Genomic DNA, 57671 nt, shown 5'->3' on the forward strand with positions numbered 1-57671 from the left:
AGTTGGCTGGAGAAATCGATATCACGTGCCTGAAAGCCAGGTGTATCCGCATTCGCAATGTTGGACGACAGAATCTCCTGTCGTTGAGCGCGCAAGTTCAGCGCCTCTTGTTGAAAACGCAGAGCACCGTCCAGTTTGTCGAGCATAGTCCCCCCGCAAGGTTAGAATTTGGAGTCGACAGCATAAACGCCGCATAGGGAAGCCTATCGTCAGAATAAGGGCAAAATGCGTCGCTATTTGTCCCCTTAACCTGATGACGGTACGGGTACACTAGGATGCGAAAATGGGCTGTGTGTTAAAAGGCAGAGTCTGGTTTACCCGATGACAGCGGTGGAGATGGATGTGATGGCAATAAAAAGAATTGACGCCAAAACCTTAGCTTTGGGGTTGCTGCTGATGAGCCAGCCATTTGCCCATCAGGCGGTGGCGGCAGATTTATCCGCGCAGGTAAATCAACTCTTCCAGCAGCAATATCCGGATAAAGAGAGTCGGGTTAATGTCATTATCAAAACGCCGCAGAGCCAATGGCCGCAGTGCGAAATGCCTGAAATCACACTGCCGACCAACGCCCGCCCTTGGGGGAATATCAGCCTATCGGTACGTTGCGATGGCGTGCGCCGCTTTATCCAGACGCAAGTTCAGGTGAGTGGGCGCTATGTAGTCGCCACTCGTCAACTGGCTGCCGGCGCAAAAATTACCGCGCAAGATGTTGAGATGAAACAAGGCCGGTTGGATACCCTGCCGCCCGGTGCCTTACTGGAACCCCATTTTGCGCAAGGGGCTGTCAGTTTGCGGCAAATCAATGCGGGGCAACCATTAACCCGCAATATGTTGCGCCGCCTGTGGATCATAAAATCGGGGCAAGATGTGCAGGTGCTGGCGCAGGGTGAAGGGTTTAATGTTAACAGTTATGGTAAAGCGATGAACAATGCGGCCATTCAAGATAACCTCCGCGTGCGCATGGCATCGGGTCAGATAGTCAGTGGTGTCGTGGGCGAAGATGGCACCATTCGCATTATGTTATAACCCTTCGCCCTTAAAGTTGCAGGGTTGTTGGCGGCGCGTATTCACCCGAATCACTTACTCATGTAAGCTCATCGGGATTAACACGCTTGCTGCCTACCTGCAACGTTAAGTTCTTTGGGTGTCGTGATTAAAGTTTTTTTAACCTTTGCCGATAACACTAATATGCAGTTATTTGCGGGTAAAATAGTGACAATCCCGCCATCAAATTGCGGGTCGATAAACCTCAATCCCGCACTAGAGGGAGCAACACAACATGAGTATTGAACGCACTCAACCGCTATCACCAGCAACAAAAGTGCAGCCACGGGAAATCAGTGACATTGCGCAACAATCGCGTAAGCCTTCTGCCCAGACAAAAACGCAGGTGAGCGGTACAGAGGTTAAATTGAGTGATGCGCAGGCAAAACTGATGCAACCGGGCAGTCAGGATATCAATGTTGAACGCGTAGAAACGTTAAAACAGGCTATTCGTTCAGGCCAACTGACCATGGATACCGGTAAAATTGCCGATGCTTTGCTGAAAAATGTCGCGGATGACCTTAAGAACAGTTAGTTGTGACTCTATTGCTCATCGCTACTAAGTTGATGGCTAATCGCGACTAAATTGCTAGTGGTAACAACCCGTATTTATCGTAAAAGGAAAGTGGTGGTGGAGAGATTACAGATCAATCTGGACCAGCAATTAGAACTGCTAGAATCATTGACGACTGTTGTGGCACAAGAGCAGCAATTACTCTGCTCCGGTCGGATTCAGGGTATCGTGCTGCAAGGGGTGACTGAACAAAAAAGTTCAATACTGGCGACGCTGGCTTATCTGGAACAAACTCGACTTACCGCTGAAACCGCAGCCAAGATCCACGCGCCCTATAGCAATAATCAGCCCCTCGCTGAGCGGTGGCAACGGATGTTGCAGCTGGCCGAGCATCTTCAGTACAGCAACCTGCACAACGGGCTACTGCTGCAACAGCATATTGAGCATAACACTCAGGCGCTGGCGATTCTGAACACTCGCCACGGTCAGTCACTCTATGGCCCTGATGGTCACGCCAAAGGTGCCAGCTTACTGGGCCGCAAGATTGGCGTTTAATATTTCCCCTGTCTCAGAATAAATTTATTTGCCACAGAGATTAACTGCTGCACTGCGGGGTTTATCTCTGTGCGATCCCTACCTCACCCCCCATATTGCCATCTTAATGTCATTAGCTTCCTACCTACTCAAAAAAGGGTTTTTTCTCTTTTTTTGCAGCGCGCTACTCTGCTGTGGCTAAGCATTGTTTGCTTGGTTTCGATGAGGAGAGGAGAGATGAAAAAGCAGAGAATAGCGATGTTGTGGAGTTTGCTGTTTTTCGGTGTACTGGCGCTGTCGACGACTCAGGCAGCACAATCGTTTGAAATCAAAGGGAATGGTTATTTCCCCTACGATTACTGCTTCACTTGTGTTCACCCAATATGGGGTTACCGATAATTGACCAATACCTGATTGTTGATCACTTGCAGCGGCGGGTTGACCCGACCTTTGCCGGCAATAAAGTAGACAAAAGTGAGTTGAGTCGCGGCGGCTTCACCGGCCAGCCCCCGACTCTGGCCGCTGCCGCCCTCAAGGGGCATACAGCGTGTGGGAGTGCATAACTTCACCTGCAAACCATCTGGCGCTGCTGACATTAATTGGTAGCGCCAGCCTACGGACACAATCCGTGCATTATCCTGAGCCAGCGCCGTCGGCGATTGTAGCGGCCTGGCAGAGGTTGCCACACCGCGCAAACCTTGCGTTACGCCAATGTCATCTGCCACCCAACTCCCTGAGGCAACAGCACTCAACGGCAACAAACAGAGCGAAAGTAAACCGGCAAACATCACTCGAGAGAGACGAATCGGCATCAGGCCGCCCCTATGGTTGAGGTCATCCGGATCTGGCGATTATCACCAATTTCCAGATTAGATAGCACCACCATCTGCGGCAGGCTGCGGCGCAGGAAGCGGGCCAGTAGTGCGCGCAGGGCGTGATTCACCAGCAGCACTGGCGGTGCACCCAGCATCTCTTGCCGTTGCAGCGCTTGTTTGGACTGCTCTAGCAGACGATCAGCCAGACCCGGCTCTAAACCACCGCCACCCTGTAGTGCCTGTAACAACAAGCGCTCCAGTGCCGCATCCAGCCCAATAACCTGAATTTCACCGGTGCCAGGGAACCACTGTTGCGCAATGGAGCGCCCCAATGCGACGCGCACCACGGCGGTGAGTTCGTAAGGGTCAGTTTGATTTGGCGCGTGTTCCGCCAGTGTCTCAATAATGGTGCGCATATCGCGGATCGATACCCGCTCCATCAACAGATTTTGCAGCACTTTGTGTAGCGTGGTTAAGGTCACGATGCCGGGAATAAAGTCTTCTGTCAGCTTCGGCATCTCTTGTGTCACCCGATCCAGAAGCTGCTGGGTCTCCTGACGGCCAAACAGTTCACTGGCAAATTGGCTAATCAGGTGGTTCAGATGCGTCGCCACCACGGTACTGGCCTCAACCACGGTAAAACCTTGAATCTGCGCCTGCTCACGCAGTGCACTTTCGATCCAGACCGCCGCCAGACCAAAAGCAGGGTCATGCGTCGCCTCGCCGGGTAAGGTACCGACCGCGTTACCTGGGTTAATTGCCAGCCAGCGCCCCGGATGGGCTTCGCCACTGCCAATCTCGACCCCTTTCATTAATATCCGGTAGCTGGCGGGCGGCAGTTCCAGATTATCCCGGATATGCACCACAGGCGGCAGATAGCCCATCTCTTGGGCAAACTTTTTACGGATGCTGCGGATGCGGCCCAACAACTCGCCATTTTGCTGGAAATCCACCATCGGGATCAGGCGATAGCCCACCTCCATCCCCAGAGGGTCTTCTAACTGAACATCTGACCAGGTCGCTTCAGCCGCCTGTTGTTGATCCTGAATCATCGGTGCTTCTGCTACCGCAGGTTTTTGTGTCTGTTTGCCGCGTAAGCGCCAGGCTAATGCCAGCAAGGCGACGGTGAATAGCAGGAACACAAAGTTAGGCATCCCCGGCACCATGCCCAGCAAGCCCAGTACACTGGCACTTAATACCATCACCCGTGGATTATTGAACAGCTGGGTAACCATCTGCTGGCCGACATCCTGATCGGTACTTACACGCGTCACGATGACACCTGCCGCCGTGGAGATGACCAGGGCGGGGATTTGCGCCACCAGACCATCACCGATGGTCAGCAAGGTATAGGTTTCTGCCGCGTGGCCTACCGCCATATCGTGCTGAAGTACCCCGACCAGTAAGCCGCCGACCACGTTAATGACCATGATCATTAACCCGGCAACCGCATCACCGCGCACGAATTTACTGGCCCCATCCATGGAACCGTAGAAATCAGCCTCTTGCGTCACATCTGAGCGGCGTTTTTTCGCCTCATCTTCGCCAATCAATCCCGCATTTAAATCTGCATCGATCGCCATCTGCTTACCGGGCATCCCATCCAGAACAAAGCGCGCGCCAACCTCAGCAATACGCCCCGCCCCTTTGGTGATAACCATAAAGTTGATGATAACCAAGATGATAAAGACCACGATACCGATGGCGAAGTTACCGCCCACCAGGAAGTGACCAAAGGCTTCAACCACACGGCCCGCCGCCGCTGCCCCTGTGTGACCATCCATCAGAATGATACGGGTGGAGGCGACGTTTAGCGACAAACGCAGCAAGGTTGAGAACAGCAAAATAGTGGGGAATGCCGCAAAATCCAGGGTGCGCTGGGTAAACATCGCCACCAACAGCACCATGATGGAGAGTGCAATATTGAAGGTAAACAGCAAATCAAGGATGAAGGGTGGCAGTGGCAATACCATCATCGACAAGATCATCAGAATCAGGATTGGCCCGGCAAGGATTTGCCACTGCGTATCTTTAAAGTTGCCCGGTAAACGAAGCAGGGCGGCCAAATTTGCCATTAGTCAGTCTCACTCTCTGTTGCAAAATCCAGTGCTTCCGGCACTGGCAGATGTTCAGGTTTTTTCGGAATTAACCCACCTTCCCGCTTCCAACGTTTCAGTTGATAGACCCAGGCGAGCACTTCCGCCACCGCGGCATAAAGGGTGGCTGGAATGTGTTGCCCCACCTCACTGTGCCGGAACAGTGCCCTCGCCAGCGGCGGCGCTTCTAATAAGGGAATGCGATGTTCCGCGCCCAACTCACGAATACGCAGCGCAACCGCCCCCGCGCCCTTCGCTAACACTTTGGGCGCACTCATTTTTGCTTCGTTGTACTGCAAAGCGACGGCATAGTGGGTCGGGTTGGTGACGATGACATCGGCTTTAGGGATATCCGCCATCATGCGGCGGCGGGCCATCGCGCGTTGCTGCTGACGAATGCGCCCTTTCACATGAGGATCGCCCTCTTGATCTTTAAATTCGTCCCGTATCTCCTGTTTGGTCATACGCAACTTTTTGATATGGCTAGTTATCTGGAAAAACACGTCAAAACCGACCATGGGTGTTAAACCTAATACCACCACCAGTCCGCAGATAATAATCAAGTGCAGCGCGTCGCCTAATGCCGCCACTGGCGGCGCTGCGATCAAGCGCATAATATCTGGCCAGTTATGCCACAGGAAGATGCCGGTTACCCAGCCGACCAGTGTCGCCTTCAAAATCGCTTTGAGTAACTCAGCCAGCGCCTGAGCAGAGAACATCCGCTTTAAGCCGGAGATAAGGCTCATGCGCTGCAGATCAAATTTGATCGATTCACCGCTAAACAGCACCCCGCCCAGCAGCATCGGAACCGCCAGTGCCACTATCACCAATCCGGCAAAAATCGGCACCAGAGCTATCAATGTTTGGCGCAACAACATGCCAAGTTGGCGCAGCATCTGCTTATCATTGGTAACCACACCGTGATCAAAGTGCATCCCTTGCGCCACCATGGCGGCAAGTTGTCGCGCCATCGACTCCCCCGAAAACCACAAGATAGCCAAACCGGCCCCGAGCATCAGCATCGAGGTCAGTTCGCGTGAGCGCGGAATCTGGCCTTTCTCGCGAGCCTTCTCCAGCTTATGGGCTGTGGGTTCCTCGCTTTTTTCCAGATCGCTATCTTCAGACACAGCCAATATTCCTATTCAGCGTGAGCGTTCCGTATTAGGGAGATGGATAAGAGATAAAAATTGCTGCTTAGCATGACAAATATTCAGCTAGCCGATGGATGGAACAACGCGGTAATTAGTGGGCTATTTATTGGATGAGGGTTATTGCGAAGAGGAGAGATTGCAGATGAGAGTCTCTCATCTGCAGGTATATTATGGTCATCCGATAGCTTAGAAGCCCAGGCTATCCAGCAGATCGTCAACCTGATCTTGATTGGCAATCACCCCAGCACCGGTTTTATCCATCTGCGGCCCATTGAGTAAACTGTCCGTCGGTTTTTGCGGTTTGGACGGCATATCTGGGATGTTTTCCATCAATACCATCAATAGTTGCTTCTCAATCTCTTGCACCACATCCATCATGCGCTTGATAACCTGACCGGTCAGGTCCTGGAAATCCTGCGCCATCATGATCTCCAACAATTGCGCATTGGTAAATGAGGTGTGCTGTGGAACCACATCCAGGTAATCACGGGTATCCGTGACCAGCGAGCGCGCATCGGAAAGCTCGATTGGATTGGCAAACCACTCATCCCAGCGAATTTTCAGTGCTTTCGCCGATGACTCCAGCTCATTTTGTCGCGGCTGCGCGGCTTCAACGCAATTTAATGCTCGCTCTGCGGCCTGTGCGGTCATATGAACCACATAGTCCAGACGGTCACGGGCATCCGGAATAGCTTCCGCTGCCTGAGCAATTGCCTGATCCAGACCTAACTCACGTAGGCTATCGCGTAACATCCGCGTAAGGCTACCAATACGGCTAATAATATCACTGGCTGATGCCGCATCTGATGCAGGCATTTGATGGTTACTCATTCCGCCTCCTTACATACCCAACTTTTCAAAGATCTTATTGAGTTTCTCTTCCAAGGTAGCGGCAGTGAAAGGTTTCACTACATAACCACTGGCACCGGCTTGCGCTGCTGCGATGATATTCTCTTTTTTAGCTTCGGCAGTGACCATCAAAACCGGTAGAGAGCTCAGAGCACCGTCAGCACGGATAGTTTTCAACAGGTCTAAGCCATCCATATTTGGCATATTCCAGTCAGAAACGACAAAATCAAAACCACCTGTTCGTAATTTATTCAATGCGTCGACACCATCTTCGGCTTCATCCACATTGTTAAAACCTAGCTCTTTTAGCAGGTTTCGGACAATACGACGCATGGTCGAAAAATCGTCTACCACCAAAAATCTGAGATTCTTATCCGCCATACCAACTCCTAAAGTTTGTTGCTCACCGCTGAGCGATTAACTATCAACGCCCGATTTCCACCGGAAAAATGAATACCTAAAGTCGCTTTATATACGTAGCGCCTGGCCACTACTAATCTGTGCCAACATCCGCTGGCTTATCTGATTCAGATCCAACACTTCATTCACGCCGCCCATACCAATGGCTTCACGCGGCATCCCGAAGACCACACAGCTGGCTTCGTTTTGTGCAATGGTATAGGCCCCTGCCCGATGCATCTCCAGTAAACCGGCGGCACCGTCATTACCCATACCGGTCAGAATCACCCCCACGGCATTTCGCCCCGCATACTGCGCCACGGAGCGAAATAGCACATCAACCGAGGGCCGATGGCGATTCACCGCCGGGCCATCATGGATGCGCACCTGATAGTTTGCCCCACTGCGCGCCAGCTCCATGTGCCGATCACCGGGTGCAATGTAGGCGTGTCCGGGCAATACGCGCTCACCGTCCTCTGCCTCCTTCACCGTGATCTGGCACAATTTATTGAGCCGCTCAGCAAATGAACGGGTAAAACCCGGTGGCATATGCTGAGTAATCAATAGCGCCGGACTGGTCGGCGGCAAAGGCTGTAACACAGTACGGATAGCTTCTGTCCCCCCCGTTGATGCCCCAATGGCGATTAACTTTTCACTACTGAGCAACGGGGTGTGGGTTAGCATTACCGGAGCATGTTCTGGGCCGCGTTGTGGCAGGCGGGCTTTAGCGGCGGTGCGGATCTTCTCCGCAATCAACTCACTGTAAGCCAGCATCCCCTCTCGGATACCCAACTGGGGTTTGGTCACGAAATCGATCGCCCCTAACTCCAGCGCCCGCATGGTTATTTCGGAGTTCTTACCGGTTAGGGATGAAACCATCACCACCGGCATGGGTCGCAGCCGCATCAGTTTCTCAAGAAAATCCAGACCATCCATGCGCGGCATTTCAACGTCGAGCGTCAAAACCTGCGGATTGAATTTTTTGATCAAATCGCGGGCGACCAACGGATCCGGTGCCGCTGCAACCATCTCCATATCTGGGTGACTGTTGATAATCTCTGTCATTAGCTGGCGCATCAATGCAGAATCATCAACGCACAATACTCTGATTTTACTCATCACCTCTCCTTGGTCAGTCCATAAACGGTCTGTCCGCGCAAATAGAATTCCCGACTAATTTGACTGAAATTCTCCGAGTGACCCGCAAACATCAGGCCACCGGGTTTTAGCAAAGGGACAAAGCGACGCAGAATGCGCTCCTGCGTCTCTTTATCAAAATAGATCATCACGTTACGACAAAAAATAGCATCAAATTGCCCCGGTAACGCCCACTCTGGTGCCAATAGATTGAGTTGCTGGAACTGAATCATATTGGCCAGTTCTGGCCGCACCCGCACCATACCCTGATGGGGGCCGGTGCCACGCAAGAAATAGCGTTGCATCTGTTGCGCCGACAGTGAGCGCAGCTCATCCTGCCGATAGACGCCGCTGGTCGCTTTCTCCAGCACTTGCGTATCGATATCACTGGCCAGGACCTGACACGATCCCGCCCGATTTCCCAGCGCATCACTTAATGTCATGGCGATGGAGTAAGGCTCCTCACCGGTCGATGCTGCGGTACTCCATACCGAATAACTCCCCTGACGCTGGCGAGCGTGTTCAGCCAGAATCGGAAAATGGTGCGCCTCACGGAAAAATGCCGTCAGATTGGTGGTCAACGCATTCACAAATGCCTGCCACTCGGCACTATTCGGGTCGCTCTCCAACACCGCAAGGTATTGACCAAAATCGTTAATATTCAGCAATCTTAACCGCCTGACCAGGCGGTTATAGACCATTTCCCGTTTGTGATCGGCCAGTACAATCCCGGCTCGTTGGTAAATAAGTTGGCAAATGCGCCGGAAGTGGACATCCGACAGCGGGAGCCGTTGAATCATCTGAGTCAGAATCGACCCAGACTCCAGGGGTGATGGCTGAGCTGCTTGATTCAAAGACGATTGTTTCATCGATGATGATTTCATCCAGCCTCCCCCCACAACAAAGTCTTGGTTACGTCATTTGACAATCTGGGATTTCCTTTGCGACCGTGGCTTTTACAACAGATTGCTTACTACTGCTTTGCCCCTCCCCGCTGTCGCTATCCTGCTCCAAACGAAAAACAGACACTGCATTGGAGAGCATACTTGCCTGCTCTTCCAGTGCATTAGCCGCAGCCGCAGCCTCTTCCACTAATGCGGCGTTTTGCTGAGTGACCTGATCCATCTGTGTTACCGCGAGTGAAACCTGCTCAATACCCCGGCTTTGCTCATCCGAGGCGGAAGCGATTTCACCCATAATGTCGGTAACCCGAGTCACTGAGCGAACGATCTCTTCCATGGTAGTACCCGCATTTTCAACCAGTGTGGACCCCTGGCTAACACGACTGACCGATTCATCGATCAACACTTTAATCTCTTTTGCCGCTTGCGCACTGCGCTGGGCCAAATTACGTACTTCACCTGCCACTACCGCAAAACCACGCCCCTGTTCACCGGCACGTGCGGCTTCAACGGCCGCATTCAGCGCCAGAATATTCGTTTGGAAGGCAATACCATCAATCACGCTGGTAATGGCACCAATCTTCTTCGAACTGGTGGCGATATCATGCATGGTGGTGACCACACCGCGGGTCAACTCGCCCCCTTTCGCGGCGGTTCCCGATGCATCTTGCGCCAACTGTGTTGCCTGACGCGCATTATCCGCATTCTGTTTCACGGTGGCGGTCAGTTGCTCCATACTGGCCGCTGTTTGCTCCAGTGATGCTGCCTGCTGTTCTGTTCTCGCAGACAAATCATTGTTGCCGGCCGAGATCTCCTGAATCCCTGTCAGCATCGATTCAGTCCCATCACGGACGTGGCTGACAGTGGTGATTAACGAGCGCTGCATGGTGCGTAAGCTGGCAAACAGTTGACTAATTTCATTGCGGCCAGAGACATCAATATGAGCGGACAAATCCCCCTCAGCAATGCGATCGAAGTGGGCGCTCATAATCTTCAGCGGGTTCACGAACATTGTGCGTAACCAAACCAGCGAAGAGAGCGCCATCAGAATCACCATCAAAATCGCGCCACCAAATATCCAGATGGAGAGATGGTAAGCTTGTTGATTCTCTGTACCCGCCTCGGCAATCACCTCATTGGCATATTGCAAATACTGCAAAAAATCTGCCTCGAACAGATCTTGTGTTTTCTGGGTGGGCTGATCCATAAAACCTTGTAGATTGCCGGCCTCCAGAAAATCGATGAGTTGCCGTAACGAGAGCCGTAAATTCTGATAACTGTTTTTGGTGGCATTCAGTAACTCGCCGCCAGTTTCACTCTCATCAAGGCGCGGCACTGCCAGAAACTGATTAAAATAGAGATCCGCTTTCTGTAATGAGCTGCGTGCATTGCCCATTAATGCGTTAACTTGCTCCTGAGGGACTTTGAGAGCCGAGCGCGTCCCCGCTCGGTTTAAGGTATTACGCGCCTGAAGCAAGGATACCCAACTGAGGCTTAATGCATCCCGTTGCTGACTGCTAAGATCCACACGATTTAAGTTTTGGTTGTCTGAGCGAAAAGCCGTAAATGACAGACCACTTGAAATTAACTGTATGGAGCAGATCAATATCAGTAACAGGAAAAAGCTGGTAGAAATCCGGATTCGGCCAAACATCGTAACCTCTTCTCAGCCGGCTCATAGGCCGGCTTTATCTATTTTTTGTGTAGGGGGGGATATCTAGAAAGTTTCCCAATTATCTTGCAGGTCACTTCCCAGTGTTTTTTTAGCAGTACCGCTCAGATCCTGTGTCGGCTGCTTGGTTTTTCTCACACTCTTGGTGCTACTACCGTTATCCATACGTAAAACGAAGACGGACATGGATTGGGTCAACATGCTGGCTTGCTCTTCCAGTGCGGCGGCGGCAGAAGCAGACTCTTCCACCAACGAGGCGTTTTGCTGGGTCACACGGTCCATCTCGGTAACGGCCTGACCAACCTGGTCGATACCGCGGCTTTGTTCATCAGAGGCGGAAGCGATTTCACCCATGATGTCCGTGACGCGCGTGACGGCATTAACGATATCGCCCATGGTTTCACCCGCGCTTTCAACCAGCACCGAACCCATGTCGACCCGGTTGACGGAGTCTTCAATCAAGCCCTTAATCTCTTTTGCTGCTTGTGCACTGCGCTGCGCCAGATTGCGCACTTCACCGGCGACCACGGCAAAACCACGACCCTGCTCACCGGCACGGGCCGCTTCCACGGCGGCGTTCAATGCCAGGATATTGGTCTGGAAGGCAATGCCGTCGATGACGCTGGTAATATCGGCGATTTTCTGCGAACTGCCGGCAATTTCGTGCATGGTTTGCACCACGTTTGCCACCACTTTCCCGCCTTTTTGCGCAGTTTCTGATGCGCTCAATGCCAGTTGGCTAGCCTGACGGGCATTTTCAGCATTCTGTTTCACGGTGGCAGTTAACTGCTCCATGCTGGCGGCCGTCTCTTCCAGTGACGCGGCTTGCTGTTCGGTACGCGCGGACAGGTCGTTGTTACCGGCGGCGATTTCAGATGCCCCGCTGTAGATGGCATCAGCACCTAAACGCACGTCATTAACCGTGGTCGCCAATTCAGACTGCATATGCTTCAGGCTGGCAGCCAAGGTGCCCATCTCATTGCGGCTATGTACTTCGATGGTTTGGGTCAAATCACCATTGGCGATATGCTTGATATGCTCAATCAGGTGTTTCAGCGGATTAATCAAGATGTGTTGCATACCCAACCACACCAAGATAATCACGGCTAATACTGCAATCAGTACAGCCACAATCACACCCATAGCAAAGCTGAATGAGTGGTTGCTGTCTTCCACGGCGGAAGCATATAGACGGTCGTTCTGTGTCAGGTAAGTGTTGTAATCCTTCTCAAAAGCATTCTGGAAACTGGAGGTTGGCTGATCAAAGAATTCGTTGATTTTACCCGCTTCCATCAATTGGATAAGCTCAGTCAGTGCGCCAAAGTATTGGTCATAGGTCTGTTTTAATTTTTTAGCTGACTCTGCATCTTGCTGACTATCCAGCGGAATCTGTTCGTAGTTTTTAAAACGATCTGCCGCCACACCCAATGTACCTTTGGCTGAAGCCAGAAGATCATTGACTGTAGGGCCGCTGCCGGTGTGATTGACATCCATCATGTAGCGGATGCCTGCGCGGTTCAGTGTATTACGTGTTTGCAGCAGATTTACCCAGCTCTCATTCAACACCGATTGTTGCTGACGGATAACTTGTAAAACAGCGAAGTTTTCTTTGTCATTTTTCAGGGAGTTGAAGAAAAGCCCGCTGGAGACCAGCTGTAAGGCACCAAATAGCACTAACACCAGCAGCAGGCTGGTGACCACTTTCATACGCTTAAACATGTTGTCCCTTCATAAGTACGTCAAAACATAGGTATGTCAAAATACGGGTACGCCAAATCACAAGACGCCTAATTAACACTGTTATCGGCATCAAAGGGGGGAACTTTACCGGGGAGGGGGATTATTTTAATGAGGTGTTAATGGTTATGGGGGTGGTTGAGTTGGGATTAGTGCTCACTTTGCCTGCGTGGTGGATTGGATCTGGTTTGGGTTGATAGTCATTTGGTGATTGGGATTGGGATGGGGATGGGGATTGGGATGGGGATTGGGATGGGGATGGGGATTGGGATTGGGATTGGGATTGGGATTGGGATTGGGATTGGGATTGGGATTGGGATTGGATCTGGTTTCGGTTGATATTCGTTCAGTGATGACCTGATCTCCGTCGCCTCAACCGAGTCGGGCCGCAGGGCGGCGGCCCAACACCCGCGCCTGGCGCGAAATATTGTGGCTGCGCCATTCCCTCCGGCAGCTTGCCGGCTTATCGAACCGGGGCTGACTCGCTCCCAGCTCGACAGCCCCTTTCGCCGCGTCCATGCGGCTCATTCGGCCTGCAATCTTTGTCGGCAATATTCCTGATTGCGCTCAACATCAAAAGAGAAAGTCAAAATCAAAACCATGGTCTTGACCTTGACGTTGACGTTAAAAGCACATTTGAGCTGCCGAGTGAAGAGTGGATGCCGAGCGATACGTGCGCTAGCGCAGGGGTTCCAAGGGGGTTACGCGCTTGTAACCCCTTTGGCGGTTGGTTCATTGGAGGCAAGGTGAGCGGTGAAGCTTTAACAACCGAACTTATCACCCAACTGAATATCAACCAGATCCAGATCTTGCCCCGAAACTCTTACCCCTTCGCCACCGCATCAATCAACGACATCTCTTCGCTACTCAACAACTTCTCGATATCAACCAAAATCAGCATTCTTTCGCCCAGAGAACCTAACCCCGTTAGGTACTCGGTTGCCAAAGTGACGGCAAATTCAGGTGCCGGACGGATTTGTTCATTGGTCAATGACAGCACATCAGACACACCATCAACCACAATACCGACAACCCGCTGCTCAAGATTCAGCACAATCACCACGGTATTTTCGTTATAGCTGACGCCTTTTTGTGCAAATTTAACCCGTAGGTCAATAATAGGGACAATGACGCCACGTAAGTTAGTCACACCCTTGATGAACGCGGGGGTGTTAGCAATACGGGTCACCTGATCGTAACCACGGATCTCTTGCACTTTCAGAATATCAATGCCGTACTCTTCATCACCCAGCGTAAAAATCAGGAACTCTTGTCCTACCGTTTCGCCAGCCAGCTTCGTGACGGTTGCTAGTCCTGCCATGTGTTTACCCTTCAATCAGTAGGTTGAATTTATGTTTTTTTTCAGGGCCGAGAACATCTCCACGACCCTGCACCTGTTTACATATGGATTCCATACAGGCGCTATACGGGACAACTGTTATGCGGCGGTATCTTCAACCGATACACGCTTTTCCCGGTTTAGAGCCTGCAAAGCTGACACATCAACAATTAGCGCCACGCTGCCATCACCCAATATGGTCGCGGCTGAAATTCCTGGCACCTTGCGGTAGTTGCTCTCCAGGTTTTTCACCACCACTTGGTGCTGACCGATCAGTTGGTCTACCAACAGCGCATAACGGCGACCGGCACTTTGCAGAATGACAACAATGCCCTGAGTGGCTTCAGTTTTAGCATTTTCAACATCAAATACCCGGTACAGTTCAACCAGCGGTAGATACTCGCCGCGCACTTGTAACACCCGTTCGCCGCCGGCCAGCGGGTGTAGATCTTCCGCCAAAGGTTGCAGCGACTCCATCACCGCGTTCAGTGGCAAAATGAAGACTTCATCACTAACTTTAACCGACATGCCATCAAGAATAGCCAGCGTCAATGGCAGCAGGATACGGATCGAGGTGCCAAGACCCGCCTGGAAACTGACCTGCACATGGCCGCCCATCTCCTGGATATTTCGCTTAACGACATCCATCCCGACGCCACGACCAGAAACATCCGTCACTTGCTCAGCGGTGGAGAAGCCTGGTGCGAAAATCAGCATCCCGACATCTTCATCACTCATATGCTCATTGACCGCCATCCCCTGAGACTGCGCTTTCGCCAGGATTTTTTGCCGATTCAGCCCGGCGCCATCATCAAGAACCTCGATGCAAATATTGCCGCCCTGATGCTCAGCGGAGAGTGTCAGATTGCCCACCGGCTGTTTACCAGCGGCGATACGGGTCTGTGCATCTTCAATACCGTGATCCAAACTATTACGAACCAGATGGGTTAATGGGTCGATAATGCGCTCGATCAGGCTTTTATCCAGTTCGGTCGAGCTACCCAGCAGCGTCAGTTCAACCTGCTTATTGAGCTTGCTCGCCAGATCGCGCACCAACCGTGGGAAGCGGCTGAACACATACTCCATCGGCATCATCCGGATGGACATCACCGACTCTTGCAAGTCACGCGCATTGCGTTCCAACTGCCCCATGCTATTGAGCAAATCACCATTAATCACCGGGTCCAGGATGCCGGAGCGCTGTGCCAGCATGGATTGGGTGATAACCAATTCGCCCACCAGATTAATCAACTGGTCAACTTTCTCAACTGCAACACGGATACTAGTGGATTCACTGGCTTTCGCTTTCGGCTTCACATGCTCTGGGCTAGTGGGTACGGCAACCGCACCCACTTGGGGGGCGATTTTAACTTCGGCAACAGGCGCAACGGTGGCAACTGGCGCAGCGACTTCTGGCGCAGCTTCTGACTCAGCCGGTAAAAAACTAATTTGCTCCGGTTCCAGCACAAAACAGAGTACCGCGCTGATATCATCTTCATTGACCGAGGTAATCAAGGTCGCTTCAAGGCTATCGGCACTTTGGTGGGGATCTTTGACTTCGCCCAAATTGCCCAGCTCTTCCAGCATCAGCGGGATCTCTTGCTCTTTCAGGCCAGACAGGCGAATGCGCATCCCCCCCTGAACCAGAGCCGGCGACTTACCGCTAGTTTTCGCTTCAGCGGTTGCCGCACCACTGCCCTGCGCGGCGGCTGGGGCATCACCCACACTCTGTTGTTCTAAAGCTTCAAGTGCCAATTGGCGCAGCGCGTGACAGATATACTCAAAGCTTTCCGCATTGGGTTCCTGCGAGGTTTTGTAGGCGTCCAACTGTTCCTGCATAATATCTTTCGTTTCCAAAAACAGGTTGATGATATCAGTGCTCAGGCGCATCTCGTCGCGGCGAGCACCATCCAACAGGTTTTCCAACAGATGAGTTGTCTCTTGCAGCACCGTAAAGCCAAACGTCGCTGCCCCACCTTTGATGGAGTGAGCAGCACGGAAAATGGCATTGAGTTGTTCATTGTCTGGTGCCAGCGGGTCCAGCAATAACAAGTGCTGCTCCATATCCGCCAGCAGTTCATCTGCTTCATCAAAGAACGTCTGATAAAACGCGGTAATATCCATGCTCACGGTGTCACCTCTACTGTGCGTCGCGGCTTGTCGGAGAGACCGGTGCATGACTTGCAGGTGCCGCTGGCAACGATGTCGTTGGCCCGCTGGCAGCTGGAGTCATATTCCCCGTGCTCAATGGTTGTGTTTGTGGTGCTGTTGTTGTCGATGATGATGTTGTCGATGATGATCCTGGCGATGCCGCTACTTTCACTGCGTCATCAGCTGCTGCCTTGGCAGGTTGCGGCGCATTGGTTGAACCTGCCGCTGCCGAACCGGTGGCTACCGCCTGCTCAGTGGATGTTGCCGCTACAGCTGGCGGTGTTGCAGCAGTGACCGCTGATGTCGCCGCTGGCGCAGTACCCGTGCTCTCAATCTGCTTCAAGCTTTCCGCTTTTTCGATATCCAGCGCTCTGTTATCTAAATTCTCATGCTCAATATCATGTTGAGTCTGTTTGTTCAGCACCAGGATACTGATACGGCGGTTGACCGGGTCATCCGATGCCTGCTCTTTGAGGCGCATTGTTGAGGCCATGCCCACCACACGCAGCACTTTGCCCTCATCCAAGCCGCCAATCAGCAATTCACGTCGTGAAGCATTGGCGCGATCCGCTGACAACTCCCAGTTGCTATAACCCCGTTCGCCGTTGGCGTAAGGCAAGTCATCGGTGTGACCCGACAGACTGATTTTATTCGGTATATCATTCAAAATAGGGGCTATTGCACGTAAAATATCACGCATATACGGCTCAACCTGAGCACTCCCCATCTTGAACATCGGCCGATTTTGACTATCAATAATCTGAATTCTCAGACCTTCTTCCATCATGTTAATCAACAGATGTGGCCGCAGCGCTCTCAGTCTTGGGTCGGACTCGATGAGCTGATCCAGCTTTTCCCGTAATTTATTGAGGCGATACTCCTCTTTGCGGCTCTCTTCCGAATCTATGTGCTTACGCACCTCACCCACCTGCTGAGTCGGGTCATCACCCCCCCCTGGAATCGGGCTGGTGCTGGAACTGCTTTTATCACCGCTAGTCAGCGCGACTTTCAATGGCGTCCGGAAATAATCGGCAATTTGCGTCAGTTGTTGCGGGCTGGAAACCGATAGCAGCCACATCACCAGAAAGAAGGCCATCATCGCGGTCATAAAGTCAGCGTAAGCGATTTTCCATGACCCACCATGGTGGCCACCACCATGTTTGGCCTTGCGCTTTTTGACCAGAATAACGGGGTGGTTCTGATGCTTCATGCGTCCTCTTCTGTCGCTTGCGGTACTGGAGCTTTCACTCTGCGTACATGCTCTTCCAACTCAATGAACGATGGACGCTCCGTGGTGTAGAGTGTTTTACGACCAAATTCCACGGCAATTTGCGGTGCATATCCGTTCAGACTGGAAAGCAGTGTCACCTTGATGCACTGCATCATTTTGGTGGTTTCTGCACTCTGTTGACGCAATAAAGTCGCCAAAGGTGAAATAAATCCATATGCCAACAAAATACCCAGGAACGTCCCCACCATCGCGTGGGCAATTAACGCGCCAAGTTCTGCGGCAGGTCGGTCGGCGGAGGCCAGGGCATGGACGACCCCCATCACCGCGGCAACAATACCGAATGCAGGGAGAGAGTCCCCCACCATCGCCAAACTCCCAGCGGGAACTTCGCACTCTTGCTCGTGGGTCTCTATCTCTTCATCCATCAATGCTTCGATTTCAAAAGCGTTCATATTTCCGCTAACAATTAACCGCAAATAGTCGGTAATAAATTCGACTAATATCTTATCGGCCAGAATCCTCGGATAATTAGAGAATATTTCACTTTCACGTGGATTTTCTATATCACGTTCCAGTGACAACATTCCCTGCTGACGGGATTTTGCTAATAAGCGGTAGAGCAGCGCCATTAAGTCCATATATAGGACTTTGTTATATTTAGAGCGGCGCATCAATCTTGGCATTGCCTTCATTGTGGCTTTTATTGCTTTACCATTGTTACCCGCAATAAATGCACCAATACCTGCCCCGCCGATAATTAAAAATTCAGCTGGCTGATAAAGTGCGCCAAGGTGACCACCAACAATCATGTAGCCACCGAAAACCGCACCTAAGACCACGATATAACCCAAAATAACTAACACGCGACATCCTTAGCAAAGTGTGTGGGTGGAAGGTGAGGTGTTAGCACCCTTTGAGTGTGATGAGTTGTCATTAACTGGCTACAGAAACGGTATCCATACCGCCGCTGTAACCAAAAATTCAGACAAATCAAAGAAACTCAAACTGCGCGTCTAACCTGCTCATCCAGCAGTTGTGAAGTTATATCGGCAGATTGCGGAGAAAGTTTACGTTTTTTTACTGCGCGGGAAGGTGGCTGGCAGAGACTACAGACAAAGCTGTTTCGTGGCTGGTGCGCATGGGTGATAAAAGTCCCACCACAGCAATTGCAACCTGAGAGCTGCAACATACCACTGTCAACGAATCGAACCAGTGTCCAGGCACGGGTTAACGCCAGTAATGGCGGGATTCCCGACTGATCAGGGCACTGTTCCAGATAGAGACGATAAGCCTTAATAACGGCCTCAACACCGGTGCATTGTCCGCTTTTTAGCAAGAAGCTATAGGCGTTATAAAACATCGATGAATGAATATTTTGTTCCCAAGTCATAAACCAATCGGTGGAAAATGGTAACATTCCTTTCGGTGGCGGGCTGCCTCTCAGCTCTTTGTAGAGCTTAATTAAACGCCCCCGGCTGAGTTGCGTTTCGCTTTCCAGCATCTGTAAACGCGCACCTAAAGTTATCAACTCCATTGCCAAATGAATGTCTTTGGCTTCCTGGACAATACTTTTCTCAACCATCTGTCATGCTCTTCTCTTAGGTGCACTACCATCTTTTAACGATAGTTCGTGGAGTAAGTGGCTCGACAATAAAATTCCGGTATGGATTTGCTGCAAGTCATCCACACGAGACTCTTTCGTCAGATGATGAATAGTGTTGTGATCACTGAAGCGGAAATGACAGACTAATTGGTTAGTCTCAGCTAATTTAACCATTTGCGGTAAGGTTAACTGTGATAATGCATCGGCCATGCTATCAGTAATACCCAAGCGAAACATCGCTGAGGCTTTCTCATCGTTAATTAACCGCTGCGCTAAGAGCAAATATGACAAATTAATATCATAAATATGTTTGAGTAATTCAGACGTACTCATTTTACACATCCCGACTGATTATGTTTTAAAACATAAGTTGGATGATAGTATTTTTCACCCAAGACCTGGGATCCTTCCCGTTATACAGTTAATTAGCACCTATAGAACTAAAAATAATTGAAACCTACTGGTGTTACGTTACAAAAATACCATTTTGGTATGAAACAACATGTCGTTGGCCTGGCAGCTGAATTTTTTGCTGCTCTGATAATGCACCACCATCATGGAACTTTTCTTACAAATTATTAGGATTATTCCTAAAGAGGCCCAACTCTACTCCCGAATCGTTAGCACATACAATGTGACTAGTGATTCATTTTAAATGTAATGTGATATGGATCACAAAAATAAAATAAAAAGTTGCTACCACCCAACAAAATTGTTCATTTACTAACCACTTGCGCGCTCAAAAAACAACCAGAAGTCAGAAAAGAGCTAAAAAACTAAGGATATAGGCCCAATTCTTACTGTTTTTAGATCAATTCGAACAAACACATTCCTAAAACAAAATAGCAGAACATAAATCTGTCATAACACGAAATTATCAGCATTAAGGACTGCAATACCCCTTAATTACTCGGTAAGACTATAAGTAACCTGCCGAAACTATTTTTCTTTAACGAATATTTATGCGATTACAATAACTACCGATTATCGAACGCTTATTAGCCAATCGACCTTTTAGCGTTAAAAATATCAACGCTGAGTAGTAAAAAAAGCAACAGAGGTAACTACATGTTTCACTCTCGCTTAACCAGATACATTTTCATCACTCACCTTTTCAACTTTGGTTTATATCCTCATTTTTGCAAAGTATTTGTAAACAGAATGTAATATAAATTAATTAATAATGTTTGAGTCATAAGTTTACCCTGCGTTTTTTTAGCTATTCGATTAATTAAGTCCCTGCAATAGCTAGCATTCTTAACCAGTTACTACCAAATGTGATTAACCTCCCATTTATGAAATCTGTGATCCCCTACTCTTAATCAATAGCCGTGCTTATGAGAGCCTAATAATGGGATACAGCAATGTACTGGTCGCAGTTGCTCTTTCACCCGAAAGCCAACAATTGGTTGATAAAGCCGTTTCCATCGTTCGGCCCTATAACGGCAACGTTTCGCTAATTACATTGACGACCGAACCCGAGATGTACAGCAGTTACGCGGCACCTATGCTCGGTGATTTGCGATCAGTGATACAAGAAGAAGCACAGCTATTTATGGAGAGATTATCTATTAATGCTAACTATTCGATTAAGAGTAGAACCGTGATTCATGGTGAATTCGCCGATAGCCTGACTTACTATTGCCAGCACCAGCATATTGATTTGGTTATCTGTGGCAATCACAGTACCCATTTGATGAATAAACTCTCTTGCTCAGCGGCTCGGCTGATTAATACCAGTACAGTGGATGTCCTCATCGTCCCTCTTTGAGTGGCCACTTTTTCGCCTCATGGCGGCAGTGGCAGCCAATCAGCAACAATAAATCTCAGTTATTATTCCGGGGCTATTTGGCCCCGGATATCTTTCTATCACATCATGTTATGCAAATATGTCTACGGTTAGAACCACTTGCCGAAACGGCGGATATAGAACTGTTTCATCAGTTGCGCAACGACACAGTAGCTGATCAATGTTCCTGCCAGCCATGGGAAATATTCCCATGGTAGTGGTACTAAGCCGACCAAAGTTCCCAGTGGTGAAAACGGAATATAGATGCCGATAGCCATAATTAACCCCGTCGTCAGTAGTACTGGCAACGCCGCCGTACTTTGAATAAACGGAATTTTTTGTGTGCGCAACATATGAACAACCAACGTTTGCGATAACAGACCCTCAATAAACCAACCTGACTGGAACAAAGCCTGATGCTCGACACTGTTAGCGGCAAAAACAAACCACATCAATGCAAAGGTGGTAATATCAAAAATGGATGAAGTTGGCCCAATCCATAGCATAAAGCGGCCAATATTTTTAGCATCCCACTTGCGCGGTTTACGTAAAAACTCTTTATCCATCTTATCCCACGGCAGTGAAAGCTGGGAAATGTCATACATCAGGTTTTGTAACAGTAGGTGGATAGCTAACATCGGTAGGAATGGAATAAATGCGCTGGCCACTAATACCGAGAACACATTACCGAAGTTAGAACTGGCTGTCATATTCAGATATTTGATGATATTGCCGAAGGTTTCACGCCCAATAATGACCCCCTCTTCGAGCACCATCAGGTTCTTTTCCAACAAAATAATATCTGCTGACTCTTTGGCAATATCCGTGCCGGTATCAACCGAAATCCCCACATCAGCATCGCGCAACGCTGGCGCATCATTGATGCCATCCCCCAGAAAACCAACGGTATGCCCATTACTTTGCAGCATTTTCAGCACCCGTGATTTTTGCAGCGGCGTCAACTTGGTAAACAGCGTGCGCAACTCCACTTCCCGCGCCAGGGTCTCATCATCCATGCTTTCAATATCACGACCACTTAGCGGCTCGCCCGGTTCCAGCCCCACCTCACGGCAGATTTTTGCCGTAATAATCGGGTTATCACCCGTTAACACTTTGACTGCGACGCCGTTTTCACGCAACGCGGTGATTGCGGCCTCGGCGCTCTCTTTCGGTGGGTCGAGGAAGGTCAGTAACCCTTGCACCACCAGATCGCGTTCATCAGCAATATTTAGCGGCAATTCGCTGGCTTGAGCCTCCAACTCGCGGGTTGCCAGTAGCAAGACACGAAAACCATCTTCGTTATATTGCGTGGCTAACGCCAGTAATTCAGCCCGGCGGCTATCATCCAATGGGACAATTTCACTCCCCTCCCGGACTTGAGTACAGATGCTCAGCATCTCCTCCACCGCACCTTTACAGATTAAGCGCTGCTGTTGCTGCTCATCTTTGACCACGATCGACAAACGGCGGCGGATGAAATCAAAGGGCAGTTCATCCACTTTAGTAAAGCCGCGCAGCGCATCGATCTCAGGTTTGCCTCGGCTAAATTTGATCACCGCCTGATCCATCAGATTACGCATGCCACTTTGGTGGAAACTGTTGAGCCATGCCAGCTGCAATACCTGCTGGTCATTACTACCATTGGCATCTAAATGGTGCTCAAGAATGATACGGTCCTGCGTTAACGTGCCGGTTTTATCCGTGCACAACACATCCATCGCCCCAAAATTTTGTATTGCGTTCAATCGCTTAACCACAACTTTTCGCCGTGACATCGCAATGGCACCTTTCGCCAGGTTAGAGCTGACAATCATCGGCAACATTTCAGGGGTCAACCCCACCGCAACCGCCAAAGCAAACAGGGCCGCCTCGGTCCAATCCCCTTTGGTAAAGCCATTAATCAGCAATACAATTGGGACCATCACCAGCATAAAGCGGATCAATAACCAACTGACACTGTTCACTCCACGATCAAAAGCCGTTTGTGCACGATTGCCCACAATTGACTTAGCAAGCGACCCGAAATAAGTATGCCCGCCGGTGGCAACCACCACCGCCATTGCCGTCCCGCTGGCAACATTGGTTCCCATCAGACAGATATTAGACAATTCAAGTAGTTCGCTCTCACTACTGGCATCCGCATCGACTGATTTTGAGCTGATGTCGCCCATCGCATCGTACTTTTCGATGGGTATGGCCTCGCCAGTCAGAATTGCCTGACTAATAAACAGATCTCTCGATTTAATCAGCCGTAAATCAGCAGGGATCATATCTCCGGCGGATAAAAGAATAATATCACCCGGCACCAATTGCTTAATCGCAATTTCCTGTTTTGCTGGCTGAGCACTGTGGCTACTCCGACGCAATACAGTCGCGGTGGTGCGCACCATTGATTTCAGTGCTTCTGCGGCTTTATTAGTTCGGAACTCCTGCCAGAAACGTAATAGCCCGCTGATCAATACCATAGTGACAATAATAGTGACGCCAACCAGGTCGGTCTCTTCACCACTTTGTAATGGCAACCAATAGTCAGTAAAAAAACTAATTGCCGCCAAAACCATCAAAACAAAAATAAACGGGTTATTAAATGCAGCCAGTAATTGAGTCAGGGCCGGAGGTGCTTTCTCATGCGCGACTTGATTGATGCCGTATAACTCCAGCCGCTCTCTGGCATCTTCTTCAGTCAGGCCATTTAGATTTGCATTCAGCTTGGATAAGGTTTGATCCAAGCTATTTTTAGCCTCTAATGCAATAGTAAAGGTTTTTTTATTATTGCTGCGGTTTGTCGCTGTCTCTTTAAATTTGGTCATAACGCTTCTCTTTTAATTCTAAATGCACAGCAGTTATCCACTCAATAAAGTTGAGATAAGTTGTGCTGAACTATTATTGCGCTGCCAATTTTATATTTAATTAGCAGCAGCTAATTAAGTTAACTCCGGGGTGATCGTCCATAACAACTCCTTACTACCACATGGGTCAGCGCTATTTATTATTGATTAAAAAAGATCTGTCTCTTTTATTAATTATGCCGGTAATTCAGATGCAATACGCCAATGAATAGAGCTAACACTGCGCTCCAAGCTTACGCGACAAACAATACCTTCAATTTCTTTCTGTGCTGCAGGTGTTGCCACTATTTCAGCACAGACTTCCAACTGACCGGGCTTAGCAATATCGGCACTGCAAAGTGATTGCAACCGTAATGCCACACCATTTAATGCCTGCAAAATAAGCGTGCGGACTAATATTTCATCCTCTGTACCACAGGTAACCTGAATCCGGTAGCGAACTTCTAAATCGACCGCTTGTTGCTGGGGTTGTAAGTTAATACGTTGTGCAGCTTCACGTAACAATATATTGGCGCACAGGATAACCGCTGTTGCCGCCACGGCATTCCAATATAATCCTAGGCCACAAAGCACACCAATACCCGCTGAACACCAAAGCGTCGCCGCTGTATTCAATCCTCGGATATTCATGCCTTCTCGCATAATAACGCCCGCGCCGAGGAAACCAATTCCTGAAACAACTTGAGCAGCAATACGCCCAGGACTGTCCGGTGAGGTGGCATAAGAGCTAAGAATAAATACCGCAGCACCGGTGGCAACCAATGCATTAGTCCGTAAACCCGCCATCCGTTGACGCCATTGCCTTTCAGCACCAATTAATGCGCCGAGACACATCGCCAATAATAAATTTATGACAAAAGGAGTTACTGCCATGATTCTCTCCATGATTTAATCATTGGTAGAATAATCATGTGCTATTTAGCACACAGGTAATTGTGCTGAGAGATATACCTAAGGTATTACTCAGCAAAAACCTATGTTTAGGCCGGGAGGGAATAGTGCGTGGTTGTTAAATACCATAATAAAAACCCAAATTAATACCCTCGATGGTTTCTCATCGAGTTAAAACATTATTGGGATTGCACAGCTCAGAAAATAGAGAGAGGGTGCTGCCCGCCATTTTTCGGCAAGCAACAAATCAATAGGGAGATGAGTTAGCTTGCCTTGCTTATTTGACTACTACTTTGCGTATCCATTAGTTTCTCCATCTGATTTTTCCAAAAGTATAGTTGCGAGTGATAACTATGTAAAGCTTATATTCCTAAACAGAACCTAAACCAACCCAGGAGAATTAAATAATAAAACTAATATTTATAATATTGGCAACTAATTAATTGCTTTGATTTATTAGATATTATCTTCGCGAATCTCACCACGGGAAAAGATCACTATAGAGTAACCTCAATCACTCACCCTCCCCTCGTTACATGGTTGCTCATAAAAATCCACTATCAAGTCATTGACTCAATTACAGAAATATGAGGAATCTTTAATCTAAACTGCGACCGTGATCTCATTTATAACCCTAACTATTTTAGCCCCGTTGCCGATAAATCTTTAAAGGATTGTTGGGATTATTTTCAATATAGGGGTGAATTAATTTTAAGTAGCGATGCCTGCACCCCACGTGATCGCAGTGACAAGCGAACAAGGCTACAGCTTCAAGTAAGCAGGGTATAGCAGGCAAGGACCTTTCCTCGAGCGACTATAGAAACGGAACTGACAATGAAACGTGGAAGTACGCATCAGCCATTGGATCGAAAAATAATGCCAGAGCAGAGTACAAATACGAAAGTACTGTTTGTTAATAACATGCGTCTGGTCACTTTGTTTATCGCCATCTTGGCGGGGATACTACTCTTATTTGCAGCGGCAATTGGTACGTCAGGCTACTTTCTAAAACAAAGTAACCAATCACTTGAAGAAGCGACCCAAGAGCTGGATATCCGACTGGGTCTATCTAATAGTTCGAATTACCTGCGCACTGCACGCCTTATTCTTATTCAAGCAGCATCATCGGCACGTATCGGTGATACCGAGGGTTACCAGCAGGGCCTGAAAAGTGCTGAAGGCTGGATTGCTCAGTCACAACAAATGTTTAACCTCTACTATAACCGCCCGGTTAAGTCTGAAACTGACACCGCTCTGGATGGACCGCTGAAAAAAGCCTATGAACAGTATCGCGACGACGGGATGAAACTCATGCTCGACGCGACCAAAGAGGGGCATTTTGAAGAGGTTATCTCTCTTGAGGCAGAAAAACTTAATCAGTTGGACAGCGCTTACAATGAGCCACTGCTAAAAGCGGTTAAATATCGTACAGAACGCGCCACCCAAATCAACCAGACAGCTCAGCAAGAAGCCCGCCTCGGTTACATATTAATGGGGGGAGCCTTTATTCTGGCCATTCTATTAACGTTGATCGCTTTTTTAGTGATCAGCAGGGTCATCATCAAGCCGATTAACTGGCTGGTAGAACGCATTCAGCGCATTGCTCAAGGTGATTTGACCCAAACACCCGTAGCCTTCGGCCGCAATGAGATTGGTGTATTGGGTAACAATATACAGCAGATGCAAGATTCATTATCCACTACGGTCGAAGCTGTCCGCAGCAGTGCTGAATCTATTTACCAAGGCTCCAGCGAAATTGCACTGGGCAATACCGATCTTTCGGCACGCACTGAGCAGCAAGCCGCTTCACTCGAACAGACTGCCGCCAGCATGGAGCAGCTCACCGCGACAGTGAAACAAAATGCAGAGAATGCCCATCATGCCAGCCAACTGGCGGCTAATGCCTCGGCTAAAGCGGCTCAAGGTGGTGATATTGTTGATGATGTCGTCAACACGATGGATAAAATATCCCTCAGCTCAATGAAAATTGCTGATATTACCAATGTAATAAATAGCATTGCTTTCCAAACCAACATCCTGGCACTGAATGCTGCGGTTGAAGCTGCTCGCGCAGGTGAACAGGGCCGTGGTTTCGCCGTGGTCGCCAGTGAGGTTCGCAATCTGGCACAGCGCAGTGCCGATGCCGCTAAAGAGATAGAGTTATTGATTGAGGCATCTGTTGACTTGATTGGTGATGGCTCAATTTTAGTGTCCGACGCAGGGAAAACAATGAGCGAAATCGTGACGGCTGTTACTCATGTCACTGATATTATGGGTGAAATAGCCTCAGCTTCTGATGAGCAAAGCCGAGGTATCAGCCAGGTCGCGCAAGCGGTTTCAGAAATGGATAACGTGACGCAACAGAACGCCTCTTTAGTGCAGGAAGCCTCAGCTGCGGCGGCATCTCTCGAACAACAAGCTGAAGTATTGACGCAGGCTGTTGCAGTGTTCCATCTAAACGGCCATAACCCTGCAGCTAAGGTGAAGAGATCAGTACTCGCGCCAACAGGTCAAAACAGTAAAGGTGCAAATAAAAAGTCAGGTGATGACTCGCTGAATTGGGAAACTTTCTGATTTATTGGAGCCTAAAACTCAGCCACGCTAAGAGTGATAACATCAACTAGCAAAACCGGAGGCAAGGCAGACACCTTCCTCCGGTTATTGGAAGCACCCGATGTGGTACTCGTACTACTTGTGCAGCGGCTCAACAAAAGTGCCATCATGGCTATCAATTTCATTAAAGAACCAGACACCGGCTGGATAATCTTCCAGTGCTACCAGGTACATGACGCCCTCACTAAACTGCTCTACCTCTAAAACAACCCCTTCACGTCGTGGGCCGCCATCGGTTTTTACTGTCACCCGATCATTCACTTTCATGATATTACCTTCGATTAAATCAATGCCACTAGTGTATACCCAAATTCATTGGAGTTGCAGCGACTCCCCTGCAGCTTCAAGTATAAGGGTATAGTACAGAATCAGATGAGAATGATAAGGCTTACGTATAGGTAACGGTATGCTTTTGGTGATTTTATTTGAGAGAAGAGAGGCACTTGTGCGTATAACGGGCGGGTTTGAGTCAGTCAGTGGAGCCAAAATAGCGGCTAACCAGACAGGAGGTGTCTGACATCAAAGAGTTACGCTATACAGCCGATGTTGCTTTACGCTAGGCAATAAAAAACCCGCCTTAGCGGGTTTTTTGATAATCAGCCAAGGGCCAATTAGATTGCAGTTACGTTTGCTGCAGACGGACCTTTAGCACCGTTCTCGATAGAGAACTGTACATTCTGGCCTTCAGCCAGGGTCTTGAAGCCTTGATCTTGGATTGCAGAGAAGTGAACGAACACGTCTTTGCTGCCATCAGCTGGAGTGATGAAACCGAAGCCTTTAGACTCGTTGAACCACTTTACTTGACCTTTCATCATGTTAGACATGTTTATTTCCTTTATTAAAAAATTTTGCCACCATGGGCGTGTTATAGCCGGTTATCAGTCGTTACTTATGGAGGCACTATGAAGGAAATTCGTCAGTGAAGAGCTATCAACGATAACGCTTTAAATATGAACCACTTTACTCAAGATGTCGTGCATAAATAGGTCTGTACCACAGGCCGAGACGCATTAACTCATGACCGGCTTTTAATAGCAACTCTTTTTAGCAGGCAAACAGAAGATTCTTGATCAGCCGCCTAAAATAAAGCCAAAAAAGCCACTTATTATACTCTTGATACTCATTTTTACACGGAATAATCACCAAATTAATGATCCTCCGAATCAAGGCACACTGCCGCATTCAGGAAAAAATATCAAAATACGCTAAATGGCCTGCTTTTCATCACGTTTATCGGCCAGCACTAAAAGTTTATCTTAAAATTTTGCTAAAATAAGCAGCCACCTACCCCGAGAGAGAGACATGAGGCCGAAATCTGTCACTTTAGATGATGTCGCACGCCAAGCCGGTGTTTCGTATCAAACCGTATCCCGCGTTTTAAATCAGGCAGTCCATGTCTCGCCCAAAACCCGCTGCAAGGTGGAACAGGCCATGACTGACCTAAATTATGTTCCTAACCGGGTAGCGCAGCAATTAGCGGGCAAACATAGCCTTACTCTAGGGCTGGCAACCACGGACCTCTCTTTACATGCCCCCTCGCAAATCGCAGCGGCAATAAAAAGCAGAGCCCGTGAATTGGGATACTCAATTGTCATTGCGATGGTAGATGATCACAGTGACCATGCCTGTCAGCAGGCCATAAATGAGCTATTAGCTCAGCGGGTTGATGGAATTTTAGTGAATGTTCCTCTGAAACCAACCCGCAGCCAGAAAGTTGTCCAGCAGTGTGCAGGGACTCCGGTGTTGTTTCTGGATGTTGACCCGCAATCTGCCGCTTTCAGTGTCTTGTTTGACCCCAAGGTCGGGGCTATTCAGGGGGCAAACCACCTGATTGCATTAGGCCACCAGCAAATAGCGCTAATTTGCGGGCCGAAAGAGGCTATTTCAGCCCAATTGCGCTATCAGGGCTGGCTACAGGCTTTGAGCCGTGCCTCATTAATGCCACAGGCGGTCTATCACGGGGAGTGGGACGCCCAAAGTGGTTATCAGGCAACGCAGAAACTCATTACCAGCCACACCCCCTTTAGTGCCATTTTAGTAGCTAACGACCAAATGGCGCTTGGCGTGTTACGTGCACTGCATGAACATAATATCGATGTGCCGGGGCAAGTCTCCGTCATTGGTTACGATGACACCGCAGACAGTGCCTATTTCCAACCACCACTGACCACTGTCAGGCAAAATTTCAAACTGTTGGGGGAAGAGAGCGTCTCCCGCCTGATAGTCAGGTTGCACCATACCATTGAGCCCCCTTCTGAAACGTTGCTATTAGCCACCCAACTAACAATACGTCAGACAACGGCCCCATTTGCGCCTAAAAACGAATAAGTGCGATCACTCTCGACTATTTAACCAACAGCTATTTACTTTATCTGCCACTGAATTCATCTTGAATGCATCGTAATTGTGAGCGCATAACATTTATTTTTATCGCTGACTAAAGAAAGATGATTTTCGCAAAAAATGAGGTTGATATCATGACGTCACAGCAGATGGCTCAACAGCAGGCTAAGCCAACTCTATCGCAGATTTTGTCTCGTAGGGACTGGGAGAACCCACAAGTGACGCAGTATCACCGCCTTGAGGCTCATCCCCCCTTTCAGAGTTGGCGTGACGTTAACGCCGCGCAAAGCGACTCAGCTTCTGCACAGCGGCAGTTGCTTAATGGATCGTGGTCGTTTAGCTATTTCACCCAACCAGAGTACGTCCCCGATAATTGGGTTGATCAAGATTTAGCGGGGGTAAAGACGCTGCCGGTTCCCGCCAATTGGCAGCTCCATGGCTATGACACGCCCATTTATACTAACGTGCAATACCCTATTCCAGTTGATCCCCCCTACGTGCCAAATGAGAACCCAACCGGCTGCTATTCGCGTGATTTTACATTAGCACCAGATTGGCTCGCGTCAGGTCAGACACGCATTATTTTTGATGGCGTTAATTCAGCATTTTACCTGTGGTGTAATGGGGAGTGGGTCGGTTACTCCCAAGACAGCCGCCTGCCCGCCGAGTTCGATCTCACACCTTATTTACAGGCGGGAAATAACCGTATCGCCGTTTTAGTGCTGCGCTGGAGCGATGGCTCCTATCTTGAAGATCAGGATATGTGGCGCATGAGCGGTATTTTTCGTGATGTCAGTTTACTGCATAAGCCAGAGATTCACTTGCGTGATATTCATATCGCGACTCACCTCTCTCCGGAGTTCAGCTCTGCCAATTTAGAGGTGATGGCTGCGGTTAACATCCCACAACTTGCTATCAATGACCCGCAGGTCACCGGAGCCTATCAAGTCCGCGTACAACTTTGGTTAGCAGATCAGCTGATTGCAAGCTCGCAACAACCTCTGGGCACCTCGGCGATTGACGAACGAGGCCCTTATTCTGACCGCACTCGTGTGTGCTTGCGAGTCGATCGCCCCTTATTATGGAGCGCAGAACAGCCTACATTGTATCGCGCAGTTATTTCTCTGCTAAATAATCGGCATGAACTGATCGAGGCGGAAGCCTATGATGTTGGTTTCCGGCAGGTTGCCATTCATCAGGGCCAGCTTAAGGTTAATGGCAAAGCGATACTCGTTCGTGGGGTCAATCGCCACGAACATCATCCGCAAACCGGCCAAGCCGTAGATGAAGAGAGCATGCGGCAGGACATCACTTTGATGAAGCAGCATAACTTTAATGCCGTGCGCTGCTCCCACTATCCAAATCACCCATTATGGTATCGGCTGTGTGATCGCTACGGGCTATATGTGGTTGACGAAGCCAATATCGAAACACATGGTATGCAGCCTATGGGCCGTTTAGCTGACGACCCGCAGTGGTTCTCTGCTTTTAGCGAGCGAGTGACGCGGATGGTCCAGCGTGACCGCAACCACCCTTGTATCATTATCTGGTCATTGGGCAACGAATCGGGCCATGGTGCAACCCATGATGCTCTCTACCGTTGGGTAAAAAGTAATGACCCGACTCGCCCGATACAATATGAGGGGGGTGGTGCAAACACTGCCGCTACTGACATTGTATGCCCAATGTATGCCCGTGTAGATGAGGACCAGCCCTTTCCTGCGGTGCCCAAATGGTCAATTAAAAAATGGGTGGGCTTACCGGATGAGTCTCGCCCATTGATTTTGTGTGAATATTCCCATGCAATGGGTAATAGCTTTGGCGGTTTTGCCCGCTATTGGCAAGCATTTCGCCAGTATCCTCGGCTACAAGGGGGATTTGTTTGGGATTGGTTAGATCAAAGCCTCACCCGCTATGATGAGCATGGTCAGCCTTATTGGGCATACGGTGGTGATTTTGGCGATAAACCCAATGATCGCCAATTCTGTATGAATGGGTTACTCTTCCCTGATCGCAGCCCACACCCAAGCTTGTACGAAGCGCAATGCGCGCAACAATTCTTCCAATTCTCATTATTGAGTACCGCGCCATTGGTGATCAGTGTCACCAGCGAATATCTATTCAGAAGCAGCGACAACGAACGCCTCTATTGGCGCATTGAATGCGAAGGTGAAACCGCGCTAGAAGGTTACCTATCGCTGGATTTGCTCCCCGAAAGTACACGTAATTACACACTAGCCGAGCAACTACCCATCATCAATAACCCCGGTAGTTTATGGTTGAATGTTGAGGTCAGGCAGATAAATGAGACACCTTGGTCGCCAAGTGATCATCGCAGCGCATGGCATCAGTGGCATTTACCACAGGCCCTTTTTGCGCAACCTAGCCATTTCCCTGAAGAGAGCGAACCAGGCACCCTTCAACTGCACCAAGACACGCACTACATTATCGTGGCACACCAGCAGCAGCGCTGGCAGTTCAATCGTCAATCTGGGTTGCTAGAGCAGTGGTGGCTGGGTGAAAATCCTATGTTACTCAGCCCGCTGCGTGATCAGTTTGTCCGTGCCCCGCTTGATAATGATATTGGTATCAGTGAAGCCACTCGTATCGATCCCAACGCCTGGGTTGAGCGCTGGAAGAAGGCGGGGATGTATCAGTTGGAATCGCGTTGCTTATCACTACAGGCTGATAGTTTATCTAGCTCAATACAAGTCAGTGCCGAGCACAGCTACGGGTTTGCGGGTCAACAGTTATTGCATACACATTGGCTATACCATTTTGATCAGCAAGGCCGCATGACCATTGATGTCCGCACGCAAGTGGCGACAGCACTCCCCCCTCCGGCAAGAGTCGGTATGTGCTGTCAGTTATCAGCTATTGCAGAACACGTGGAGTGGATGGGGCTAGGGCCTCATGAAAACTATCCTGATAGACAACTATCGGCACAATATAGCCATTGGTCGCAACCCCTTGAGCAGATGCACACACCCTACATATTCCCAAGCGAGAATGGGTTGCGCTGTAATACCAGCACCTTGAATTACGGTCCTTGGCAAATGACCGGTCACTTCCATTTTGGTATCAGCCGTTACAGTACAGAGCAACTCATGACCACCAGCCACCAGCATCTACTCAAACCAGAGCAAGGGACTTGGCTGAATATTGACGGTTTCCATATGGGGGTGGGTGGTGACGACTCATGGAGTCCTAGCGTCCATGCAGATGATTTATTGACAGACAAAATTTATCAGTACCAAGTTTGCTGGCAATACAACACTTAGATTTGTGGGCAAGCTTAGGTTTGTGGGGGAAAAGCCGTTGAATCTGTAACGCTATTAACGTGCAATTTCAGATTTATACCTATATCAGCACTGGCGTAACACCCATACAATCAAAGCGTTCAAACATCTCTTAGTCTTGATTTTAGCCATGCCTTGTTTGTCGCCATGCAAGTCTGTCCATACATGTATGACTCCTTTGTAAATTTATACGCCCACACTATTGGGCGTTTTTTTTGATTTTTTTAACCCCCTGCGATACCTCACCCCACCTGAATCTAGCCATCACTTAAGCACATTCTCGCTATCGATCATTTCTATTACAGCGCTAAGATACTTACTCAGCCAGCCACTGGTATAACTTTTAACCTGTCACCTTCATGCGACAAAGGAATTTTATGAAATTATTAGCTCATCTTCCGGCGAACATGGTCGCGATTGAAATCGCACAGTCTGGTGGGCCGGAAGTGTTAGTGTCGGTAACGCGGCCGATCCCTATGCCTGTTTCTGGTGAAATACTGGTTAAAGTTTCCGCCGCTGGGGTAAACCGCCCAGATGTGATGCAACGTCGTGGTCAATATGAACCACCGCCCGGAGCCTCCGATATTCCCGGATTAGAAGTTGCTGGCGAAGTGGTTGCTACCGCTGCCGATATCAGCCGCTTTAAGATTGGAGACAGAGTGTGTGGCTTGATAGCGGGTGGGGGTTATGCCCAGTACTGTGTCATACACGAAACCAATGCCTTGCAGATCCCCGATAGCCTGACTGATATCGAAGCGGCGGCTCTACCAGAAACATTCTTCACTGTATGGACCAATCTCTTCCAACGTGGACATTTTACCGCGGGTGAAACTGTTTTAATTCATGGAGGATCTTCCGGCATAGGAACGACTGCAATATTACTAAGCAAAGCATTTGGTGCAAAAACCGTGATAGTCACTGTAGGTTCTGAAGAAAAACAGCAGGCGTGCCTAACATTGGGGGCAGATATCGCCATTAATTACCACACTCAGGACTTTGTTGCTGAAACCAAGCGAGCAACATCCGGTAAAGGCGTCGATGTTATCGTTGATTTAATTGCCGGAGACTATGTCGCTCGCAATTATGAAGCTGCTGCCATGAATGGTCGTATTGTTCAGATTGGCACGCAGAATGGTAACGTCAAAGATCTTAACCTAATGTTAATGTTGCTAAAGCGCTTAACACACACCGGTTCTACATTGCGTTCACGCAGCGTAGCGGAGAAAGCCCTGATCGCCAAAGAGTTAGAACAACAAGTTTGGCCGCTGCTGAGTGAGAGCAAAATGAAGCCACAGATCTTCCGCACGTTCCCACTGGAAGAAGCATCAAAAGCGCATGAATTAATGGAAGGCAGTACGCATATCGGCAAAATTGTCCTGACAGTTTAGCGCTGTTTTGAGACCATTATTAGCCACATGGTGATAAACCATCAGACGAAAGTGAGCATTAAGTCGTTGCTTTCGCCTGATGAATAAATAATATACATCTCTATTAACCACCTACTCACCTATAACAGTTTAGCTAGCGAATTTATTGAACTGCTATACTTTAGATTTAACCTTCCATGCTATTCTATAACAAGCGGTATGGTTAATTTTATGAGTTATTAATTACAAGGTCATAATTATGGACATAATTAAAAAGATATTAATCGACGACATCGCAAGAATAAATCAAAAAGAAAAAAGAGATGGTCGGTTAAAATTTAACAGCGATTTTGTCTACAAGCACCCATATCTCTGTCTGGCGATGCTAGTATCATACTTTTTTGTTTTAGTTTTAATGTACTTAACGCCCTATTTTGGCACCGGGTATATGATTGCTTTTACCGTTTTCTTTGGCCTGATGTCAGCAATTCTGATGATGGAAATCAAGCCAGTCTTTAGGTTTGAGGATATAGGTGTTCTTGATTTACGTGTCTGTTACAACGGTGAGTGGTTCTTTAGTCGTGCGTTATCAACACAAGCTATTGATGAGATATTGAATAATAAAAATATCAGTGATCAATTTAAGATTCGCTTTAAACATATTATTAGCAACAAAGGTGAGATAGATTTTTACGATGTCTATGATTTGGCCTATTTGCAAAAAAAGTCGACTCAATCCAATGAGCCAAGTGCCATCACCTCATTAACCAGTACATCAGCTTGAAAGCAGTAAGATTAAAAAACACTTTTTCCCTACCACAGGGGCAAAGTGGTTGTCGTAGCTTGGCCTCTTTATCTATCAGATAGATTAAATTTATTAGGCAAAAGTCGGTAGTCCATTAAAAAACCGCCTATAATAGTGCCAATACACCTAATAATAAGAGGCCAATACCGGTATGGATAAGATTGACGAACAATTGATTGCTATTTTAGCAGAAAACGCCCGTATTTCGCTGAAAGACTTGTCCCAACAAGTGAACCTCTCCTCTCCCAGCACATCTGAACGCCTGCGGCGCTTTGAAGAACGAAATATCATCCGTAGCTATACATTAGACCTAGACCAACGGGCATTTGGTTATAACTTGCAAGCTATTGTGCGCGTTAAGCCTTTGGTAGGGATGTTGCATATAGTCCAACAAATGATCCAAGAAACACCAGAGTGTGTTGAATGTGACAAAGTGACCGGTGATGACTGTTTTATTAGCCGTTTACACATTCAATCTATGGAGCAACTGGATATCATCACTGATCGATGGTCAGAACACGCCGAAATCCAGACCTCGATTGTAAAATCATCACCCATTATGCGGCGGTTACCGCCATTAGCTCAGTTAGTTAGGGGCTGTAAATTCTGAAAATTGTGTTACAAACCTCACTTTATCTATAATAAAGCGTTATGATTCTAATCATTGGATGAATATCTAACAGCGGATAATCGATGAGTAGTGATAATCTAAATCAGGCGTCAGATTCATTGATTCTTACGCTACCCCACAGCCGTTGGGACCAGGGGGATGGCAACAGTGCTGTTGAGGCTCTGGAGCAAGGCAAAGTTCTATTTTTACCCCATCTTACTTTTGAACTGAGTGAACAGGAAAAACAGCTGCTTGATCCTGCATTGGTTGATGTAAAACGTAAGAATATCAGCTTCAAACCACAGGAAGGCGTGCTCACTGGTGTCACTGATGAAACCAAGGTGGCATTAATTCGCCAGTTGCTTGAGCGCTATTACCAAAGTTGCCTCAGTCTGGTGAATCAATTACTGCCGGAGTATACCTCCGCCCTACATAGCCCGACCAATAGTCTACGTTTGCACCCAGTGACCGCTTGGCGCGATAAGACATCTTGGCGTAAAGATGATAGCCGCCTACATGTTGATGCTTTCCCTTCTCGCCCTAATTATGGTGAGCGCATCATTCGTATTTTCTCCAATATCAATCCTCATGGTGAGCCTCGTGCGTGGCGGGTGGGCGAAGAGTTCACACAGCTTGCCAGCCGCTATTTACCCCAACTTGAACGCTATTCACCTATCAGTAGTTGGCTCCAACATAAAGTGGGTATCACTAAGTGCCGCCGTAGCCATTACGACCATCTGATGCTTCAGTTACATGATAAAATGAAGTCAGATTTGGACTATCAAAAAAATGGGCTGCAACAAGCGATTGATTTCCCACCCGGCAGCAGTTGGATCTGTTTTTCAGATCAAACCCCTCATGCGGCGATGGGTGGGCAATATATGCTGGAACAAACTTTCCTACTGCCAGTTACTGGAATGAAAAACCCTCAGCAATCTCCGCTAAAAATACTGGAATCATTAACGAAAAAAGCGCTGATATAGCTGATAGCTTGTTACTGAGTATATACGACCAGGAGTCTGCAACCAGGCCGGCTCCTCAATAAGGTTATAATCGCCTCGCTAAATAGTATTCCCTGCTAATCTTCTGAAAAAAATTCGCTATTCCACTTGATCCCCACTAAAAAAATAAATATCATTTTTCGCGTCAAGTAAACAAGGGTTATAATAGCTAGTGCATTGGAGGTTAATATGGTTAAAGTCTATGATAGAAATAGAAACCAAATTATCCCAGGCAAACGTGTTATGGTCGCGCAAACAGGGGAAATAGATGTAGCAAAAGCTATCCATGCGGATGGTTTGGCCCCAGTACAAGCAGAGCGCGAGCCAGTTGTAGAGTTACAACATACCGGCGCACGTTACGTGCCTTTTGATTTAGTCAGACTGGGTTAATCCTTTGTTGAGCTACACTGTTTTGCAGGCTAATGTCTCACCGTATTAATATCAATTCTTATATGCCGGAGTGAATCTGTATCAATGGGTCACTCCGGCGCTACTTTATATAACGCTAATCAGCTTCATGATTAATAGCCACAAAGTTTTTAACTCAATCGTTATATATCCGGCTAGCGGTAATACCAGCCGGATAGCACTATTTTAAATATGACATGCAGGTTCAATAATCTGAGCCACTCTCTTTTGGAAGGTATCAAGCTGGCAAAGTTTATCTGCCCCATTGTTCTCACAACCAGCTATCTCAATGGCAACAATACCGGCTGGATGAATTTTCAGATCTAATTTTTCGCTATTCCGTAATTGATCCATCGTTTGGTAGAACATCTTAACCGCAACATATTGCTGATGGTTATCTGGATTCTGCCATAGCTCAAACACCAACCCTCCGCCCGGCGGGGTATTATCAGGCTGTTGCGGTAGTTGCCAGTTAGCTCCCAGCATACCCGCAACATTAGCAATATTGGTATCATGACCACCAAGGAAAAGGAGTTTGGTTTGCGCGGATAATGGCAGTGTTTGCCCTTGACCATCCCGCTGAAGTACTAGCGCCGTGTCGATCTGTTGCAACAACGGTGTTCCCTTATGACGGGCGATATAAGGTGTTTTGGCCATCAAATCAAATTGCGCATTATGTAGCGATAATAATGAAACCCAATTCTCTGCTCCACTTAACCGATTCCAGGCAACATCCGGCATCCCTTGCGAATTTTGCAGCAAGAAGATTTCACCCAACGTGGATGATAATGCCAGCGGCCCACTGAGCGAGACCTTTGTCCCCTGCTTATTCACCTTAACTTCATTGGCAGCAAAGGTGGCAAAATCGCAAGTTTTTCCTTGCTGCTGTAGTGAGTTGCAGTAGGGTGAAGCGGCGAAGTTTAGGATCTCGCCCATCTGGGCAAATGGCTTAGCATAGCGCTGGCTAAGTTCACTTAATGGCCCCCCCAGTCGCGCCTCAATTGCCTGTTGGCTTTGTGCCGAATCTAACTTACACACACCTGCTTCTACAGGATGAAACAGCGGATCGACCTTTTTCAAATCAGCCTGATAATGCACCTTTAGGCCACAACCCGGCGCTATACCATCAAGGAATGCTTGCCCCGTTAAGCGAGTTCGCTGATCAACATCGGCTTGCGCATAAATGGCTCCATCTGCCGGGCACCCTGCTGGGAGTAACCCTTGACTGCGGAAATAATCACCATAAAAGCCCCCCATCAGTGTCACTAATTGCGCGCCTCTGGGGGTTAGATAGCCAGCTTGAACTGGCCATTGTGGCCACTTATCGGGTGTCACATCATTCATTAACTGTGTTTGTTTAGTCGGCGAACGAACACCATGGCGACTCAAGATAACCACTCGCTCCAAAGTGTAACCGGTCACGGGTGCAGCAATAGGTGCAGCATTGATCGCGAAGCTAGCGAGCATTAAGGCCATGGTGGATAACCGCATACGATTTATTGCTATTGTCATAATTTTATATCCTTATTAAAACTACGAATATTTTTCCACAACGAGTATGGTCGACGATAGCGAACCTCACCATGTGTGAAAGCAATAAACAGCAAAACAGCTAATTGGGTCTGGCATGGACAAACGGAGAATAATTTATATAATCAGGCCAAACAAATGAAAAGGTCTGATTATGTCATTTACTGAGTGGGTAATTTTAGGTGTGGTTATTGGTTGTGCCGTTGGCGCACTACTGAAGATTTTTGGTAAGAAAAAAGAGAGCTAGCCTATTTAGCTCTCTTCTCAAAATAAACAAGCGGCCATTGCCAGCCGCCTTTAATATTTATTCTCTGCCGTAATAGGCTACTAGCGTGTAATAGGAACTGTTACTTCAGCTTGCACAAATCCATATCGGCTCAGTGGTGTGACTTTAACGGATGTTGGCGCTGATTTAATCGCAAACTGCTTAGTGGCTCCAGGCATAATATAGGGGTTTCCCAACGCAACAACTTCATTACCCGGCACTAAAATCACCTGTGGCCCAAGGCGAACCACATGTTTGCTTGGGTTCTTAATGATTAAATTGTTGCCTGAGGTTGAGAGGAGTAGCTCCTGCCATGGTGTTTTAATCTGTGGCACCGCATTCGGCTGGATCAGAAAACCAATCTCCTGGCGGATTGGCATCACGGTCGCATTGCCCGGAACCTGTTCAACACCCTCAAATGAGGCTTTTAACAGCACTTCAGTATTAAGAGCCGTACCTTTTTTCAGCACAAAGTTAACCTGCTGGCTTTGCCCGGCATCAATGCGTGCCACTGGCGGCGAAATCAAAATCTGCTTGCTAAGATTTTTGCCATCTAAATCAACCAATTTAGTGACCAATAATATCGGGTTAGCGGAGGTATTATCGATGGTAAAACTGGTGCGCCCCTCACCTTCTTTCAAAATAACCGTCGTGCTCTCTAATTTGAATGAAGCATAAGAGGTGATGCTCCAGCAAGTTAACAGAGCCAGCAAACTCAAAATAAGTAGCGAATTAAAACGTTTGAAGATATGGAAGCATCCAGTCACTATACTCACTCTGCGGTAGCTAACCATTGTATTTTGCATAATAGATCCTATTTTAAAAAGTATTTACTGAGTATCTGACTATTTTTAAATTTAATGACATACCGCGTCGGCAACTTCATACAACGTATCCGGATCAAACTTATCCGGTTCTGCATAATTCACTACGCACTCACTGCTATTAGCCGGTTTTATGCGTAACATGATACCAATTGCTCTGTTTTCCAGCATAAAGTTACCATCGCCGATAATAGTACCCAGAAAGTTACCCTTTTCATCAAGCACGTTGGCACCTACCGGCATCATCTCACCCTGGCTGTCACGAATAGTCAGCAACAACTGGCGAGTCTCTGTCGCCTCAAAATAGCGGGTTGCCACAGTGCCACGTGTCACCCTCAGTTCAGCACTGGTGCTATTAAGACGGATATTCAATGGCAATGTTTTGGTACTTATTTGTGCTTTCGATACCGTATAAGGCATGACTGATGGCAGCAGTGCCGTCCCGGCATAATCGGTAATCGCCATACCACTACCAGGCGAAGAAACACGCAAGTTAGATTGATGAGGGACACTCACCACAGCAAAGGTATCGCCAATCGCCGATGCTGAAGTAGCAAAGGTGTCATTCGCATAAGCCACTGATCCACTTAATGAAAGGTATGCTGAGCGGCTATTATTTGTCGCCTGAGATACCCCACTAGCCAGTTGTGAATAGGCCGTTTTTATATTCAACGCACCATTAATACGACGTTGTCTATCACTGCCAGTTATCCCCACTGAGTACCCTTTATTGTCATCCCAGCGCCCCTGATAAGTGCTGCCTAATGTCATATTGCCATTGGCGCGCTGCATTCGCCCACTGAGTGACCCTTGACCTAATGGTAGGTTAATACCAACATAGATTGCACTCTGCCCCTGCGAGGTAGATTGGAAACTCAGCGTCGTAGTCACCCGGCCAAATTGCTCGCTCGCAGAAAAAGTTTGGGAAACAGTGTCGGCCGCCTGATAATAGCTATTATTAGACAGCACATAGGAGAATGCGCCCCACCGCGGATGCGCCCATGTTACGGCTGCCGAGGTGGAATTTTGTAATTTCCCGTATATTAAGTCCTGCAGATTATTGTTACTGCTCAGGGCATTATCCGGCGACCAGTAATTAGCTGAATTGTATACCGTCGATAATGAAGCACTTAAATTGCCAGTCATTGCCAGTTGGTTCTGCAACATAAACTGATATCCCTGACCCGCATCCTGGGTATTGGTATAACTTGCCGCCGCTGAAAACCAGCCATTAGCTAAATCGCTATAAAGGTTTTGCACACTGATATTCTGATAATCAGTAGAAATTAGTCCGGCAGACGTCATACGAAAAGAGTTCGCCGGGTTAAACGATATTTCGCCCGAAACCAAGAGTGGCGACTGACCTTTATCATCAAGCAACGTATTCCGATAGCGACCTATCGCCAATTGGTGTGTGGCGGCCTGCTGCTCAAAATTCGGGTCAAGAGCATTGGATACGGTGAAATGCTGCCGTGTACCATCGTCTTCAATTATATCGACGTCAGTCACGACGCCACTGGAAAAGTTACTGATATTAGATAGCGAAAATGGCCCTGGCGCGACAACAGTTCGGTAAATAACTCGCCCACGCTGACGGATTTCAATAGTGGCATTGCTATTCGCTATCCCTTCAATTGGCACCGTGAGCTGCGTATTATTCAACTGAGCATTATCGGAATATAACTGAACACCCGCGACTGGCAGACCAGAATATGTATCGCCGACCAGAGCAAATTCACCCAGTTGCACAACAGATTTTAATGACTCCACAGCACGCAATGCGTAAGTTTCCTGATTGTCGTAACTGTTGATTCCTTGGTTATAAGTGTAGGCGCCACGGTTTCGCAGTACCCAGTTATTAACGTTGATACCCGGCTCAAATTGTCCTTGAAACAGATTGAGGCTATCGTTGTTGCTCTCGAAGCGCTGACCAAATAAGTTATAGTTAAGCAATAATGCGTGACCACCCTGTTGGTAATCACTGCCTTCCATTTCAGGATCAAAAGCTTCTTGCGGTAATGTCATTTCCACCCGAAATTGGCCGGGAAATAGCTTAACAGTCACCCCAGGCCATAATGTGTCAATATTTTCGCAACCATTATCACTGTTTTTATGGCGTAACTTCAGTCCCATCAATAACTGTTTATCCGCACATAATTTGCCTTCACCATCAAACGTCGCGGTGACAGAGTAGGTTTTATTGGCGTTGATAATAATGGTGACATCATGCTGACCCGGTAAAAATTTATCCTGTGTACTGAAAAATTCAGCTAATTTCGCTGAGAAACCCAAACCTTCCAATGTTTTTATATCAAACGCCACTGCCCCCTCTTTAGTCGCGGAGAGAGCCGCAACGGGAAAAAGAGACAATATAAGCGCGATAAGCGGGAACGAAATACGACAGGCAAACAAAATAGCGCCCCGAAAATAAGATGAAGAAATAAGTTTTATTAATGGATGGTACAGACAAACATTATCAAGATATCGAATGTCACTCTCGGTTTAGTCTCTTCTGTTCGTTTCTTGAATAAAAAACACAAGACGATTTAACCAAAAAAAACCCTGTGTATATGCAAACTTCATCAGCTAAATGGCAAAAGAGAATTTCAATTTGAGATATAGGGCGGATAAATTCTGCCCCTATATCTCTATCGTTAGGTAGACAAGGACTAGATACCAAAGGCGAAGTTCATCGTCATTGAGCCGTCGATCTCTGCATCTTCAGTGATCGGCCCGCCCATGGTGGTGGTTCCTGCCAGAATCGGGCTTACTGTAATGTCAGCGGTAAACACTTTGCCGACACTTTGGGTATTGGCTGCAGAAGACCAACCGGTGCGTAACCCTGTTGTCAGGTTAGCGGTGGTGGCCGCTGCAAAGGTGGTGGTGGCGGAGGAGAACACATTAGAGACTTTACCGTCCACAGTACCATTCTTCATCTGCGCATTGTAATAACCGATTTTACCGGTGCCATTCACGTTACCCAATCCGAAGTTAGTTGTACCTGCAACACTTGCAGAAGCCGTGCGGTTATCAATGGGGGTAAAGTTTAGATAAGTTTCTGCATCACAGTTTACCGTCCAATGTTTAGTTATTGGCGTCAAGGCAGTCGTGGCGGTGCCTGATTTAACTAAAGATGAAGATAGGTTACCAAAGTCATATACGCCGTCATCTGGCGCAACGATGGTGCAGCTTGGCACTGTCAAGCTACCTACTACTTTTAATTCCGCAGTAGGTGCGTCTGCATTGGCAGCATTAATACCAAAAATTAAAGAGGAGAGTACGGTAATTTGGGCCAGTTGCTTTTTCATTTTAATAATCCTGATATGAAATGTATCGTATTTCGATACTTAATCGACCTATAGGCTGACGCCTGCGGCTTAATTTCATTTATTATCTGTTAATGCAGAAAATATATGAATTAATTAACAATGAAGTTATTAGACGATTTAAGAGTTTCCTTGTATATAAGATAAGATGTCGATCTTGTGTGGGAATATTCCTACGTCGCGGTTATTTACCGTCCTACGCGGGTTTTATTTATCCAAAAAAATAATTACCTCACTAACTACATGACAATTAAATAGTAGATTTATTGATCAATTTATTTTATTAAAAGATAACCTTGAAATTTGTAATTCCACAATAAGCATATTGAATCATCACCTTGCTGACAAAAGCCCCATTTATACTCCACATTTTATTATGGCAATTCTTAATGGATTATTATCTTAGGTTCGATGTAGGCACCTCAAAAATAAAGTGATGCTCATTGATGCCCATTTCAATAAATGTTTTATCGCATCCGGTGAGACATCCCATCTGATGGTGATAAAAGATCACGCGGATTTATCCCCTAACCAGGCAAACTTAGTGTGATAAGGATCGCTGAATTTTTTTTCTATAAGTGCTTGAATAATGGCAAAGTGCGAGGGGTTTCCCTCCGCTGAAAGAATATCTCCTCGGGTGTTTTCGAGGCGGCCTTTTCAACCGCTCATGTCTCTCTCCATGAAAGGGTTGCGAACATGGCCCCTTTTGCGGCATGTTTACAACAACACCTCCCTGCTTTAGACGTTCGAATGATCACTTTGTGAGCAACCTGATGATTAAGTGGCTGTGGAAAGCAAATCAACCGCAAGCGGAGATACTTGCACAGTGGCGCGAAGCCCTGGATATCCCCTTGTTAGCGCCGTTGAATGAGCAGGAGCAAGAGCGCCTGGTCTCTGTGGCGAGTCATCTGCTACAACAAAAACGGCTTGTTCCGTTGCAGGGGTTGGTATTAACCCCTCTGATGCAAGCTCGTCTTACGCTGCTGTTTGCACTACCCGTCATGGAACTGGGCGCTAAATGGCTAGATGGCTTTCATGAGGTGCTCATTTATCCTTCGCCTTTTGTGGTTGAGGATGAGTGGCAAGATGACCTCGGCCTGGTACATTCGGGTCAATCAGTACAATCCGGCCAGAGCTGGGAACAGGGGCCGATTGTCCTGAACTGGCAAGATGTCCAGGACTCATTTGATTTATCAGGCTTTAATTTAGTCATTCACGAAGCCGCGCATAAGTTGGATATGCGTAATGGTGGCAACTCAAACGGTGTGCCGCCCATTGCTATGCGGGATGTCGCTTCGTGGGAGTATGACCTGCATCAGGCGATGGATAATATTCAAGATGAGATAGATATGGTCGGTGTCGAGGCCGCCAGCATGGATGCTTATGCCGCCAGTGACCCGGCGGAGTGTTTTGCCGTGTTATCTGAATATTTTTTCAGTGCGCCTGAGTTGCTGGAGGGCCGCTTCCCTGCTGTTTATCAACATTTTTGCGCGTTCTATCGTCAGGACCCACTGGCCAGACTGAAACGCTGGGAAAAGCAGTAGCGCCATTTGTCGCAATTGCTCAGCATCTGAGCAGTCGCGCTAAATGCACTCATTTAACGTTGACAGCATCAGACATGCCAGATATCATGCGCCCCGTTCACACGATTCCTCTGTAGTTCAGTCGGTAGAACGGCGGACTGTTAATCCGTATGTCACTGGTTCGAGTCCAGTCAGAGGAGCCAAATTAGAGAAGCCCGCTTAAGGAAACTTAAGCGGGCTTTTTGCTTCTCTTTTTTATCAAATGACTTCTCTTATTTATCAAAACGAAGAGCTGCTTATCTGGCCTCTTTACCAACCCGGTTTTACAGCGCATAAAAAATCAGTGCGGCGATACCACCAAATAATAGCCATTTGATCAGATAGTAAATTCGGCGATTCCAGGCTTTGAGCCGCTTACCCACTTTGCGCACCGCGTAGATGTATTTAAACATCCGGTTCACGCCACCGGTACGATCCCCCTCTTCATTAGGTGCCGTGGCAGCACTCATCAGATGACGCCCTAACCAGTGGTTAACCCATTGCGCCCAGCGGTAGCGCATCGGGCGCTCAATATCACAAAATAGAATAAGCCGGTTCTGCCCGCTTTGATTTTCGGCATAGTGAATATAGGTTTCATCAAATAAGATCCCCTCGCCGTCGCGCCAACTGTAAGTTGTTCCATCAACATCAATAAAACAGCGGTCGTCATTCGGGGTCATTAAGCCCAAATGGTAACGCAGGGAGCCGGCATAAGGGTCACGATGTCTGGGTAAACGGCTGCCATCCGGTAATTCAGCAAACATCGCCGCTTTCACTGATGGCAACTCACGTAATAATGACGTGGTGTGCGGGCAGAGTGTCATCGCCGATGGGTGGCTATCTTCGTACCATTTCAGATAAAACCGTTTCCAGCCCGTTTTAAAGAAAGAGTTAAAACCCGCATCATTATATTTATCCGATGCTTTGATCTGCTGGATAGCCATCAGTCCTTTGCCCTCCTCCCTGATTTGAGGCCAGTTTTCGCGCAGGATGGCAAGCTCGGGGAAAAGATCCTGCTTTAGATAGGGGGTGGTGGGAACGCGTGAAAATAAGTACATAAACACATTAATGGGTGAGACAAATGTCGAGTGGTCTGAAAGTTGCCGCCAGAATTTGTAACGTCTCTTCCCTCGGAAATGTACATAGGCGACACAGAGGATAAAAACAATTAGCACGATATATTTCATGATTTCCTATCAGATAAATATGGCTGGTAGAAAAAGATTTAGTATATCTATATTAAAATTTCCAATTTTAAATTCTGAGAACTTATTTTATAAATCGATAGCATCAATATTAATAAGCAATAAGTGTTTGAATATCACTGTCGCTAACGGTGAAACAGCCGGTAAAACAGCGGCCTGCGGGGAAATCATCACTTAAGCCCCGTAATAGTTGCAATTCAAAACGCCCAGAGAGTAGCGAATAGCTAATAAGCCGCGCCTCGAGAAAGTCAAAATAACGGCCCAGTTGCGGATATACTGCTTTGAATAAGCTCTCTTTGGCTGAAAAAGCTAACGTCAGCAAATGGTTGAAAGGCAGCGGGCCTTCCTGAGAGTTGCGGTACTCCTCCTCACTGAGAATGCCGGGCCATAAATCTTTCGCCCGCTCAACAGGGATCAGCCCTTCGATATCCAGCCCAATGCCATGGCGGCTTGCCGTTAATGGCTCTACTGTGGGAGTGATGATTTGAGCCGTGCATAGAGCGCGTTGGCGATTATGGCTGATGCTACCAATCAGGCCGGGGGGCCACTGGGGTGCACGATCCAGCCCATTGACCAGTGGGTAGTCTCGGATTTCTAGCATATTCAGAACTTGGCGGGCCACAAAGCGCCCGGCCAGATATTCAGCACGCCGTTGACTCACGGCCTTGTGCAAGCTGCCAGGAAACGCAATGCCATAGACAGCAAAGAGTTCATCCCGGTATTCATTGACATCAAAGTCACATTTCGCCAGCAGTCCGTGAAACAGTGGCTGACCATTCAAACCGCTGGCGGGCAGTGCGGCGAAGGTAAAGTTACGGATAAAGACCGACGTCACTGGTTATCCTAATCCTATTGATTCATCGGCTTTATAGTAGTCGGTAACCTTCGCCACCACAATATTAGAACCCTGCCCAACGAGGTAACATATATTGGGACAGGGTGTTAACTCAGCACAGAGGCTTAAATCAGTACCACAGACTCATGATTGGCCAGCCGACCAACAACAGCATGGTGATATAGAACACGCCCATGATCCCACCCAACCGCCAATAATCTTTCGATTTCACATAACCGCAGCCATAGATAATCACACCAGGGCCGGTGGCGTAAGGGGTCAGCACCCCCATGATCCCGATGGAGAGCACCAGCAGCATAGATAAATGCTCCATCGGTACACCACTCAAACCTTTACCTACCGCCAAAATAACCGGCAGCATGGTGGCGGTGTGAGCAGACAAACTGGCAAATAGATAGTGAGAGAAGTAGAACACCAATACCAGCGCTACCACCGTTATTGTCGGTGAGAAACCATCCAAATGGGTGCTCATGGTGTTAGCAAACCAATCAATGAAGCCGGAACGGGTCAGGCCATTGGCCATCACCACCAGGGTTGCCAGGTTAACCAAGGTATTCCAGGCGCTGGAGTATTTGGTGATATCTTTCCATGACACCACATGCAGCGCCAACATGAGGGATACGGCCAGCAAGCCGACGGCTGTCGCATCAATGAATGCGCCGCCAAATACCCATAGACACAGGCTTAGCAAGACTAAACCTATCAGAATCATCTCTTTGCGAGTCAGCGCCCCCATCTCATTCAGTGCTGTTTGCGCCCAGGCCGCCACTTCATTACTTTTTGTCACGCCGGGTTTATACAGCACATAAGAGAGCCAGGGTGCCACGATCAGCAAAATTAACCCAACCGGTAAGAATGCCAAGAACCACTGCATCCAACCGATATGGACGCCAGCTATCTTATTCACAAACTCAATACCCAACACATTAGGTGCCGCGCCGGTCACAAACATCGAGGAGCTGATACTGGTGCCGATCACCATCATCCACATCAGATATCCACCAATGCGCCGTGATGATGGATCATTGGGGAATGAATCGAACAGCGGCGGCAGGTTTTTCACCACCGGGAACACGGTGCCACCCGTACGGGCGGTATTCGATGGTGTGAAAGGGGCCAGCAGAATATCGATGATGACAATGGCATAACCCAGTGTCAGGGTGCGCTTGCCCATAAATTTAACCATAAACAGGGCTATCCTGCGGCCCAGTCCGGTGGCTTCATAGCCGAGAGCAAAGATAAATGCGCCGAATACCAGCCAGACGGTGGTACTGGAGAACCCTGCCAGCCCCCATTTCAGTGACTCTTTGCCGCCATTAAAACCAGCATCTGCCACTTCTGCGGCGCTAAATAGCACCCAGTCAGAGCTGAGCACACAGATAGTCACCGCGATAAAACTGATCGCCGTGGCGGGAATCGGCTCTAAAATCATCCCCACAATCATGGCGACAAAAATCGCGAAATAGCGCCAGGCTTGAGGGGGCATTCCTTCCGGGGTCGGGATCAGCAGCAGAATGGCCAGCACCACAAAGGGGGCGAGCGCTTTCCATAATTTCTCTTGCGACTTCAACATAAAGAGACTCCTATAACACCGTTATTATTTTTTGTGAGAGGGATGATGAGGGAACTGCGCCAGCAACCAGGTCAAGATCAGCAGGTCAGCACTGCCGCCGGGGCTTAGGTTGCGGGCGATACATTGGGCGTCAAACTCTTGCACCCGCCGCTGGCTGAGTGGGTCACCCATCCCTGCCGATGAGAGTGAAGTCAGAATTTCCGTCGCCTGTTGTTGTAGCCACTGCAGCCCCGCCATACCGCCGCGGGAGACCACATTGGTATCGCGATTGACGGAGATCAAAATCAGCAAGGTGTGCAATAGGGCGTGGTCAGGTGGCGTACCGGCAGCTAATAAGCGCTGATACGCCGGTAAGGCATGGGTCAATACGGTGGCGAAGCCAGACTCGGCCTCGCCACGTGCGCCGGTCAGGCCATGTTGATAGAACAGTCGCTGCCCCGCAGTTTGCTGTGGGTTTGACTGGCACAGCTCGCGTTGTGTCAGCCCACAGCAGAGGCTTGCAGCCTCGTGGCAAACCGCATCAGCATTGATCTGTTCAGCGCGGGCCTGCAGCCGCCCCAGTGCGCAGCAGATCAATCCCAACGAGAAAACCGTGCCTTTATGGGTATTGACGCCGCCAGTGGCGCGAAACATGCTGTTTTCACACGCCAGCCCCAGTGGGCGCAAACTGTTCAGTGCCGCCTGCCCCAGCACATGGTGATGGTTGATGCCATGCTCAATAAAGCGCGGTAGCCATGGCGCAATCGCATCGGCGCTGTGATAAAAGTCGATTAGCGCCATATCCTTATGTGCGCCGCAGTTGCAGCGATCGACTAAACCGGGCTTCGGCGTCAAGTTGACCTCGGTCAACATCGCCCGATACGCCAGCTCGCCCCAGTAGGTTGAGAAGCCAGAAGCCCCCCCAGCCAGCACTGAGGGGGATGATGTCGCCCTCTCGTCAGTGCGTTGCAGTTGTGGCATTGAGCATCAACTCCATCTGAGCCAGTAGTTCGTTGATGCTGTGTGTTTGCGCCCGACCACACACATTGGCGGGGCGGTGACACAACAGGCAGCGGCGCGGCGGCAAGCCAACATCACGGCGTGACAGGATCTGGCCGGTCGCATCGAGCACATCGATATCCCATAACCGACCCTGCGGATGCTTAAGCTCAAGGAGCAGTGCCGCATCCTTCACCTGCTCAGCAGGCAAATCAACGGCTATCAAACCTTCGCAGCCGGTCGGTAGCGGAAAGACCTCTTGCTGCAACACCGGCCAACGCTGCTGTTGACTCAAGGTGGTGATCGCCTGCCATGCCAGGGCAAACAGCTTGCGCGTCAAAGGGTTATCTTTCACCGCGCCGGGTGCCACCAGGGTGAGTGAAATCAAGCTCACCTGATGGCGCGCCAGCCAGAGTTGTTGTCGGTTCTGGCGGGATTCACGACTGGTGAGCAACTCCGGCAGACTAATGGGCCGATTGGCAGCGAGTGCGGGAGAGAGCGTATTCATCGCCTACTCCTCTATCTGATGCACAACATCAATCACTGAACCGTCGCGGTAACGCACCACCGCCACCACGCGATCAGTGAACTTGATGGGCTGCGGCACCCCGGTCAGAATCAACGCGCGCTGATAGAGCCAATCGATACTCACCACCGGCAACCCCGCTTGCTGCAAGCGCTCTGCCAGCTCAGGCCGAGCCGGATTGACCGCAATACCGTGATCGGTCACTAAAATATCGATGCTGGAACCAGGGGTGACACAAGTGGTCACGTTATTCACCAGTGTCGGGATGCGCCCACGAACCAGTGGTGCGACGATAATCGACAGACGCGCCGCGACCGCCGTATCACAGTGACCGCCGGAAGCACCGCGCAATACGCCGTCCGAGCCGGTCAGCACATTGACGTTAAAACCGGTGTCAATTTCCAGCGCACTGAGCACCACCACATCCAGCCGATCGACTGACGCCCCTTTTGAGCTGAAATTGGCGTACTGATTAGCGCTGATTTCAATATGACGTGGATTGCGGGCCAGCGAGCCGGCGGCTTGGCGATCGAAGCTTTGCACATCCAGCAACTTGGTAATCAGCCCCTTCTCATGGAGTGCCACCATGGTTGAGGTGATGCCGCCCAGGGCAAAACCTGCGGTAATTTTGCGCCGCAGCATTTTGTCCTCAAGAAAACGGGTAACGGCCAGTGATGCCCCGCCAGTGCCGGTTTGCAGTGAAAATCCATCAACAAAATAGCCCGATCCGGCGATAACCTCAGCGGCACGCCGGGCAATGAGTAATTCTCGGGGATTGGAGGTCATGCGGGTGGTATCAGCGCCGATCTTGTCGGCATCACCCACTTTTTCAACCTGAACAATCAAATCAACCTGATCCTGTGTAATGCTGGCGGGGTGATGGGGATAAGCCACCACGGCTTCGGTCAGCAGCACCACACAATCGGCATATTCGGCATCTACTTTGGCGTAGCCCAAAGAGCCGCAACAGGCGTTACCGCTAAAATCCTTGCTTTGACCAACACCATTGGTATTGCCGAATTCGTCACAAGCGGGCACGCCGATAAAGGCGACATCAATGGTCAGCTCGCCGGATTCAATCAGGTTAACCCGCCCACCGTGGGAGTGGACTTGTACCGGTTTACCTAATAATCCGCGCGACACCTCCTCTGCCAGTGGCCCGCGCATTCCGGAGGTGTAGATCTCGCTGACCACGCCATTGCGGATATGATCCACCAGCGGTGAATGGCAGTCGCTCAGGGAGCTGGAGGCCAGGCGCAGATTTTTGAACCCCATGGCGGCGATGGCATCCATCACCAGATTCAAGGTTAAATCGCCGGCACGGAAGGCATGGTGGAAGGAGATGGTCATGCCATCTTGCAGCCCTGAACGGCGGATCGCCTGCTCCACGGAATCGCACATCTTGATGTCACGGGGTTTTTGCGCCTGCAAATTGGCTTTAGAGGCGTTTTGATACAACTGATACGCCGGGCCATTGTCCTGACGGAGAGTTAAGCTTTCTACTCGTTGTTGCCTATTCATCTTCTATTCCTCACGCAAACCGCTGACTGCACGTTGCAAAACCAACCGCGCCCGCTCAATCACCGGGCTATCCACCATCTTGCCGTTCAGGGAGACCACCCCGCGCCCTTCGGCTTCCGCTGCCGTGGCGGCATCGACCACCGCCTGCGCATGGCGAACTTCTTTTTCGGTCGGGGCATAGAGGTTGTGTAACAGTTCGATTTGCCGTGGGTTAATCAGCGATTTGCCATCAAAACCCAACTGCTTGATCAGCGCCGCTTCCTGCAAGAAACCGGCCTCGTTATTGGCATCGGAATAGACGGTGTCGAAAGCCTGAATCCCCACCGCGCGGGCGGCCTGTAAAATTGAACAGCGCGCAAACAGCAGTTCAATGCCTTCTGCTGAGCGCTCGGTGCGCAAGTTGCGGACATAATCCTCCGCCCCGAGGGCTATCCCCATCAGCCGCTCAGATGCCTGGGCAATGGCCAGCGCCTGTGTGATCCCCTGCGCTGACTCAATGGCTGCCAACAGGCCCGTGCTACCCACTTCGCGACCACACTCCAACTCGATACGGCTGATCTCCCGCGCCATATCCTCCACATCTTTCGCGCTATCGGTTTTCGGCAAGCGCACGATATCGGCCCCACCGCGCACCACCGCCTCCAAATCCGCCAGCCCATAAGCGGAGTCCAACGCATTGACCCGCACAATGGTTTCCACATCTTGATAAAGCGGGTGTTGTAAGGCGTGATAAACCAAGCGGCGGGCGGCATCTTTTTCGCGCAGGATAACCGAGTCTTCCAGATCAAACATCAGCGCATCTGCCTGATAAATAAAGGCGTTACTCACCATGGCGGCATTGGCGCCGGGGACGAACAACATGCTGCGGCGCATTCTATTTTTCATTTCAGTTTTCATCACTGCGCTCTCCATGGCAGAATTTTTTCATCGCAGGCCCTGAGTAGCGCGGTTTCAAGTCGTGCCTGCAAAACGCAATCCAGTGCGCCTTTATCATCAATAATCAGTTGCACCCCAGTGACTTGATGCTGCTCCAGTAACGCCAGGACGCTGTAGCGAATGGCCTCACCAAACTGTTTATCCACACTGCTGTGAATTTGCAGGTCTATTTCCGGTGGATTTAATGGCGCGATACGCACCATGACGTCGCTCGACTCCAGTGTTCCGGCGACGGCCTCTCTGATAATTTTCATGTTTCACCTGATTAACTTATCTTCAAATTCAGTGGCTTCTGACTGACGTATCAGTACCTATCTTTGCGCCCTGCTTTATCGACCCATATCAATCGACTAAAACAGGGCTGGATTCTTTGCGGGCAAGGCGCTTTTCTCACTACTGGCCGCCTTTTGCCCGCGCTGGGCTAGCAGTCGCTGTAAGTAGTGGCAGGTGGCAGGCGGAACCAGTTTGCGAATAGTGTCAGCGTCTCCCTGCGCTAATAATTTGCGCACCCAAGAGGCGGAAATGGCGGTGTTGTGATATTTAAGGCGCTCAATCTCCACCAGTGAGATCGGGGGAGATGGCAATGCCGGTGTTTCCAGCCAGTAACCCATATCGTGGTTATATTTGGCGGTCACGGTACAAAATGGCTCTGTTCCCACAAAGCGGTGAGTCACGCCCAGCGCCGGCACTAAATATTGGCGGAATATTTTCAGATCGATTTCGGTATAGCAGTCATCCGCCACACCTTGGTCTTTAATAAAATAACAGGGGAATGTGGCGCGGGAGATCATATATTCCGAACCGGGGTGTACCGTGAGATTAGCAATATCTTGTGTGCCATCGAGCACTAATTGCAGCCGGTCGCTATAAGGAAAACGTGAATTATCTTCTTTCACTAAAAACAGATGTAACCAATCACACTGCGCCGCAGCTTGGCGCACTAAATATTGATGTCCACGGGTAAATGGGTTGGCATTCATCACGATGCTGCCAATTTTTTGCCCTGGCTGACGTAATTGGCTTAATTGCCTGGCATAGCGCTGCAAACGGCAGGCGCTATTTTCCATTAGCACCACAATGCCAGGTACATTCGCTATCGGATAAAAGCCACAATCTTTAAATAGGCTCTCATTTTTCGTTTTGGTATAGATAAACAGATGGCTGTGGTGGCGTTCATAAGCTAAGTTGACCAGCTCGGTTGCTAGTGTCAGCACCAGGCCCTCTCCCCTAACCTCCTCACTGATGGCCACGCACTTGATAATATTGCCCGCAATGCCACCGCAGGCCACCAATTTTTCATTGCGACTGACGGTAATAAATACGTCGACAGTGGTATCTATATTCAGATCGTTAACACGCAAGAAGCGGGTTATTTCTGCAATCTGCTGATGCTCTGAACGATTAATTCGGCTAAATACCACATCCATAATTGACTCTCTGCCATAACGTTTACATAACAAATAAGTGACAAGTTAAATACTTGGGATTAAATAACTTAATATTCACTCTTCAAATAAAGAATTCACATAAAAATAACAATGTGAAATAAGATAACTCCAGTCTGTTTTTAATTAGAATTAATTGACGAGCACATGCTAAACATAAAAATAGCGTGATTAATTGACCTATTTCACATATAAGATAGTAAATATAAGTTATTTAATGGTTTTAATTTTCTTAATTATTAATATATATTTTTATTTCTCTTAGCTATTTAATTATTACCTAAATTGACTTATGTTAGCGCCAGTGTTTTTAGTATCCAAAGTTTTTGGCGTGGCAGGTAGGCTGCAAGCAAACGAACCCCGAATCATTTACTCAAGTAACTGATTCGGGTGAATGCACGCCGCTAACCCCCCTGTAACGTCAAATACGAAAGATATATGTTAATTAAGGTGAGTAGTGTGCCGAGTCATTCCCCAGTAGGTAAATTAAAATGGCGCGGTCGCATCTGGAGTCGGTTGAAGAATATGGCCTTCCCGCTGCGGATATTTCTCCTGCTACTTACCGTCTCGATTCTGCTTGTCGGTGCGCTAGATCGCTTCCTCAGTCACAACTTTGAGCAATATCTGCTGGATCAAGTCAGTAAAACTGCAATGAATCAGGCCAAAATTATCGCGTCGATGGATTCAGTGGTGAGTGCGGTTAAACATCGCGATAAAGAGCAGTTGGCGCAGATTGTCAGCCGATTGGGCAACACCTCAGACCTTGACTATCTGGTGATCGGCGATACCCAATCCATTCGTCTTTATCATCCTAATCCGCAGATGATCGGCTACCCGATGCAGTGGACCAAACCCGGCGCACTGGAGAGGGGCGAGAGCTACATTATTTTTGGTAAAGGTTCGATGGGCGAAGCCATGCGGGCCAAAACCCCGATCCGCGATGAGCAGGGGAAAATCATTGGGGTAGTCTCCCTCGGTTACCTGATCAGTAAAATCGATCACTGGCGGCTCATCTACCTACTGCCCCTCACCCACTCATTTATTATCGTGCTGGCGCTGTTGCTATTGCTGTCATGGCTGTTTGCCCACCATATCCGCCGCCAAATGATGGGGATGGAGCCGAAAGAGATAGCACGGGTGCTACGCCAGCAAGAGGCGCTGTTCGGGGCGGTATTTGAAGGGCTACTGGCGGTTGATCCTGAGGGGAAGATCACTGCAATCAATCAAAATGCGCGTAAAATGCTGCGCATCTCCGCCACGCCACAGCAGTTGATTGGTTGTAAAGTCAGTGAGGTGGTCTCGCCAGACCACTTCTTCCTCGATCAAACTGGCGATAACCGCCAGGATGAGCTTTGCACCTTTAATGGCTTAAATACCATTGCCAATCGGGCCGGGATCTGGTCGGAAGAGGGGGTGTTTCAAGGCTGGGTGGTGAGTTTTCGTAGTCAGGATGATATTCATACCCTCAGTGCTCAGCTCAGCCAGATTCAGCAATATGTCGAGAATCTGCGCACTGTCCGCCACGAGCACCTGAACTGGATGTCAACCATGAGCGGGCTACTGCAGATGAAAGAGTTTGATCGGGCGCTGGAGATGGTGAAAACCGAATCTTCCTCCCATCAGGCGCTAATTGATATGCTACGTACAGCGTTCAATAACCGGCAGATTGCCGCGTTACTGTTTGGTAAATATCACCGCGCCAGGGAGTTAGGGCTGAATTTGAACTTTGTTCCCGGTTGTCAGTTGAGCAACCTCCCCCCGACTATTGGCGAGAATGAACTGGCCGCCATCATCGGGAATTTACTGGATAACGCCTTTGAGGCCAGCTTGAAAAATCCGCACAGTGATAAGCAGATTGAGATCTACCTGTCCGATGAGGGTGACGATTTGATTCTGGAGGTGGCTGACCACGGATGCGGTATCGAGCCACAATGGCAAGATAACCTATTTGAACGGGGTGTCAGCTCTAAAAACTCCGATGAACACGGTATTGGTCTCTATCTGGTGGCGACCTATGTTCAGCAAAGTGGCGGCACCATTACGATAGAAGAAAATCCGCCATGTGGCAGCCTATTTACAGTCTTTATTCCGAAGACGCATTGATCTCAAAGACGGGGAGATCCCATGGAATGGCTTAATATTTTAGTGGTAGAAGACGAAACACCGCTGGCAGAGATGCATGCAGAATTTATTAAACAGAGCAGCTATTGCCATGAAGTCTGGCTGGCGGGTAATTTGCAGCAAGCCCGCAGTATGGTGGCCCGCTTTAAGCCCGATTTGATTCTGTTAGATAACTATCTGCCCGATGGTAGTGGGTTGGAATTATTACGTGAAATGACCTTACAGGGCTTCGCCGGCGGCATTATCTTCGTCACCGCAGCCAGCGACAGTGAAACCGTGTCGGAAGCTATCCGCTATGGGGTGTTTGATTACCTGATTAAGCCGGTGGCCTACGAGCGCCTGGAGCAATCATTGGCGCGATACAGCCACCGCCATCAGGTGTTGCAGGACGGCACCAAGGTCAATCAGCGCCAGATCGATGAGATGTACAATACCTATGCCCGTGGCGAGCAAAAAGTGACACTGCCATTGGGTATCGACCAGATGACGCTAGATAAAATCCAAATGCTATTTAGTGATAATGCCGTTGAGTACACTGCGGAAAATGTCGCGCAAGTGCTCGGATTAAGCCGCACCACCGCTCGGCGTTATTTGGAGTTCTGCGCCACCAACCAAGCGCTACAGGCCGAGATCATTTATGGCAAAGTCGGCCGCCCACAGCGCATCTACCGCAGCAGGAAATCGGCGTAGACCCACTCCGCGCGCCACCACCGGTGGAGCGCGGCATTTTATAGCAATAATTGGCTATTTCCTCATCAGATTTATCTTGCATATGTTAAGCCTCCAACATTTCTGATAACAATTATTGCTCAGCTAATGATTGATCAGCATCATGCATCTATCTGCTCCACAAGAATGAAAAATCATGATTAATGTTGCATTGATAGATGACCATACTGTCGTCCGCTCAGGGTTTGCCCAGTTGTTATCACTGGAAAAAGATATTCGCATTATTGGCGAGTATGGATCGGCGGCTGAGGCGTGGGCCAATTTGCCCAACATTGATGTCCATGTTGCGGTGATGGATATTTCGATGCCGGACGAAAGCGGGCTAAGTCTGCTCAAGCGCCTGCGCCAAAAAATGCCCCATTTTCGCGCCATTATTCTGAGTATTTACGACACCACCGCCTTTGTGCAAAGCGCGATGGATGCCGGTGCCAGTGGTTATCTCACCAAACGCTGCGGCCCGGATGAGCTAGTGCAAGCGCTGCGAACCGTCAATGGCGGGGGCCTCTATCTCTGCTCCGATGCGCTGCGGGCGCTCCGCCATATGCCACAACAGCCGCAACAACTGGCAGTGCTAACACCGCGCGAGAAAGAAATTTTCCAGTTATTGATCAACGGGATAAGTGTCAAATCCATTGCCGAGCAGCTGCGGCTCAGCCACAAAACCGTGCATGTGCATCGGGCGAATATTCTGGGCAAGCTCCAGTGTGAGACCACGGTCGAGTTAGTGCATTTTGCGCTGCAACATCAGCTGTTAGCAGGTAACTGAGATGTGGCAACTGCGGTCAATGGGGCTATCACTGTTTTTGGTCATCTTCTTCTCATTGAGTTGGCTGGCCTTATGGACCATCAGTTTTTATCTGAGCGATGATGGCTTACACGCCATTTTATTGCTGCCGCAAGGGCTGCGATTGGCGCTGATGATTCTGCTGCCACGGCGCTATTGGCCGGTGCTACTGCTGGCGGAGTGCAGCGGCATGTGGTGGCTATACAGTGAACAACTACAGACCTCCGCGCTTCTCCTGCTGTCGCCGCTCCTCAGTTTACTGCCCGCCTGGCTGACCCAACGCTTCTGGCATCACTACACCCTGTATTGGCAACGGCTGCTGTTGCTGCTAACCGCAGTGG

The 57671-nt window shown here is 48.8% G+C and carries 51 protein-coding genes, 1 tRNA gene and 1 pseudogene (2 of these 53 running past the window's edge); 20 read left to right on the forward strand and 33 right to left on the reverse strand.

The genetic code is table 11. From position 1 onward, the window contains the following. Window positions 1-146, reverse strand: the beginning of a protein-coding gene (flgB, locus tag FFE93_RS12960) for a flagellar basal body rod protein FlgB (RefSeq protein WP_005277461.1). It extends 268 nt beyond the left edge of the window; the window shows 146 of its 414 coding nt (coding positions 1-146); it begins with the start codon at window positions 144-146; the stop codon falls past the left edge of the window. Window positions 147-345: 199 nt separating this feature from the next. Between flgB and flgA the strand changes: the two genes are divergently transcribed. From flgA to FFE93_RS21545, 4 genes are all read left to right on the forward strand, one after another. Next, window positions 346-1026 (forward strand): flagellar basal body P-ring formation chaperone FlgA, encoded by a 681-nt coding sequence (gene flgA / locus FFE93_RS12965; protein ID WP_032898553.1) that lies wholly within the window; start codon window positions 346-348, stop codon window positions 1024-1026. Window positions 1027-1279: 253 nt separating this feature from the next. After that, the gene (gene flgM, locus FFE93_RS12970) at window positions 1280-1579 is read left to right on the forward strand and encodes a flagellar biosynthesis anti-sigma factor FlgM (RefSeq protein ID WP_005277465.1); all 300 of its coding nucleotides are present in this window, start codon (window positions 1280-1282) and stop codon (window positions 1577-1579) included. Between the two features lie 93 nt (window positions 1580-1672). Continuing rightward, window positions 1673-2113: a flagella synthesis protein FlgN gene (locus FFE93_RS12975; protein WP_032898547.1), complete on the forward strand. Its 441-nt coding sequence runs from the start codon at window positions 1673-1675 to the stop codon at window positions 2111-2113. Window positions 2114-2329: 216 nt separating this feature from the next. Continuing rightward, entirely contained in the window at window positions 2330-2491 is a 162-nt protein-coding gene (locus tag FFE93_RS21545) for a hypothetical protein (RefSeq protein WP_153802294.1), read from the forward strand. Here FFE93_RS21545 and FFE93_RS12980 read toward each other — a convergent pair. From FFE93_RS12980 to FFE93_RS13020, 9 genes and pseudogenes are all read right to left on the reverse strand, one after another. Then, window positions 2482-2904, reverse strand: a complete 423-nt coding sequence (locus FFE93_RS12980; RefSeq protein ID WP_054872141.1) for a flagellar protein FlhE — start codon at window positions 2902-2904, stop codon at window positions 2482-2484. The two genes, FFE93_RS21545 and FFE93_RS12980, sit on opposite strands and share 10 nt — an antisense overlap. Further along, the gene (flhA, locus tag FFE93_RS12985; RefSeq protein ID WP_049599062.1) at window positions 2904-4982 is read right to left on the reverse strand and encodes a flagellar biosynthesis protein FlhA; all 2079 of its coding nucleotides are present in this window, start codon (window positions 4980-4982) and stop codon (window positions 2904-2906) included. The genes FFE93_RS12980 and flhA overlap by 1 nt, the downstream gene beginning before the upstream one ends. Further along, window positions 4982-6130, reverse strand: coding sequence for a flagellar biosynthesis protein FlhB (gene flhB / locus FFE93_RS12990; RefSeq protein WP_032898549.1), 1149 nt, complete (start codon window positions 6128-6130; stop codon window positions 4982-4984). Before flhB ends, flhA begins: the two co-directional genes overlap by 1 nt. 210 nt (window positions 6131-6340) lie before the next feature. After that, a complete protein-coding gene (cheZ, locus tag FFE93_RS12995) occupies window positions 6341-6985 on the reverse strand; it encodes a protein phosphatase CheZ (protein WP_005277471.1) in 645 nt (214 codons plus the stop codon). 9 nt (window positions 6986-6994) lie between these two features. After that, window positions 6995-7384: a chemotaxis response regulator CheY gene (cheY, locus tag FFE93_RS13000; protein ID WP_032815462.1), complete on the reverse strand. Its 390-nt coding sequence runs from the start codon at window positions 7382-7384 to the stop codon at window positions 6995-6997. Window positions 7385-7471: 87 nt separating this feature from the next. Further along, window positions 7472-8521, reverse strand: a complete 1050-nt coding sequence (locus tag FFE93_RS13005) for a chemotaxis response regulator protein-glutamate methylesterase (RefSeq protein ID WP_004877496.1) — start codon at window positions 8519-8521, stop codon at window positions 7472-7474. Beyond that, the gene (gene cheR, locus FFE93_RS13010; RefSeq protein WP_049599568.1) at window positions 8521-9339 is read right to left on the reverse strand and encodes a protein-glutamate O-methyltransferase CheR; all 819 of its coding nucleotides are present in this window, start codon (window positions 9337-9339) and stop codon (window positions 8521-8523) included. Before cheR ends, FFE93_RS13005 begins: the two co-directional genes overlap by 1 nt. A gap of 112 nt (window positions 9340-9451) precedes the next feature. Then, window positions 9452-11095, reverse strand: coding sequence for a methyl-accepting chemotaxis protein (locus FFE93_RS13015; protein ID WP_032898550.1), 1644 nt, complete (start codon window positions 11093-11095; stop codon window positions 9452-9454). A gap of 185 nt (window positions 11096-11280) precedes the next feature. Then, window positions 11281-12832 (reverse strand): annotated as a pseudogene (locus FFE93_RS13020) (methyl-accepting chemotaxis protein); the annotation flags it as partial. A gap of 195 nt (window positions 12833-13027) precedes the next feature. Between FFE93_RS13020 and FFE93_RS21550 the strand changes: the two are divergent. Beyond that, window positions 13028-13189: a hypothetical protein gene (locus FFE93_RS21550; protein ID WP_186367655.1), complete on the forward strand. Its 162-nt coding sequence runs from the start codon at window positions 13028-13030 to the stop codon at window positions 13187-13189. Window positions 13190-13673: 484 nt separating this feature from the next. Here the strand turns inward: FFE93_RS21550 and cheW are convergent, their stop codons facing one another. The 6 genes from cheW to flhD all read right to left on the reverse strand — a co-directional run bounded on the left by cheW (window position 13674) and on the right by flhD (window position 19507). After that, window positions 13674-14171 (reverse strand): chemotaxis protein CheW, encoded by a 498-nt coding sequence (cheW, locus tag FFE93_RS13035; protein WP_005277374.1) that lies wholly within the window; start codon window positions 14169-14171, stop codon window positions 13674-13676. Between the two features lie 117 nt (window positions 14172-14288). After that, window positions 14289-16313 (reverse strand): chemotaxis protein CheA, encoded by a 2025-nt coding sequence (gene cheA, locus FFE93_RS13040; RefSeq protein ID WP_005277376.1) that lies wholly within the window; start codon window positions 16311-16313, stop codon window positions 14289-14291. Between the two features lie 16 nt (window positions 16314-16329). After that, window positions 16330-17550 carry a flagellar motor protein MotB gene (gene motB / locus FFE93_RS13045; protein WP_138775327.1) on the reverse strand — a complete coding sequence of 407 codons (1221 nt, stop codon included), beginning with the start codon at window positions 17548-17550 and terminating at the stop codon, window positions 16330-16332. Next, entirely contained in the window at window positions 17547-18434 is an 888-nt protein-coding gene (motA, locus tag FFE93_RS13050) for a flagellar motor stator protein MotA (RefSeq protein WP_005277380.1), read from the reverse strand. Before motA ends, motB begins: the two co-directional genes overlap by 4 nt. A 137-nt stretch (window positions 18435-18571) precedes the next feature. Then, window positions 18572-19153, reverse strand: coding sequence for a flagellar transcriptional regulator FlhC (gene flhC / locus FFE93_RS13055; RefSeq protein ID WP_005164496.1), 582 nt, complete (start codon window positions 19151-19153; stop codon window positions 18572-18574). A 3-nt stretch (window positions 19154-19156) separates the two neighbouring features. Next, window positions 19157-19507, reverse strand: coding sequence for a flagellar transcriptional regulator FlhD (gene flhD, locus FFE93_RS13060; protein WP_005277382.1), 351 nt, complete (start codon window positions 19505-19507; stop codon window positions 19157-19159). 1018 nt (window positions 19508-20525) lie between these two features. On the opposite strand from flhD, the gene uspC reads away from it, so the two are divergent. After that, window positions 20526-20945 (forward strand): universal stress protein UspC, encoded by a 420-nt coding sequence (uspC, locus tag FFE93_RS13065; RefSeq protein ID WP_005277384.1) that lies wholly within the window; start codon window positions 20526-20528, stop codon window positions 20943-20945. Window positions 20946-21073: 128 nt separating this feature from the next. On the opposite strand, the gene mgtA is transcribed toward uspC, so the two are convergent. After that, the gene (gene mgtA, locus FFE93_RS13070) at window positions 21074-23773 is read right to left on the reverse strand and encodes a magnesium-translocating P-type ATPase (protein WP_049599069.1); all 2700 of its coding nucleotides are present in this window, start codon (window positions 23771-23773) and stop codon (window positions 21074-21076) included. Between the two features lie 213 nt (window positions 23774-23986). Then, window positions 23987-24685, reverse strand: a complete 699-nt coding sequence (locus FFE93_RS13075; protein ID WP_005277388.1) for an MgtC family protein — start codon at window positions 24683-24685, stop codon at window positions 23987-23989. A gap of 852 nt (window positions 24686-25537) precedes the next feature. Here FFE93_RS13075 and FFE93_RS13080 point away from each other — a divergent pair. Next, a complete protein-coding gene (locus FFE93_RS13080; RefSeq protein WP_138775328.1) occupies window positions 25538-27277 on the forward strand; it encodes a methyl-accepting chemotaxis protein in 1740 nt (579 codons plus the stop codon). Between the two features lie 114 nt (window positions 27278-27391). Here FFE93_RS13080 and dsrB read toward each other — a convergent pair whose 3' ends face one another. Both dsrB and cspE read right to left on the reverse strand, forming a co-directional pair. Then, entirely contained in the window at window positions 27392-27583 is a 192-nt protein-coding gene (dsrB, locus tag FFE93_RS13085) for a protein DsrB (RefSeq protein WP_005277391.1), read from the reverse strand. Between the two features lie 344 nt (window positions 27584-27927). Further along, the gene (gene cspE / locus FFE93_RS13090) at window positions 27928-28140 is read right to left on the reverse strand and encodes a transcription antiterminator/RNA stability regulator CspE (protein ID WP_002210893.1); all 213 of its coding nucleotides are present in this window, start codon (window positions 28138-28140) and stop codon (window positions 27928-27930) included. 478 nt (window positions 28141-28618) lie between these two features. Between cspE and FFE93_RS13095 the strand changes: the two genes are divergently transcribed. The 7 genes from FFE93_RS13095 (at window position 28619) to ydfZ (ending at window position 37131) form a co-directional block, all read left to right on the forward strand. Then, window positions 28619-29644 carry a LacI family DNA-binding transcriptional regulator gene (locus tag FFE93_RS13095; protein ID WP_054872148.1) on the forward strand — a complete coding sequence of 342 codons (1026 nt, stop codon included), beginning with the start codon at window positions 28619-28621 and terminating at the stop codon, window positions 29642-29644. Window positions 29645-29793: 149 nt separating this feature from the next. Continuing rightward, window positions 29794-32940 carry a beta-galactosidase gene (locus FFE93_RS13100; protein WP_049599571.1) on the forward strand — a complete coding sequence of 1049 codons (3147 nt, stop codon included), beginning with the start codon at window positions 29794-29796 and terminating at the stop codon, window positions 32938-32940. 395 nt (window positions 32941-33335) lie between these two features. Further along, window positions 33336-34346, forward strand: coding sequence for an NAD(P)H-quinone oxidoreductase (locus FFE93_RS13105; RefSeq protein WP_049599072.1), 1011 nt, complete (start codon window positions 33336-33338; stop codon window positions 34344-34346). Between the two features lie 238 nt (window positions 34347-34584). Next, entirely contained in the window at window positions 34585-35109 is a 525-nt protein-coding gene (locus FFE93_RS13110; protein ID WP_005277399.1) for a YlaC family protein, read from the forward strand. A 172-nt stretch (window positions 35110-35281) separates the two neighbouring features. Then, entirely contained in the window at window positions 35282-35740 is a 459-nt protein-coding gene (locus FFE93_RS13115; RefSeq protein ID WP_005277400.1) for an Lrp/AsnC family transcriptional regulator, read from the forward strand. A gap of 83 nt (window positions 35741-35823) precedes the next feature. Then, complete coding sequence (locus FFE93_RS13120) at window positions 35824-36723, forward strand: Kdo hydroxylase family protein (protein ID WP_005277402.1); 900 nt, start codon at window positions 35824-35826, stop codon at window positions 36721-36723. 207 nt (window positions 36724-36930) lie between these two features. After that, window positions 36931-37131, forward strand: a complete 201-nt coding sequence (gene ydfZ / locus FFE93_RS13125) for a putative selenium delivery protein YdfZ (RefSeq protein ID WP_005277404.1) — start codon at window positions 36931-36933, stop codon at window positions 37129-37131. A gap of 204 nt (window positions 37132-37335) precedes the next feature. On the opposite strand, the gene FFE93_RS13130 is transcribed toward ydfZ, so the two are convergent. The 4 genes from FFE93_RS13130 to FFE93_RS13145 all read right to left on the reverse strand — a co-directional run bounded on the left by FFE93_RS13130 (window position 37336) and on the right by FFE93_RS13145 (window position 43076). After that, entirely contained in the window at window positions 37336-38640 is a 1305-nt protein-coding gene (locus FFE93_RS13130) for an AppA family phytase/histidine-type acid phosphatase (protein WP_409994338.1), read from the reverse strand. 366 nt (window positions 38641-39006) lie between these two features. Next, window positions 39007-39750: a fimbria/pilus chaperone family protein gene (locus FFE93_RS13135; protein ID WP_032898533.1), complete on the reverse strand. Its 744-nt coding sequence runs from the start codon at window positions 39748-39750 to the stop codon at window positions 39007-39009. Between the two features lie 51 nt (window positions 39751-39801). Next, the gene (locus tag FFE93_RS13140; RefSeq protein WP_315850383.1) at window positions 39802-42150 is read right to left on the reverse strand and encodes a fimbria/pilus outer membrane usher protein; all 2349 of its coding nucleotides are present in this window, start codon (window positions 42148-42150) and stop codon (window positions 39802-39804) included. Window positions 42151-42437: 287 nt separating this feature from the next. Beyond that, window positions 42438-43076: a DUF1120 domain-containing protein gene (locus tag FFE93_RS13145; protein WP_005277414.1), complete on the reverse strand. Its 639-nt coding sequence runs from the start codon at window positions 43074-43076 to the stop codon at window positions 42438-42440. A gap of 791 nt (window positions 43077-43867) precedes the next feature. On the opposite strand from FFE93_RS13145, the gene mtfA reads away from it, so the two are divergent. Beyond that, entirely contained in the window at window positions 43868-44638 is a 771-nt protein-coding gene (gene mtfA, locus FFE93_RS13150; RefSeq protein ID WP_032898536.1) for a DgsA anti-repressor MtfA, read from the forward strand. 106 nt (window positions 44639-44744) lie between these two features. After that, window positions 44745-44820: transfer RNA gene (locus tag FFE93_RS13155), tRNA-Asn, on the forward strand. A 120-nt stretch (window positions 44821-44940) separates the two neighbouring features. Here the strand turns inward: FFE93_RS13155 and lpxO are convergent. The 9 genes from lpxO to citC all read right to left on the reverse strand — a co-directional run bounded on the left by lpxO (window position 44941) and on the right by citC (window position 53678). Further along, window positions 44941-45843: a lipid A hydroxylase LpxO gene (lpxO, locus tag FFE93_RS13160; protein ID WP_032898962.1), complete on the reverse strand. Its 903-nt coding sequence runs from the start codon at window positions 45841-45843 to the stop codon at window positions 44941-44943. 109 nt (window positions 45844-45952) lie between these two features. Continuing rightward, the gene (locus FFE93_RS13165; protein ID WP_005279124.1) at window positions 45953-46696 is read right to left on the reverse strand and encodes a 4'-phosphopantetheinyl transferase; all 744 of its coding nucleotides are present in this window, start codon (window positions 46694-46696) and stop codon (window positions 45953-45955) included. 130 nt (window positions 46697-46826) lie between these two features. Next, complete coding sequence (locus FFE93_RS13170) at window positions 46827-48290, reverse strand: anion permease (RefSeq protein WP_005279126.1); 1464 nt, start codon at window positions 48288-48290, stop codon at window positions 46827-46829. A 24-nt stretch (window positions 48291-48314) separates the two neighbouring features. Further along, window positions 48315-49250, reverse strand: coding sequence for a triphosphoribosyl-dephospho-CoA synthase CitG (gene citG / locus FFE93_RS13175; RefSeq protein ID WP_409994322.1), 936 nt, complete (start codon window positions 49248-49250; stop codon window positions 48315-48317). Then, the gene (gene citX / locus FFE93_RS13180; protein ID WP_005279131.1) at window positions 49228-49776 is read right to left on the reverse strand and encodes a citrate lyase holo-[acyl-carrier protein] synthase; all 549 of its coding nucleotides are present in this window, start codon (window positions 49774-49776) and stop codon (window positions 49228-49230) included. Before citX ends, citG begins: the two co-directional genes overlap by 23 nt. Window positions 49777-49779: 3 nt before the next feature. Continuing rightward, on the reverse strand, window positions 49780-51315 hold the full coding sequence (gene citF / locus FFE93_RS13185) for a citrate lyase subunit alpha (protein ID WP_049599080.1): 1536 nt from the start codon (window positions 51313-51315) through the stop codon (window positions 49780-49782). Between the two features lie 3 nt (window positions 51316-51318). Continuing rightward, window positions 51319-52212, reverse strand: coding sequence for an aldolase/citrate lyase family protein (locus FFE93_RS13190; protein ID WP_049599083.1), 894 nt, complete (start codon window positions 52210-52212; stop codon window positions 51319-51321). After that, a complete protein-coding gene (citD, locus tag FFE93_RS13195) occupies window positions 52212-52505 on the reverse strand; it encodes a citrate lyase acyl carrier protein (RefSeq protein ID WP_032898964.1) in 294 nt (97 codons plus the stop codon). Before citD ends, FFE93_RS13190 begins: the two co-directional genes overlap by 1 nt. A 96-nt stretch (window positions 52506-52601) precedes the next feature. Then, on the reverse strand, window positions 52602-53678 hold the full coding sequence (gene citC, locus FFE93_RS13200; protein WP_138775329.1) for a [citrate (pro-3S)-lyase] ligase: 1077 nt from the start codon (window positions 53676-53678) through the stop codon (window positions 52602-52604). 456 nt (window positions 53679-54134) lie between these two features. Between citC and dpiB the strand changes: the two genes are divergently transcribed. The 4 genes from dpiB to FFE93_RS13220 all read left to right on the forward strand — a co-directional run. Then, on the forward strand, window positions 54135-55799 hold the full coding sequence (gene dpiB / locus FFE93_RS13205) for a sensor histidine kinase DpiB (protein ID WP_072188395.1): 1665 nt from the start codon (window positions 54135-54137) through the stop codon (window positions 55797-55799). 21 nt (window positions 55800-55820) lie between these two features. Beyond that, window positions 55821-56507 (forward strand): two-component response regulator DpiA, encoded by a 687-nt coding sequence (gene dpiA / locus FFE93_RS13210; RefSeq protein WP_049599092.1) that lies wholly within the window; start codon window positions 55821-55823, stop codon window positions 56505-56507. 175 nt (window positions 56508-56682) lie between these two features. Next, window positions 56683-57312, forward strand: coding sequence for a response regulator transcription factor (locus FFE93_RS13215; RefSeq protein WP_138775330.1), 630 nt, complete (start codon window positions 56683-56685; stop codon window positions 57310-57312). Window position 57313: 1 nt separating this feature from the next. After that, a protein-coding gene (locus FFE93_RS13220; protein ID WP_005279146.1) for an MASE1 domain-containing protein crosses the window boundary here: on the forward strand, window positions 57314-57671 show its beginning. It continues 1220 nt past the right edge of the window; 358 of the gene's 1578 nt are visible here — the first part of the coding sequence; it begins with the start codon at window positions 57314-57316; its stop codon lies off the right edge, out of view.

It is taken from the genome of Yersinia sp. KBS0713 (assembly GCF_005937895.2).
GTDB classification, from domain to species: Bacteria; Pseudomonadota; Gammaproteobacteria; order Enterobacterales; family Enterobacteriaceae; genus Yersinia; species Yersinia bercovieri.

What these genes read in the sequence shown, in the direction of transcription:
- flgA (WP_032898553.1), top strand. Translation starts at nt 346, where the DNA reads ATGGCAATAAAAAGAATTGACGCCAAAACCTTAGCTTTGGGGTTGCTG.
- flgM (WP_005277465.1), top strand. Translation starts at nt 1,280, where the DNA reads ATGAGTATTGAACGCACTCAACCGCTATCACCAGCAACAAAAGTGCAG.
- FFE93_RS21545 (WP_153802294.1), top strand. Translation starts at nt 2,330, where the DNA reads ATGAAAAAGCAGAGAATAGCGATGTTGTGGAGTTTGCTGTTTTTCGGT.
- FFE93_RS12980 (WP_054872141.1), bottom strand. Translation starts at nt 2,904, where the DNA reads ATGCCGATTCGTCTCTCTCGAGTGATGTTTGCCGGTTTACTTTCGCTC.
- flhA (WP_049599062.1), bottom strand. Translation starts at nt 4,982, where the DNA reads ATGGCAAATTTGGCCGCCCTGCTTCGTTTACCGGGCAACTTTAAAGAT.
- cheZ (WP_005277471.1), bottom strand. Translation starts at nt 6,985, where the DNA reads ATGAGTAACCATCAAATGCCTGCATCAGATGCGGCATCAGCCAGTGAT.
- cheY (WP_032815462.1), bottom strand. Translation starts at nt 7,384, where the DNA reads ATGGCGGATAAGAATCTCAGATTTTTGGTGGTAGACGATTTTTCGACC.
- FFE93_RS13005 (WP_004877496.1), bottom strand. Translation starts at nt 8,521, where the DNA reads ATGAGTAAAATCAGAGTATTGTGCGTTGATGATTCTGCATTGATGCGC.
- cheR (WP_049599568.1), bottom strand. Translation starts at nt 9,339, where the DNA reads ATGATTCAACGGCTCCCGCTGTCGGATGTCCACTTCCGGCGCATTTGC.
- FFE93_RS13015 (WP_032898550.1), bottom strand. Translation starts at nt 11,095, where the DNA reads ATGTTTGGCCGAATCCGGATTTCTACCAGCTTTTTCCTGTTACTGATA.
- cheW (WP_005277374.1), bottom strand. Translation starts at nt 14,171, where the DNA reads ATGGCAGGACTAGCAACCGTCACGAAGCTGGCTGGCGAAACGGTAGGA.
- cheA (WP_005277376.1), bottom strand. Translation starts at nt 16,313, where the DNA reads ATGGATATTACCGCGTTTTATCAGACGTTCTTTGATGAAGCAGATGAA.
- motB (WP_138775327.1), bottom strand. Translation starts at nt 17,550, where the DNA reads ATGAAGCATCAGAACCACCCCGTTATTCTGGTCAAAAAGCGCAAGGCC.
- flhC (WP_005164496.1), bottom strand. Translation starts at nt 19,153, where the DNA reads ATGGTTGAGAAAAGTATTGTCCAGGAAGCCAAAGACATTCATTTGGCA.
- flhD (WP_005277382.1), bottom strand. Translation starts at nt 19,507, where the DNA reads ATGAGTACGTCTGAATTACTCAAACATATTTATGATATTAATTTGTCA.
- uspC (WP_005277384.1), top strand. Translation starts at nt 20,526, where the DNA reads ATGGGATACAGCAATGTACTGGTCGCAGTTGCTCTTTCACCCGAAAGC.
- mgtA (WP_049599069.1), bottom strand. Translation starts at nt 23,773, where the DNA reads ATGACCAAATTTAAAGAGACAGCGACAAACCGCAGCAATAATAAAAAA.
- FFE93_RS13075 (WP_005277388.1), bottom strand. Translation starts at nt 24,685, where the DNA reads ATGGCAGTAACTCCTTTTGTCATAAATTTATTATTGGCGATGTGTCTC.
- FFE93_RS13080 (WP_138775328.1), top strand. Translation starts at nt 25,538, where the DNA reads ATGAAACGTGGAAGTACGCATCAGCCATTGGATCGAAAAATAATGCCA.
- dsrB (WP_005277391.1), bottom strand. Translation starts at nt 27,583, where the DNA reads ATGAAAGTGAATGATCGGGTGACAGTAAAAACCGATGGCGGCCCACGA.
- cspE (WP_002210893.1), bottom strand. Translation starts at nt 28,140, where the DNA reads ATGTCTAACATGATGAAAGGTCAAGTAAAGTGGTTCAACGAGTCTAAA.
- FFE93_RS13095 (WP_054872148.1), top strand. Translation starts at nt 28,619, where the DNA reads ATGAGGCCGAAATCTGTCACTTTAGATGATGTCGCACGCCAAGCCGGT.
- FFE93_RS13100 (WP_049599571.1), top strand. Translation starts at nt 29,794, where the DNA reads ATGACGTCACAGCAGATGGCTCAACAGCAGGCTAAGCCAACTCTATCG.
- FFE93_RS13105 (WP_049599072.1), top strand. Translation starts at nt 33,336, where the DNA reads ATGAAATTATTAGCTCATCTTCCGGCGAACATGGTCGCGATTGAAATC.
- FFE93_RS13110 (WP_005277399.1), top strand. Translation starts at nt 34,585, where the DNA reads ATGGACATAATTAAAAAGATATTAATCGACGACATCGCAAGAATAAAT.
- FFE93_RS13115 (WP_005277400.1), top strand. Translation starts at nt 35,282, where the DNA reads ATGGATAAGATTGACGAACAATTGATTGCTATTTTAGCAGAAAACGCC.
- FFE93_RS13120 (WP_005277402.1), top strand. Translation starts at nt 35,824, where the DNA reads ATGAGTAGTGATAATCTAAATCAGGCGTCAGATTCATTGATTCTTACG.
- ydfZ (WP_005277404.1), top strand. Translation starts at nt 36,931, where the DNA reads ATGGTTAAAGTCTATGATAGAAATAGAAACCAAATTATCCCAGGCAAA.
- FFE93_RS13130 (WP_409994338.1), bottom strand. Translation starts at nt 38,640, where the DNA reads ATGCGGTTATCCACCATGGCCTTAATGCTCGCTAGCTTCGCGATCAAT.
- FFE93_RS13135 (WP_032898533.1), bottom strand. Translation starts at nt 39,750, where the DNA reads ATGCAAAATACAATGGTTAGCTACCGCAGAGTGAGTATAGTGACTGGA.
- FFE93_RS13145 (WP_005277414.1), bottom strand. Translation starts at nt 43,076, where the DNA reads ATGAAAAAGCAACTGGCCCAAATTACCGTACTCTCCTCTTTAATTTTT.
- mtfA (WP_032898536.1), top strand. Translation starts at nt 43,868, where the DNA reads ATGATTAAGTGGCTGTGGAAAGCAAATCAACCGCAAGCGGAGATACTT.
- lpxO (WP_032898962.1), bottom strand. Translation starts at nt 45,843, where the DNA reads ATGAAATATATCGTGCTAATTGTTTTTATCCTCTGTGTCGCCTATGTA.
- FFE93_RS13170 (WP_005279126.1), bottom strand. Translation starts at nt 48,290, where the DNA reads ATGTTGAAGTCGCAAGAGAAATTATGGAAAGCGCTCGCCCCCTTTGTG.
- citG (WP_409994322.1), bottom strand. Translation starts at nt 49,250, where the DNA reads ATGCCACAACTGCAACGCACTGACGAGAGGGCGACATCATCCCCCTCA.
- citX (WP_005279131.1), bottom strand. Translation starts at nt 49,776, where the DNA reads ATGAATACGCTCTCTCCCGCACTCGCTGCCAATCGGCCCATTAGTCTG.
- citF (WP_049599080.1), bottom strand. Translation starts at nt 51,315, where the DNA reads ATGAATAGGCAACAACGAGTAGAAAGCTTAACTCTCCGTCAGGACAAT.
- FFE93_RS13190 (WP_049599083.1), bottom strand. Translation starts at nt 52,212, where the DNA reads ATGAAAACTGAAATGAAAAATAGAATGCGCCGCAGCATGTTGTTCGTC.
- citD (WP_032898964.1), bottom strand. Translation starts at nt 52,505, where the DNA reads ATGAAAATTATCAGAGAGGCCGTCGCCGGAACACTGGAGTCGAGCGAC.
- citC (WP_138775329.1), bottom strand. Translation starts at nt 53,678, where the DNA reads ATGGATGTGGTATTTAGCCGAATTAATCGTTCAGAGCATCAGCAGATT.
- dpiB (WP_072188395.1), top strand. Translation starts at nt 54,135, where the DNA reads ATGTTAATTAAGGTGAGTAGTGTGCCGAGTCATTCCCCAGTAGGTAAA.
- dpiA (WP_049599092.1), top strand. Translation starts at nt 55,821, where the DNA reads ATGGAATGGCTTAATATTTTAGTGGTAGAAGACGAAACACCGCTGGCA.
- FFE93_RS13215 (WP_138775330.1), top strand. Translation starts at nt 56,683, where the DNA reads ATGATTAATGTTGCATTGATAGATGACCATACTGTCGTCCGCTCAGGG.